At 61.8% G+C, this 49,341-nt stretch carries 41 protein-coding genes, 2 tRNA genes and 1 riboswitch; of the genes, 20 read left to right on the forward strand and 23 right to left on the reverse strand.

Annotated features, from left to right (window positions below):
* Nucleotides 1-15 precede the first annotated feature (15 nt).
* Entirely contained in the window at nucleotides 16-1,473 is a 1,458-nt protein-coding gene (locus CMI59_RS06380) for an amidase (protein ID WP_293326260.1), read from the reverse strand.
* 259 nt (nucleotides 1,474-1,732) lie between these two features.
* On the opposite strand from CMI59_RS06380, the gene CMI59_RS06385 reads away from it, so the two are divergent.
* Nucleotides 1,733-3,373, forward strand: coding sequence for a 3-(methylthio)propionyl-CoA ligase (locus CMI59_RS06385; protein WP_293326263.1), 1,641 nt, complete (start codon nucleotides 1,733-1,735; stop codon nucleotides 3,371-3,373).
* Nucleotides 3,374-3,466: 93 nt separating this feature from the next.
* A complete protein-coding gene (locus CMI59_RS06390) occupies nucleotides 3,467-4,216 on the forward strand; it encodes a DUF1499 domain-containing protein (RefSeq protein WP_293326265.1) in 750 nt (249 codons plus the stop codon).
* A gap of 17 nt (nucleotides 4,217-4,233) precedes the next feature.
* Here the strand turns inward: CMI59_RS06390 and CMI59_RS06395 are convergent, their stop codons facing one another.
* The 7 genes from CMI59_RS06395 to CMI59_RS06425 all read right to left on the reverse strand — a co-directional run bounded on the left by CMI59_RS06395 (nucleotide 4,234) and on the right by CMI59_RS06425 (nucleotide 11,753).
* Nucleotides 4,234-5,133 (reverse strand): MBL fold metallo-hydrolase, encoded by a 900-nt coding sequence (locus CMI59_RS06395; RefSeq protein WP_293326268.1) that lies wholly within the window; start codon nucleotides 5,131-5,133, stop codon nucleotides 4,234-4,236.
* 70 nt (nucleotides 5,134-5,203) lie between these two features.
* Nucleotides 5,204-6,763 (reverse strand): DHA2 family efflux MFS transporter permease subunit, encoded by a 1,560-nt coding sequence (locus CMI59_RS06400; protein ID WP_293326271.1) that lies wholly within the window; start codon nucleotides 6,761-6,763, stop codon nucleotides 5,204-5,206.
* A complete protein-coding gene (locus CMI59_RS06405; protein WP_293326274.1) occupies nucleotides 6,760-7,836 on the reverse strand; it encodes an HlyD family secretion protein in 1,077 nt (358 codons plus the stop codon). The genes CMI59_RS06400 and CMI59_RS06405 overlap by 4 nt, the downstream gene beginning before the upstream one ends.
* 19 nt (nucleotides 7,837-7,855) lie before the next feature.
* On the reverse strand, nucleotides 7,856-8,359 hold the full coding sequence (locus tag CMI59_RS06410; RefSeq protein WP_293326277.1) for a MarR family transcriptional regulator: 504 nt from the start codon (nucleotides 8,357-8,359) through the stop codon (nucleotides 7,856-7,858).
* Nucleotides 8,360-8,494: 135 nt separating this feature from the next.
* Nucleotides 8,495-8,713, reverse strand: a complete 219-nt coding sequence (locus CMI59_RS06415) for a hypothetical protein (RefSeq protein WP_293326280.1) — start codon at nucleotides 8,711-8,713, stop codon at nucleotides 8,495-8,497.
* Between the two features lie 183 nt (nucleotides 8,714-8,896).
* Entirely contained in the window at nucleotides 8,897-10,444 is a 1,548-nt protein-coding gene (locus CMI59_RS06420) for an acyl-CoA synthetase (protein WP_293326283.1), read from the reverse strand.
* Between the two features lie 82 nt (nucleotides 10,445-10,526).
* A complete protein-coding gene (locus CMI59_RS06425; protein ID WP_293326285.1) occupies nucleotides 10,527-11,753 on the reverse strand; it encodes an aspartate aminotransferase family protein in 1,227 nt (408 codons plus the stop codon).
* Nucleotides 11,754-12,018: 265 nt separating this feature from the next.
* Between CMI59_RS06425 and CMI59_RS06430 the strand changes: the two genes are divergently transcribed.
* Both CMI59_RS06430 and CMI59_RS06435 read left to right on the forward strand, forming a co-directional pair.
* Nucleotides 12,019-12,315, forward strand: coding sequence for a hypothetical protein (locus tag CMI59_RS06430; protein WP_293326287.1), 297 nt, complete (start codon nucleotides 12,019-12,021; stop codon nucleotides 12,313-12,315).
* Nucleotides 12,316-12,388: 73 nt separating this feature from the next.
* Nucleotides 12,389-13,234, forward strand: coding sequence for an enoyl-CoA hydratase (locus CMI59_RS06435; protein ID WP_293326289.1), 846 nt, complete (start codon nucleotides 12,389-12,391; stop codon nucleotides 13,232-13,234).
* Nucleotides 13,235-13,304: 70 nt separating this feature from the next.
* Here CMI59_RS06435 and CMI59_RS06440 read toward each other — a convergent pair whose 3' ends face one another.
* From CMI59_RS06440 to CMI59_RS06455, 4 genes are all read right to left on the reverse strand, one after another.
* Nucleotides 13,305-15,278: a TonB-dependent receptor gene (locus CMI59_RS06440; protein ID WP_293326292.1), complete on the reverse strand. Its 1,974-nt coding sequence runs from the start codon at nucleotides 15,276-15,278 to the stop codon at nucleotides 13,305-13,307.
* Between the two features lie 205 nt (nucleotides 15,279-15,483).
* A riboswitch (cobalamin riboswitch) is annotated at nucleotides 15,484-15,724 on the reverse strand.
* A 14-nt stretch (nucleotides 15,725-15,738) separates the two neighbouring features.
* The gene (locus tag CMI59_RS06445) at nucleotides 15,739-16,275 is read right to left on the reverse strand and encodes a GNAT family N-acetyltransferase (protein ID WP_293326295.1); all 537 of its coding nucleotides are present in this window, start codon (nucleotides 16,273-16,275) and stop codon (nucleotides 15,739-15,741) included.
* 29 nt (nucleotides 16,276-16,304) lie between these two features.
* A complete protein-coding gene (locus tag CMI59_RS06450; RefSeq protein WP_293326297.1) occupies nucleotides 16,305-16,940 on the reverse strand; it encodes a glutathione S-transferase in 636 nt (211 codons plus the stop codon).
* A 135-nt stretch (nucleotides 16,941-17,075) separates the two neighbouring features.
* Nucleotides 17,076-17,152 (reverse strand) — tRNA-Pro (locus tag CMI59_RS06455).
* A gap of 134 nt (nucleotides 17,153-17,286) precedes the next feature.
* Here CMI59_RS06455 and CMI59_RS06460 point away from each other — a divergent pair.
* The 7 genes from CMI59_RS06460 to CMI59_RS06490 all read left to right on the forward strand — a co-directional run bounded on the left by CMI59_RS06460 (nucleotide 17,287) and on the right by CMI59_RS06490 (nucleotide 23,971).
* Nucleotides 17,287-17,361 (forward strand) — tRNA-Gln (locus CMI59_RS06460).
* 288 nt (nucleotides 17,362-17,649) lie between these two features.
* Entirely contained in the window at nucleotides 17,650-17,820 is a 171-nt protein-coding gene (locus CMI59_RS06465) for a hemin uptake protein HemP (protein ID WP_293326300.1), read from the forward strand.
* Between the two features lie 139 nt (nucleotides 17,821-17,959).
* Nucleotides 17,960-20,080 carry a TonB-dependent receptor gene (locus CMI59_RS06470; RefSeq protein ID WP_293326301.1) on the forward strand — a complete coding sequence of 707 codons (2,121 nt, stop codon included), beginning with the start codon at nucleotides 17,960-17,962 and terminating at the stop codon, nucleotides 20,078-20,080.
* An 11-nt stretch (nucleotides 20,081-20,091) separates the two neighbouring features.
* Nucleotides 20,092-21,174, forward strand: a complete 1,083-nt coding sequence (locus tag CMI59_RS06475) for a ChuX/HutX family heme-like substrate-binding protein (protein WP_293326303.1) — start codon at nucleotides 20,092-20,094, stop codon at nucleotides 21,172-21,174.
* Nucleotides 21,171-22,094 (forward strand): ABC transporter substrate-binding protein, encoded by a 924-nt coding sequence (locus tag CMI59_RS06480; RefSeq protein WP_293326306.1) that lies wholly within the window; start codon nucleotides 21,171-21,173, stop codon nucleotides 22,092-22,094. Before CMI59_RS06475 ends, CMI59_RS06480 begins: the two co-directional genes overlap by 4 nt.
* 3 nt (nucleotides 22,095-22,097) lie before the next feature.
* The gene (locus CMI59_RS06485; protein WP_293326309.1) at nucleotides 22,098-23,189 is read left to right on the forward strand and encodes an iron chelate uptake ABC transporter family permease subunit; all 1,092 of its coding nucleotides are present in this window, start codon (nucleotides 22,098-22,100) and stop codon (nucleotides 23,187-23,189) included.
* Nucleotides 23,189-23,971 carry a heme ABC transporter ATP-binding protein gene (locus tag CMI59_RS06490; RefSeq protein WP_293326311.1) on the forward strand — a complete coding sequence of 261 codons (783 nt, stop codon included), beginning with the start codon at nucleotides 23,189-23,191 and terminating at the stop codon, nucleotides 23,969-23,971. Before CMI59_RS06485 ends, CMI59_RS06490 begins: the two co-directional genes overlap by 1 nt.
* A gap of 4 nt (nucleotides 23,972-23,975) precedes the next feature.
* On the opposite strand, the gene CMI59_RS06495 is transcribed toward CMI59_RS06490, so the two are convergent.
* The 3 genes from CMI59_RS06495 to CMI59_RS06505 form a co-directional block, all read right to left on the reverse strand.
* Entirely contained in the window at nucleotides 23,976-24,434 is a 459-nt protein-coding gene (locus CMI59_RS06495) for a hypothetical protein (RefSeq protein WP_293326314.1), read from the reverse strand.
* A 155-nt stretch (nucleotides 24,435-24,589) separates the two neighbouring features.
* Nucleotides 24,590-27,739 carry an efflux RND transporter permease subunit gene (locus tag CMI59_RS06500; RefSeq protein ID WP_293326316.1) on the reverse strand — a complete coding sequence of 1,050 codons (3,150 nt, stop codon included), beginning with the start codon at nucleotides 27,737-27,739 and terminating at the stop codon, nucleotides 24,590-24,592.
* Nucleotides 27,736-28,854 carry an efflux RND transporter periplasmic adaptor subunit gene (locus tag CMI59_RS06505; RefSeq protein ID WP_339613837.1) on the reverse strand — a complete coding sequence of 373 codons (1,119 nt, stop codon included), beginning with the start codon at nucleotides 28,852-28,854 and terminating at the stop codon, nucleotides 27,736-27,738. Before CMI59_RS06505 ends, CMI59_RS06500 begins: the two co-directional genes overlap by 4 nt.
* 224 nt (nucleotides 28,855-29,078) lie before the next feature.
* Between CMI59_RS06505 and CMI59_RS06510 the strand changes: the two genes are divergently transcribed.
* Together CMI59_RS06510 and CMI59_RS06515 are read left to right on the forward strand one after the other, a co-directional pair.
* A complete protein-coding gene (locus CMI59_RS06510) occupies nucleotides 29,079-29,591 on the forward strand; it encodes a MarR family winged helix-turn-helix transcriptional regulator (protein WP_293326319.1) in 513 nt (170 codons plus the stop codon).
* 166 nt (nucleotides 29,592-29,757) lie between these two features.
* On the forward strand, nucleotides 29,758-30,573 hold the full coding sequence (locus CMI59_RS06515; RefSeq protein ID WP_293326321.1) for a hypothetical protein: 816 nt from the start codon (nucleotides 29,758-29,760) through the stop codon (nucleotides 30,571-30,573).
* 9 nt (nucleotides 30,574-30,582) lie between these two features.
* On the opposite strand, the gene CMI59_RS06520 is transcribed toward CMI59_RS06515, so the two are convergent.
* Both CMI59_RS06520 and CMI59_RS06525 read right to left on the reverse strand, forming a co-directional pair.
* Nucleotides 30,583-32,478 (reverse strand): ABC transporter ATP-binding protein, encoded by a 1,896-nt coding sequence (locus CMI59_RS06520; protein ID WP_293326324.1) that lies wholly within the window; start codon nucleotides 32,476-32,478, stop codon nucleotides 30,583-30,585.
* Nucleotides 32,475-34,268: an ABC transporter ATP-binding protein gene (locus CMI59_RS06525; protein ID WP_293326327.1), complete on the reverse strand. Its 1,794-nt coding sequence runs from the start codon at nucleotides 34,266-34,268 to the stop codon at nucleotides 32,475-32,477. The genes CMI59_RS06520 and CMI59_RS06525 overlap by 4 nt, the downstream gene beginning before the upstream one ends.
* Nucleotides 34,269-34,942: 674 nt before the next feature.
* Here CMI59_RS06525 and CMI59_RS06530 point away from each other — a divergent pair.
* The 5 genes from CMI59_RS06530 to CMI59_RS06550 all read left to right on the forward strand — a co-directional run bounded on the left by CMI59_RS06530 (nucleotide 34,943) and on the right by CMI59_RS06550 (nucleotide 40,824).
* Nucleotides 34,943-36,304 (forward strand): DUF1329 domain-containing protein, encoded by a 1,362-nt coding sequence (locus tag CMI59_RS06530; protein WP_293326329.1) that lies wholly within the window; start codon nucleotides 34,943-34,945, stop codon nucleotides 36,302-36,304.
* A 221-nt stretch (nucleotides 36,305-36,525) separates the two neighbouring features.
* On the forward strand, nucleotides 36,526-37,767 hold the full coding sequence (locus CMI59_RS06535; RefSeq protein ID WP_293326332.1) for a DUF3419 family protein: 1,242 nt from the start codon (nucleotides 36,526-36,528) through the stop codon (nucleotides 37,765-37,767).
* A 3-nt stretch (nucleotides 37,768-37,770) separates the two neighbouring features.
* Nucleotides 37,771-38,448, forward strand: coding sequence for a class I SAM-dependent methyltransferase (locus CMI59_RS06540; protein ID WP_293326335.1), 678 nt, complete (start codon nucleotides 37,771-37,773; stop codon nucleotides 38,446-38,448).
* Between the two features lie 185 nt (nucleotides 38,449-38,633).
* The gene (locus CMI59_RS06545) at nucleotides 38,634-40,085 is read left to right on the forward strand and encodes a L,D-transpeptidase family protein (protein WP_293326338.1); all 1,452 of its coding nucleotides are present in this window, start codon (nucleotides 38,634-38,636) and stop codon (nucleotides 40,083-40,085) included.
* Between the two features lie 103 nt (nucleotides 40,086-40,188).
* A complete protein-coding gene (locus tag CMI59_RS06550; protein WP_293326340.1) occupies nucleotides 40,189-40,824 on the forward strand; it encodes a DUF882 domain-containing protein in 636 nt (211 codons plus the stop codon).
* Between the two features lie 70 nt (nucleotides 40,825-40,894).
* Here CMI59_RS06550 and CMI59_RS06555 read toward each other — a convergent pair whose 3' ends face one another.
* Together CMI59_RS06555 and CMI59_RS06560 are read right to left on the reverse strand one after the other, a co-directional pair.
* On the reverse strand, nucleotides 40,895-42,130 hold the full coding sequence (locus tag CMI59_RS06555; RefSeq protein WP_293326342.1) for an acyl-CoA dehydrogenase: 1,236 nt from the start codon (nucleotides 42,128-42,130) through the stop codon (nucleotides 40,895-40,897).
* A gap of 92 nt (nucleotides 42,131-42,222) precedes the next feature.
* Nucleotides 42,223-43,134, reverse strand: a complete 912-nt coding sequence (locus tag CMI59_RS06560) for a LysR family transcriptional regulator (protein ID WP_293326343.1) — start codon at nucleotides 43,132-43,134, stop codon at nucleotides 42,223-42,225.
* 92 nt (nucleotides 43,135-43,226) lie between these two features.
* On the opposite strand from CMI59_RS06560, the gene CMI59_RS06565 reads away from it, so the two are divergent.
* Complete coding sequence (locus CMI59_RS06565; protein WP_293326346.1) at nucleotides 43,227-44,252, forward strand: SDR family NAD(P)-dependent oxidoreductase; 1,026 nt, start codon at nucleotides 43,227-43,229, stop codon at nucleotides 44,250-44,252.
* A gap of 185 nt (nucleotides 44,253-44,437) precedes the next feature.
* Here the strand turns inward: CMI59_RS06565 and CMI59_RS06570 are convergent, their stop codons facing one another.
* From CMI59_RS06570 to CMI59_RS06580, 3 genes are all read right to left on the reverse strand, one after another.
* The gene (locus CMI59_RS06570) at nucleotides 44,438-45,049 is read right to left on the reverse strand and encodes a glutathione S-transferase family protein (RefSeq protein ID WP_293326349.1); all 612 of its coding nucleotides are present in this window, start codon (nucleotides 45,047-45,049) and stop codon (nucleotides 44,438-44,440) included.
* A gap of 108 nt (nucleotides 45,050-45,157) precedes the next feature.
* The gene (locus tag CMI59_RS06575; protein ID WP_293326351.1) at nucleotides 45,158-46,165 is read right to left on the reverse strand and encodes a nitronate monooxygenase family protein; all 1,008 of its coding nucleotides are present in this window, start codon (nucleotides 46,163-46,165) and stop codon (nucleotides 45,158-45,160) included.
* 115 nt (nucleotides 46,166-46,280) lie between these two features.
* The gene (locus CMI59_RS06580; protein ID WP_293326354.1) at nucleotides 46,281-47,186 is read right to left on the reverse strand and encodes a LysR family transcriptional regulator; all 906 of its coding nucleotides are present in this window, start codon (nucleotides 47,184-47,186) and stop codon (nucleotides 46,281-46,283) included.
* 205 nt (nucleotides 47,187-47,391) lie between these two features.
* On the opposite strand from CMI59_RS06580, the gene CMI59_RS06585 reads away from it, so the two are divergent.
* A complete protein-coding gene (locus CMI59_RS06585) occupies nucleotides 47,392-48,390 on the forward strand; it encodes a nitronate monooxygenase family protein (RefSeq protein WP_293326357.1) in 999 nt (332 codons plus the stop codon).
* 57 nt (nucleotides 48,391-48,447) lie between these two features.
* Here CMI59_RS06585 and CMI59_RS06590 read toward each other — a convergent pair whose 3' ends face one another.
* Entirely contained in the window at nucleotides 48,448-49,140 is a 693-nt protein-coding gene (locus tag CMI59_RS06590) for a Crp/Fnr family transcriptional regulator (protein ID WP_293326359.1), read from the reverse strand.
* Between the last annotated feature and the right edge of the window lie 201 nt (nucleotides 49,141-49,341).

Genomic DNA, 49,341 nt, shown 5'->3' on the forward strand with positions numbered 1-49,341 from the left:
ACGACGACAGAGTGCTTACCACCCCGGCGGGGCTCTGAACCCGCCGAGGATTTCCTCCAGCATGCCGGCGACCGCGATGGGGGTCTTGTCTTCCAGATGCGGGCCGACGATCTGGATGCCTGCCGGAAGACCTTCCGACGTAATGCCCACAGGGGCGACGCTGGCGGGGAGATAGGAAACAACTGCCGGGCCCGCCCAGAGCAGCACGTCGATATATTCCCGCTCGATGCCGTTCACCGTCAGCTTGCGCTTCGACCAGTCGGACTGCTGGTCGTGCTTGAAAGCGGTGCGCATCAGCACAGGCGACAGCACCACATCGTAATCCTTGAAGAACGCGGCCCATTTGTGCCGGAGCTGCGCCTGACGCTCTTTCCACTGCATGCGTTCGGCGACGGTCATCGTGCCGCCGCGCGCCTGGAGAATGGCGTGGGACTTGTCGTCGGGCGATGCGGCTTCCTTCATCTGACGCCAGCGCTCCTTGACCTTGTCCGGCATGCCGGCGCCGGTCTGGGAGTGGAGAAGCATGAGATAGACCTCGGTGCTCTCGGCAAAGGAGAAGGCAGGCCGGGCTTTCCAGTCCACCTTCGCGCCCGCATCCGCCAGCGCATGGGCCGCCTGCTTCAGAAGGGCGGCCATTTCCCGGTCGACGTCGCAGAAGGGCTCGTCGATCCAGACAGCGACGCGCAGCTCCTTCGGGCTTTTCGCACGGGCGGGCGGCAGGTCGAGCTTCCAGCCTGGTGTGTTGGTCCAGTTCGGCCCCGCCGCGATATCGAGCAGCATCTGCAGATCTTCCGCGCTGCGGGCAAGCGGCCCGGCGACGGAAAGATCGCCCTCCGAAAGCCAGCCGGGCGGCGGGCCGAGATGGCCGCGCTTGGGCACGATGCCATAAGTCGGCTTGTGGCCGAAAACGCCGCAGAGATGCGCGGGCGTGCGGATGGAGCCGCCAATATCGGAGCCGAACTCGGCCGAGGTGAAGCCCGCAGCAAGCGAGGCCGCCGACCCGCCGGACGAGCCGCCGGGGCCGCATTCCAGGTTCCACGGATTGTTCGTCGTGCCGTAAATGTCGTTGTAGCTCTGCAGGTCCGCCGACATGAAAGGCACATTGGTCTTGCCCATCACGATGGCGCCCGCATCCTGAAGCCGCTGGATCGGGTCGGCGCTCGTCGCGGGGACATTGTCTTTCCAGTCCGGCACGCCGCCGGTGGAGACCATGCCCTTTACCTCATAGGCATCCTTGATGGTGAAGGGGAGGCCGTGAAGCGGGCCCTTGTCCTCGCCCTTCGCCAAAGCCTCATCCGCGTCCTTCGCCGCTGTGCGGGCGCCGTCGAAGTCGCTCGCTACCACCGCGTTGATCTTTGGATTGTGCTCTTCGATGCGCGAAATGTAGTGATCGGTCAGTTCCGCCGAGCTGATCTCGCGAGCGCGCAGCATCCGGCCAAGATCGGATGCGGAGCGGAAATGAAGCTCCTCCATGGAATTCCCCTTTTAGTATTGATTGCTTTGACCGCATTAGACGGTGTCGGGCACGGCCAAGGCAAGTGAAAGCGGGGCAGGAGAAAATCCCAGCGTCGGCCGGGGTTTTTAGAGCGGTGGCGAAGGGGAAATTATTGTGACATGGCGCCTTTCCCACTAGACTTCGCCCAAATGAAAAATCCGGTCATTCCCTAGGGAAAAGATCGGCGGAGCAAGCCGGCTCGAGGGCCGGTTCACGGGGATTGAGAGAGGAACATCCATGAAGGGCTTGATGCAGGACTGGCCGCTGCGCGTGACGACCATTATCGATCATGCTGCGCGGTTCCATGGCGACCGGGAAGTCGTGACGCGCACCATCGAGGGGCCGATCGCACGGACCACCTATTCCGAAATTCACCTGCGCGCGCGCAAGGCCGCACAGGCGCTGCAAAAGCTCGGCATCGAAAAGGGCGACGTGGTGGCGACCATGGCCTGGAACACGGCCCGCCATCTGGAAGCCTGGTACGGCATCATGGGCCTCGGCGCCGTCTGCCATACACTGAACCCGCGCCTTTTTGCCGAACAGCTCATCTACATCATCAATCACGCCGAGGATAAGGTCATCTTCCTCGACCTCACCTTCGTGCCGATCCTGGAAGGCATCAAGGACGAGCTGCCCAAGGTGAAGGCCTATGTGGTGATGACGGACCGGGCGCATATGCCCGAGACGAGCCTGCCCAATGCGCTTTGCTACGAGGAGATCGTCGAGGCGGAGAACGGCGAGTTCAAATGGGCCGAAGGCGACGAAAACGATGCCTGCGGCCTCTGCTACACCTCCGGTACGACGGGCAACCCGAAGGGCGTTCTCTATTCGCACCGCTCCAACGTGCTGCATGCGCTGGCCGTGAATATGGGCGATGCGCTCGGCATGAAGTCGACGGATGCGATGCTGCCGGTGGTGCCGATGTTCCACGCCAATGCCTGGGGCATCTCCTTCGCCGCGCCGGCGGTGGGCGCAAAGCTGGTCATGCCCGGCGCCAACATGGACGGCGAAAGCATCTATGAACTGCTGAGCACCGAAAATGTGACGGCGACGGCGGCGGTGCCGACAGTCTGGCTGATGCTTCTCCAGCACCTGCAGAAGAACAAGCTCGAACTGCCGCATCTCGAACGCGTGGTGATCGGCGGTTCCGCCGCGCCGCGGTCGATGATCGAGGTGTTCGAGAAGGATTACGACGTACAGGTGTTCCACGCCTGGGGCATGACGGAAATGTCGCCCATGGGCACGCTGGGCAGCCTGAAGGCGGGCATGGAAGACTGGCCGCTCGACAAGCAGATCGATGTGAAGGTCAAGCAGGGCCGCGCCATCTACACGGTGGAAATGAAGATCACCGACGATGACGGCAATGAACTGCCCTGCGACGGCGAAGCGTTCGGCCATCTGATGGTGCGCGGACCGGCCATTGCCGGCGCCTATCTGAAGGGCGAGGGCGGCAACATTCTGGATGAGGATGGCTGGTTCGATACCGGCGACGTCGCCACCATCGACGAGTCCGGTTACATGCAGATCACCGACCGGGCCAAGGACGTGATCAAGTCGGGTGGCGAGTGGATTTCGTCGATCGAACTTGAAAACCTCGCCGTCGGCCATCCCAAGGTTGCCGAAGCCGCGGTCATCGGGATCGCGCATCCCAAATGGGATGAGCGCCCGCTGCTTATCATCGTGAAAAACGAAGGCGAGGACGTCAGCAAGGAAGACATCCTCGACTACATGGAAGGCAAGATCGCCAAATGGTGGATGCCGGACGATGTGGCCTTCGTCGATGAAATTCCGCATACGGCAACCGGCAAGATCCAGAAGCTCGAACTTCGCAAGATGTTCAAGGATTATACGCTGCCCACCGCGCAGGCCGCCGAATAGAAAGGCGCGCCGGGCAGGGCAACGCCGGTCACATCGCAGGATAGCGCGGCGGACGGATCCGCCGCGTCTCCATCAGACGGAAAGGCATCGGGTATGGCGGCGCGTTCGGCAACGGCGGCCTGGGGACTTCGGTTAGGCGTTCTCGGGCTCGTTCTTCTGGCAGCGGGCGTGGCGGTAAGCCGCCTGGCCCCGGCTTCATTCCAGATTGCGCTGGGCGCCGTCGCACTCGGTGCGCTGGTGGGCGTTCTGGCGATACTGGTTTCGGCTGCCGGCCTGCTGGTGGCTCTCGTCTCCGGACGCAAGGGCGCGCGCAAGGCGATTATAGGCCTCGTGCTCGGGCTCGGCCTTGCCGCACCCGTTGCGCAAGCCGTGATCGTGGGGTCCCAGGTGCCGCGCATTCACGACATCACGACCGACCTTGCCAACCCGCCGCAATTCGTGGCGCTGGCGGGCAATCGCGGCGATTATGCCAACCCGCTCGACCGGACATTGCCTGCCGATCTCGGGGCGTTGCAGGAGAAAGCCTATCCCGACATCCAGACGGTAGCGATCAACCTGGCCCCGGCCCGAGTGTTCGAGGCCGCACTGGCCACCGCCCGCGATATGGGCTGGGAGATCGTGGAGACCGATCCCGAAGCCGGGCGCATCGAGGCAACGGCGACGACGCTTGTCATGCAGTTCCGCGACGATGTGTCGATCCGCATTACCCCGACGCCGGGGGGCGGCAGCGCGGTCGATATGCGCTCCGTCTCACGTGTGGGCGAGAGCGATCTTGGTGCCAATGCCAACCGCATTCGCACCTTCATGGTGGCGCTGAAGCAGAAGCTCGGCTTCCAGGAATAAGCGAATGCCGGCCGTCGTCAGGCGAGCGAATAGCTGCTCGACAGCTTCGGCTCGCCCTCGCAGGTGACGCGGCCGGTTTCCACCAGATGTTCCACATGCGCAAAGACCGAGCGCGCGGCGGCCGGGTGAAGGCGCTTGTCCACCGCCGCATACATGACCGGCACCATCTCTGCGATGGTGTGGCGTCCTGCTTCAAGCTGCTCGACGATCTGCTTCTCGCGGTCTTCGCGATGGGCGATGAAGGCACGCACGAAGGGTTTGGGGTCGGTAATGGCGGGACCATGCGTCGGCCAGTAGACCTCGTCGTCGCGCTCCAGCAGCAGCTTCAATGAGTCCATATACTGCTTCATGTTACCGTCGGGCGGGCTGACGACGCTGGTGGACCAGCCCATGACGTGATCGCCTGAGAAGAGAACCTTTTCCTCCTGCAGGGCGAAGCACATATGGTTGGAGGTGTGGCCGGGCGTATGCAAGCATTCGACGGTCCAGCCATCACCCTCGATGATGTCGCCATGCGAGACGGTCACGTCGGGCACGAAATCCATATCGCCGTCTTCTTCCACCTTCACTTCCGCGCCGCCGCCGGATCCGTGCGGTCCGAACGCATAGGTTTCGGCCCCGGTGAGTTTTTTCAGCGGCGCCGCGGCGGGCGAATGATCCGTATGCGTATGGGTGATGAGGATATGGGTGACGGTCTCGCCTTCGAGCGCCTTCATCAGCGCATCGATATGCTCTTCAACCAGTGGCCCGGGATCGACCACCGCGACATTGCCCCGGCCGATGATATAGGTGCCTGTCCCCAGAAAGGTGAAGGCGGAGGGGTTGCGCGCGACGACGCGACGGATCAGCGGCGATAGCTCGTCGCATTCGCCATAGTCGAAGGTGATGTCGCGCACGAATGGTATCTGAACGGCCAAGATGTCCTCCCTTTTCACCGAACATGGCGTCTGCGCGGCCCCGGCGCAAGATGCATCTGCCTGCCGGATGTCAGTGCATGACCTCCGCCATTTCGCTTTCCTGTTCGGCCACCTCGTCGCCATCATGCGGCTTGGTGCGCAGGAAAACGAGCAAGGGGAGAGCGAGCAGCGTCATATACATCATCATCCGGAAGTCGTTCAGATAGGCGATCGTCGCCGCCTGCCGCGTCACCTCCCCATTGACCATGGCGAGGGATTCCGGCGTGGTGAGGCTCCAGAGCGGGTTCGTCGTATCCCGTATCGCCGGATTGAGCGGCGACACATGGGCTGCGAGTTCCGCATGGTTGTATTGCGTCATATAGGCGATGAAGGTTTCGGAAATCGAGATGCCGACACTGGACCCGACATTCCGCAAAAGGCTGAAGAAACTCGTACCTTCCGTTCGCAGGTCGGGGGCCAGGGTGGCAAAGGTGATCGTCGTCAACGGTGCGAAGATGAAGCCGAGGCCGAAGCCCTGAACGATACCCGTTTCGATGATCGTCCACTGATTGACCTCGAGATTGAACTGAGCCATTTCCCACAGCGAGAGGCTTGCCAGGGAAAGCCCGAAGGCGATCATCAGCCGCATATCGACCTTGCTGGCGATACGCCCGGCAATAAGCATGGCGAGCATGGTGCCAGCGCCGCGCGGCGCGAGCACGAGACCGGCCAGCGTCACCGGGTATCCCATCAGCGTTTCGAGGAAGGGCGGCAGCAGCGCCATCGTCGCATAGAGGATCATGCCGACGATGAAAATGATGACGAGACCGATGGCAAGGTTCCGGTCCTTGAAGATGCGCAACTCCACGAACGGGTTTTTGACGGTCGCCGCGTGGTAGACGAAGAGATAGAACCCCACCACGGCAAAGGTCGCCTCCAGAACGATTTCCGTGGAGGAAAACCAGTCCTGATGATTGCCGCGGTCGAGCATGATCTGCATCGCGCCGATGCCGAGACTGAGAAAGGCGAATCCGAACCAGTCGAAGCGCCGTGTACGGTCGAGATTGGTGGTGGGAACGCTTGCCAGAATGCCGATCAGCGCGGCAATGCCGAAGGGGACATTGATGTAGAAGACCCAGCGCCAGTTATAGACGTCGGTCAGGTAGCCCCCCAGAGCGGGGCCGACAATGGGCCCGACCATGACGCCCACGCCCCACATCGCCATGGCGGAGGCGCGCTGTTCGAAAGGATAGATGTCGAGCAGGATCGACTGGGCAAGCGGGACGAAGGCGGCTCCCGAAAGCCCCTGCAGGACGCGAAACAGCACCATTTCCTCGAGCGACGTGGCGGCGCCGCACAGCATGGAGGATAGGGTGAAGCCGATCACCGCGCCTGCCAGCAGGTTCTTGCGGCCGAAGCGCCCGGCAAGCCAGCCGGTCGCGGGCGTGGCGATGGCGGCCGCCACGATATAGGAGGTCAGCACCCAGGCCGTCTGTTCCTGGGTGGAAGAAAAGGAGCCCTGCATATGGGGCAGCGCCACATTGGCAATCGTGGAGTCGAGCGTCTGCATGATCGTGGCGACCATGATCGAGCCCGTCACGACCTTGCGCTGCATCCCGTCCAATGCGAGAGGGGCGTCCTGCTCGCTCATAGATGCTGTCCGTTCGCTTTGCCGGAGGCGGTGTCGATCTCGACCTCGCAGCTCATGCCCGCACGGATCGGCGGGTCGTTCTTCTCATGCTCGATTTCGATGCGTACCGGGATGCGCTGCACGACTTTCACCCAGTTGCCGGTCGCATTCTGCGCGGGCAGGACCGAAAATTCCGATCCGGTGCCCTGTGCGATGGACGCGACATGGCCGTGCCATTTGCGGTTGGGATAGGTGTCGATGGTTACGGTGGCATCCTGTCCGGGACGGACGCCGGTGAGCTGCGTTTCCTTGAAATTCGCTTCGACCCAGACATCGGACGTGGATATCAGCGAGACGACCGGCGCGCCTTGCGCAACCGCATCGCCGACCTGCGGCTTCTTGCCGAGAATGCCGGCAAAAGGCGCGTGCACCGTGGTGCGTTCCAGATTGAGGGCCGCATTGTCGCGCGCCGCTTTGGCCGACTGATAGGCGGAATGTTCTTCGACCGGCGCGTCGGGCGCACCGTCGAGGCTCGCGACAATCTCGCCCATGCTGGCGGCAAGCACCTTGGCCAGATGGCGCGCCGTGTCGAGATTGTGCCTGGCCTCGTCGAGCTTCTGCTGGCTGGCATAATCATGCCGCGCCAGTTTGAGCTGGCGGTCGAACTCGCGCTGGTAGTATTCCGCGCTGCTCTTGGCGAGGTCCATCTGCTCCAGCGTCATGCGATAGCGCGCCTGCTGGCCTTTCACCGTTGCGGCGGCCTGTTTGAGCTGCGAATCCGCCTCCTGAAGCGCGATGCGGTAGTTTTTCGGATCGATCTGGAAAAGCGGGGCGTCCTTTTCGACCTGCTGGTTCTCATGCACATAGACCTGCGTGATCTTGCCCGATACTTCCGGGCTGACCGCCACCATGTCCGCCTTCACATAGGCATTGTCCGTGCTCACATAGCGGCCCGACAGAAAATAGATCGCCGCGCCGACAATAAGGACGAGGGCAGGCAGTCCGAGGAAGAGGGCCATGCGCATGCGGCGGGGGGCAATGGAACGCAACCAGCCTGGCCGGGTCTCGCCCGCGCCACTTGTACTATCCGACATTGTTTTTGCCTTTGGTGGTTCAGGATTCGTGACGCTGTCCAAGGGTCAGCGCGTCTTCATCCGGGGCCTGGGTACTCGGATGGCGCGGCGTTTCCTGGGCGAGATTGGCGCGGATACGGACAAGGGCGCTCATCAGCTGAGCGGCTTCCTCGTCGGTAAAGCTGCGGAAGGCGATCTGATAGACCTCTTCGGAGGTTTCCCACATCTGGTCGATGCTCGGCATCGCCTTTTCGGTGAGATAGAGCTTTTGGGCGCGGCGGTCGGTGGGATCCTGGCGGCGCTCGACCAGCTCCAGTTCCGCGAGCTTGTCCACGAGCCGTGCCACCGTGATCGGCTGCACTTCCAGAAGTTGCGAAAGACCGACCTGGTTGATCCCCTGATGCCGGGAGATGTAGGCAAGCGCGCGCCACTGGGCCTGCGTCATGGAACCCGGATTATGCCGGTCAGTGAAAATACGCCGGATCAGGCTGGTGCATTCACTGAGCAGAAAACCAAGGGTGCGATGCGGATTGGGGCTGTCCATAGGTGAACTTTGCTATCTCTGTTATCGAGTGCAGGAGATATAATATATGTAGCTTATTATTGGCAGTAAAAAAATCGCGAGGCCGGTTTGAAGGGCCTCGCGACATGATCGGTGGACGAGCTGCGTTCAGGCTGCTCAGAAGTTGCTAAGTACCTGAACGACAATGGCAATCGCATAAAGCGACAGGATGGCATAGCCCGCGGCGATCACAGCCTGATCGACTTTGATGCCGGCCTTGTCGCGGGCGATCTGCTTGCCGGAATCGAGCGCCTGCTGAGCCTTGACGGCGATGTCATGGCCCACAGAGCCCATCCGGGAAGCGGCCTGGTTGGCGATTTCTTGAGCGGTAGACATTCTGAACCTCTTGGATCGAACGGTTGGCGTAGCCTGTCCTGCAGGTTTCCGTCGGGTGGCCTCAGGGCGATTCGCCATTGGCCTTGTTCGAGCCAAAGATATGTTGCAATGCACAAACTGACAAGATATCAGCGCAAATATTTTTGCAATGCAACATGAGGCTGAATGTCGCAGAAATCGGCGCTAAATCTGCCGCCCGGCGGCCTCCCAATAAGGTTCGCGCAGCTTGCGCTTGAATATTTTCCCGGAATCCTCGCGCGGGAGCTCGGTTTTGAACTCCACGGTGCGCGGCACCTTGAAGCCCGCCACGCGCTCACGCAGGAAGGCCCGCACATCGTCCTCGCCGATGTCGGCGCCCGTCCGGCGCTGAACGACGGCGCAAAGCGCTTCGCCGAATTCCTCGTTGGGAATGCCGAAGACGGCGCAGTCCTCCACCCCCGGCATTTTGTGAAGCTCGGCCTCGATCTCCGCGGGATAGATGTTCACGCCGCCCGAAATCACCATGTCCTTGGCGCGGTCGCAGAGATAGAGAAAGCCGTCATCGTCCAGATAGCCGATATCGCCCAGCGCGATCAGGCCGCTCTTCTCCGAGCGCCGCCGCTTCTCGTCGTCGCCGTGATAGGTGAAATCGGGGATGGTGTGCATGCGGCAGACGATTTCGCCGGTCGCGCCCTGTGACAGCTCCTTGCCGTCATCGTCCAGCACACGAATGTCGGCGCCATTGAATGCCTTGCCGACCGTACCGGGATGCGCGAGCCATTCTTCGGAGTCGCAAAAGACGACGGCGCCCGTTTCCGTCCCGCCGTAATATTCGTAGATCACCGGCCCCCACCATTCGATCATGGCCTGTTTGACATGGACGGGGCAGGGGGCGGCCGCATGCACCACGAAACGCAGCGAGGAAAGGTCGTATTTCGCTTTCACCTCGTCGGGCAGTTTCAGCAGGCGGACGAACATGGTCGGCACCATGTGGAGATGGGTGACGCGCTCGCGCTCGATCATCTGCAAAAGCTCTTCCGAGTCGAAGCGCGGTTGAAGGATGATGTTGGCGCCATAGCGCAGCGCGAAAAGCCCATAGGCGTTGGGCGCGGAGTGATACATCGGCCCGGTCACCACGGTCACCGACGCTTCGGGCGAGGCGACATTGGCATTGAACCCCATCACCTTGCCGACGATTTCCTGCCAGACGACAGCCTCCTCGGCGGTGGGCGGATTGCGCCGAACGCCCTTGGGATGGCCGGTCGTGCCGGAGGTGTAGATCATCGAGCCGGGCGGCTCGTCCGGCGGCGCGGCGACGGGATCGAAGCCTTCAAGCCAGGCGCCCCATTCGGTCGTCCCCTCGGGAAGCGAACCTTGCGCCGGATCGAGACCGTAGGCGGCGCAGATTTCAGGCGGGGTCTCGACGACGAAGACCGGCACGTCCGCCGGCAGTGCGCTTTCGATACCGCGATAGAGATCGGCATGGATCACGATCGCCTTGGCGCCGGAGTTGGAAAAGATGTAGCGCGCTTCCTCCGGCGTGTAGTGCCAGTTCACCGGCGTGTTGTACGCGCCGCAAAGCCCTGCTGCGACGGAGGCTTCGAAGAAGGGAAAGTCGTTTCTGAGATAGACGGCGACGACATCGCCCTTGCCGATGCCGAGGCTTTTGAAACCGCTTGCTGCGCGCGCGGCCCGTTCCTGAACGGACGCCACCTCCACGGCCCGTGAGCCGGATCTTAACTTCGTGCCCATCGTCTCCTCCCAAAGTTCGACGGTTATGTCTTTGGGAGGAGTGTAGCAGGCGGAAGAATGCCGAAAAGGGGGTGCCGCAGGGTCAGCTGTAGCGGGCTTCGCGCTTTTCTCCCTTATTGCCGGATTTTACCTCGCCAAGCGCCCATTCGATGTCGGCGAGATAAGTGTCGGCCACCTGCGCATGGAAAGGCGAGAGCATCAGGTGAAGGCCTTTCGGCTCCGTCGACACGGAGGTGAACCAGCCACGCTCGAACATCTTGCCCCAGACGGCCATGGGGTCGACCTCGTCATGGCCGAAGGCGACGATGCCGAGTTGCGGCGCGCCGAGGATATGAAAGCCGAGCTTTTTGACGCCCGCCTCGATTTTCTCGCGCGCATCGGTGACGAGCTTGTGCTTGGCGCGATAGCCCTCGACGCCGAGGAAATTCATCACCGCCCAAGCCGCCGAGATGGCGCCGCCCGGCCGGGTGCCGGCAAGCGTCGGCGTGACCATGCGTCCGCCCGGCCAGTTGTCGCAATCGAAAATCATGTAGGACCGCAGCTCGTCGGAGCGATACAGGACAGTCGAGGCCCCCTTGGCGCAATAGCCGTATTTATGCAGATCGGCGGACATGGATTTGACGCCCGGCACTTCAAAGTCGAACGGAGGAATATCACCGCCATTCATCCGCACGAAAGGCGCGATATAGCCACCGACACAGGCATCGACATGCAGCCAGACATCCTTCTCCTCGGCAAGCTTGCCGAGCGCCTCGATCGGATCGATGAGGCCGTAGGGAAAACAGGGGGCCGACCCGACCAGCATGATCGTGTTGCCGTCGATGGCCTCGGCCATCGCCGCCACATCGGCCTTGAGGTCGTCGCCAACGGGCACACGGCGGATTTCCAGTTCCATCATCTTGGCCGCCTTGTCGAAGGCGGGATGCGCCGACCATGGCGCAACGATATTGCAGGTGCCCTTGATGCCCTTGACCTGCCGTCCGAAATCCCGCGCGGCCTTGACCGCCATGTTGATGCTGTCGGTGCCGCCCGACGTGATGTTGCCGGCAGCGCCCTCTGGGCCGTGCAGCAGGCCGAGGCCCATGGAGATGACCTCGTCCTCCATCTGCTTCAGGCTGGGAAAGGCGAGGGGGCCGAGGCCGTTCTCGGACATGTACATGGTGTAGGCCTCTTTCTGGACCTGCGACACGTCTTCACCGGCGTTGAACACATAGACAGCGGTCTTGCCCTCGCGCCATTTCACGTCGTTCTTGCCGCGTTCCAGCATTTCCTGGCTCAGCACGTCCCAGGCGGTTCCATGTTCGGGCATTCCCATGTCCCAGTTCCCCTTTGTCTTGGCTCTTGTTGCCGCCGATTATGAGGGGTGCCTGAAGGTGCGGCAAGAAAAGCGTGAATAGGATTCACATTCCTGCATGGCCATGGGACGGCTTTTTCTCCGAAAGGCCACTTGTCCGCCTGCCTTTCGCCCCGATTGGCGGTCATCAAGGGCGGTATCCGCGCCGCAGAATGGGTATGCGCGACGGAAATCACATTTCAGGCCGTATCGGAAACGGTCGATCGAAAAGCTTCGGGGTATGGCGATGAAAGCGCTGCTCGGCAAGTCCACCATTTCCATCATGGCCGGTCTGTTTCTGTTGCTGGCCGCCGCAAGTGCCGCAAAGGCCGATACGCATGCACAGATCCGCCAGACCTGCCGGGCGGATATCGAGCAATATTGCCGGTCCGCCATCGGCGGCGGGAAAGAGAAGATGCGCAGCTGCATTCGCGAAAATGCTCCGCGTTTCTCCCGGCCTTGCCGCGATGCGCTGCGGGCCGCCTGGTCGGCGCGTGCCGCACAACAGGCAAGGGACACGGCGCAGGATGCCGAGTAATCCGCCCCATCGCGGCTTCATATCTCGCGCGCTATAGTTCCCCTCACAAGAATGACATGAGGGAGGAACGACGATGGCTACCTATGAGGACGTCCTCTATGAGGTGAGGGACGGTGTGGCGGTGGTCACGCTCAACCGGCCGGACAAGCTGAATGCCTGGACCGGCGCCATGGAGAAGAGCGTGAAGGCTGCCATGGCCGAAGCCAGCGCGGATAAGAAAGTCCGCGTGATCGTGCTGACCGGGGCCGGGCGCGGTTTTTGCGCCGGTGCCGATATGGATCTTCTCCAGAAGATCGAAGCGGCGGGCGGCGAAAAGCGCGAGCAATCCGACGGTAAAGACGCAGAGGCCGCGTTCAAGGCCGCCGTGGGCCCCGATCTCGAGGGCGCCTATGGCGGTCGCTTCGGCTTTCTGATGGAGGTGCCCAAGCCCGTTATCGCCGCGATCAACGGGCCTGCCGCCGGGCTCGGTCTCGTCGTCGCGCTTTATGCCGATATGCGCTTTGCCGCGGCGGATGCGAAATTCACCACAGCCTTTGCGAGCCGTGGGCTCGTCGCCGAACATGGCGTTTCATGGCTGTTGCCGCATCTGGTGGGGCCTGCGCATGCGATGGACCTTCTGATGTCGGCGCGCAAATTCGACGGGCGCGAGGCCGAACGCATCGGTCTCGTCAATCGCAGCTTCGACGCCCAGCATTTCATGGACAATGTGATGGACTATGCCCGCACACTCGCGACGAGCGTGTCGCCGCGGTCCATGACGGTGATGAAGCGGCAGGTCTGGAAAGCGATGTTCCAGGATTTCAATACCGCGCTCGCCATCGGCGACGATGAAATGCAGAAGAGCTTCGCCAGCGAGGACTTCAAGGAAGGCGTCGCGCATTTCGTGGAAAAGCGCGCGGCGAATTTCACAGGCCGCTGAATCCCGGACAGAAAGAAAAATGCCCGCCCCAACAAGGGGCGGGCATAGTCGTGTTTGGGGCGACGTGCCGTCAGAAGGAAACGGTCACGCCTGCCAGCGCTTCGATGCCCGGGGCCTGGAAGCCGTGCGCGGGCTCGTATTTCTGGTCCAGCAGATTGTTCACCCGCGCGGTCAGCGTCACATGATCGCTCAGCTTCTGCGATCCGGAGATGTTGACGATCGTGTAGGGCGCCGGATTGACGTAGAAACCGAAGCCGTCTCGCGGAATGTCGCGATAGGGATCGATCCACTGAATATCCGTCGCAAGCGATGTGCCCTCCATCGGTTGCCAATTGGCGGTCAGGCCGATCTTGTGACGCGGCCGCCGCGCAAAGGCCGACTGATAGCTGTCGGTCTTCAAAAGCGTGTAGGTGTAGTCGATCCGGGCCGACACGTTTTGCATCACGTCGAAACTGACGAATGCCTCGATCCCCTTGGCGGTAAAGCCGGGATCGTTTTGCGTCGTGGTGCCTGCCGAATTGGTCACGATCGGATCGTCGATCTGGGTCTGGAACCATGTGACGCCGGTCACAAGGGCATGATCGAAGAAGCCTTGCTCGATGCCCGTTTCCCAGCCGCGGCTCTTCTCGGGCTTCAGATTGGGGTTGCCCCGGAATACGCCGAAGCTGTTCGTTGAGAAACCATGGAGCTGATAGAGCGATGGCGTTTTGAAGCCTGTGCCATAGCTCGCCGTGAAGCGTGTATCGCTATCGGGCAGATAGTAGGCAGGCGCGATAGTGAAGGAGAAATGGTTGTCGTAGTCCACCGGCATGTCGTAGCGCAGATTGAGGTTCAGGAAGAGCTGATCGGCAAAGTTCAGATGCTCGCCCGCATAGACCGCAAACTGATCTCTGTCCGCTTTGCTTTGTTCATTGATCCGGTAGGTGGGACCGAAATCGCGGAAACCATGGGCTTCGTACTTTTCGTGCCGGTAGGTGGTGCCAAAGGAAAGCGTGTTCCAGTCAAGTAGATCATAGCTGTTGTCGAATGCGGCGTTGAGCGTTTCCGACGTAAAGGTCACGTCGTTGGAATAGATGGAGCCGCCTGCATCGGGCTGATCCTTGTTCTGGCCCTGCTGATGTAGATAACCGCCGGTCAGCGTCGGACGCCATTTGCCGCCGAAGAATTTTCCCGAGAGCTTGCCCGATATGAGCAGTTTTTGCTGGTCATAGGTGCTGTTCGGGTTGTCGTAGAAGGGTGTGAAGGAGGCGTTCGATCCGTCTTCATCCGTATCGACCGAGCTGTCGACGAACTGCGCGAAGATGGAGCCTTTCACATTTTCGCCGAAACGCTGGCCGATATTGCCTGAGATGGAGGTGGTCTCGTTGCCGTCCTTCTCCTCAGGCTGTGTGCCGCGTATGCGGGCAGGCGTGATGTCGGAGCCGTCGGTCCGTTCATGCGAGGCGGCAAAATAGTAGTTGGTCGAGCCGAAACCGCCGCTCACCGAGCCATTTGCATTCAGTGTGCCCAGCGTGCCGCCTTCGATGCTGGCGTGTGTGGACAATGCGCCTGTGCCGGATTTTGTGATGATGTTCATGACGCCGCCGATTGCCTGGCTGCCATAGACGCCGCTTTGCGGACCGCGCACCACTTCGATGCGCTCCACATCGCCAAGCGAGATATTGGAGATCGAAGCCGCGCCGCTGGGAGAAGACGGATCTTCTAGCGGTAGCCCGTTCATCATCACAAGCGTTTGGTTGGAATTTGATCCCCGCATGAAAATGGACGTCTGGGCGCCATGCGGACCGCTCTGCACCACATTGAGGCCCGGCACGGTTTTCAGCGCATCGGTGAGGCGGAGATATTGATGCTCCTCGATGTCTTTCGCGGTGATGATCGTGTAGCTCGAGGTGACTTCCTTGGTGGGAAGCGGTTCGAGATTGCCGGTAATCAGGATGCCGTCGGAAATCCTGTCCGTTTCGGCATGAGCGCTGGTGGCGAAAGCAGTCGCGGCACTGGCGGCGACGGCAAGAAAGGCGATAGATCGCCGGTCGAATTTCAACATGGGTGGACCCCCCGTAACATGATCGCGGCAGACCCCGGCCGCAGGAACCGGTGGAGAGCGCGTATTTACGGGAAGCGAGAGAGAGCCGCTTGTCGGAAAACGCGGCAGGCGGCAGGCTGTCGGGAAAGGGGCCCGGCGACGCGCATCGACCTGACGCGTCACCATAAGCGGAAATCACCGCCCCGTTGGCACACCCCGGCCACCGGCAGATGACGCGCTTTCTGGCAGGTCTCCTGGCTTACGGGTCGTCGGCGGCGTTTCGCCTTCCCGGCCGATCCTGAAAAAGGACCAATGGCCAGTGGCATGTCATGAAACGCAGCCTCACCGATCACAGTTGCGGGGGCAGCCTGGGAATTGACGTGCATAGGCACGCCGCACCCTGTTCCCTCTTGCCTCTTCCTTCCGCCTTTCGGCTTGCGTGAAGAACCATGAAAGCGAGCGGCACTATAGGGGCGTGGTTTTAGGTGTCAAATGAGGGAGAGGCCGTGGCAATCCACACAAGCCCTCGCCACATGCCGCCATTATGGGGTTCCTCATAATCGAGTGAGGGGACGCGGATGAGGCCGAGCCGTTCCATCACCGCCTGCGACCGGAGATTGTCGGGCGCGGTATAGGCCAATACCTTTGTCAGGCCGCAACGCGCAAAGCCGTCCGCAAGCGCGGCCGACGCGGCTTCCGTTGCATATCCGTGCCCCCATGCTTCGCGTTGCAAGCGCCAGCCGATCTCGGTGTGCGGACCGAGAGGATGTCCCGGGCGCGAGGGCATGATGCCCGCATAACCGAGAAAATTGCCCGCAAAGGTTTCAATCGCCCAGCGGGTGAAGCCATGTGTCTCGTAGGCCATGACATAGCGATCGAACTTTTCATCGCTCGAACGCCTGTCGATAGGGCCACCAAGATCATGCATGACCTCTGGATGAGCGTTAAGGGCGGCGAACGCGTCCCGATCCGGTTCGCGCCACTGCCGCAGTCTTGTCCGGGCTGTCTCGATCGGCATGACGGTACACGCTCATTTTGGGCCTACGGCTATGCCTTAGCGCTGGGCCTGGCCGAAACCGCCGCGTGCCAGCGCTTGAGGTCTTCATGCTCGGGCTTGGGTTCGTGCTTCACCCATTTGGCGAAATCCACGCAGACGAGCGCTGTGATGTCGGCAAGGGAGAAACTGTCGACGGCGATATAGTCCCGGCCTTTCAGGCGCTCGTTCAGGACGTCGAAGAAACGGGTGAGTCGTACAGACCCGCGCTCCGCGAGTTCAGGAATCTGCGCAAGATTAACGGGGCCGGGCAAGGCGCGGTCCGCCATGCCCTTGGAGGTGTTGCGCAGAACCTCGGCGATGGGCATCAAGCCTTCGAATTCGATCCGCGCATTCCAGCCCATCACCAGACCTTTTTCCTCCGGGGTGGTGCCCAGAAGCGCCGGCTCCGGCTTCACCGCTTCCGCCCAGGCCGCGATACCGAGATTTTCCGTGAGGATGGTGCCGCTTTCGAGCTTCAGCGCCGGGACGGTGCAGGCGGGATTGATCTTCTTGTACGCGTCGGAAAGCTGCTCGCCCTTGGTAAGGTCCACCTGCACGTTTTCATGCTCGATGCCCTTTTCGGCGAGCAGGATACGCGCGCGGCGCGGGCTCGGCGCGGCTGTGAAGTCGTAAAGGACGGGTTTCATGCTTTTCTCCCTGAAGGCCGCTTGTCTGCGCGGATTGCCATGGGCGACATGATCCACATCCCGGCTGGCGATGCAAAGACACATCTGCGCGAGGGAGCAGGCAATTTGCGGGCAAGGGAAGGGGAAAACAGAGAATGGTCGGAGTGAGAGGATTCGAACCTCCGACCCCCTCGTCCCGAACGAGGTGCGCTACCAGGCTGCGCTACACTCCGACGTTCTCTGGAGGCGGGTTTATATCGCCTGTACGCGTACGCCGCAAGGCCGGATTCCGTGCTTTTCCGGGGCTCGTCGCAAGCGCCGCCGCTTGCGCGAGCAAAGCCATGGGGCTATGTTCCGGCCCTCTTTTTGGGGCGTAGCCAAGCGGTAAGGCAACGGGTTTTGATCCCGTCATGCGCAGGTTCGAATCCTGCCGCCCCAGCCACTCCGGTTCCGTGCCGGGTCAGTTCCGGATCCGCATCGGGCCGCTCCGGCTAAATCATCCCAATCCGTCATGAAAATCAGCCGTCGCCGGGCTCCCTCGGCCGCGGTTTTCTGTATATGACGCAATGCTTTGAGAGCTGCCCGTTTCTGCGTTGCAGTCAAGTGTGCTCATCCGCTCAAGATGCTATTGCAAATGACTCGCAGTAACGATACAAGGTCCGCAGTTACGAAGTCGGGGCTTTAGCCCGTTTTCTGGATCCCGGGATCCAAGCGGATTGTGCAGGGGCGGATGAGTAAGACAGAAGGAGCAGGGCCGGTGGATCGGCAAGAGCGGACGGCAACGCCCGTCATCCGTTCGGAAACCCTGCTTTCGACGCGCAAGGAAGCTGTGATCGAGCATCGTGGCGAGCACTACCTCTTGCGTGAAACCTCGAAGGGCAAATTGATCCTGACCAAGTAGAAGACCGGGCGCCGCCTGTACTCCGGACGGCGCTTCATCAATCGACAGTATCTCGTCCGAGCCAGCCACTGCCGGTCGCGCCTGCCGCGACAGATGTGCTCAGCCAGCCAGGACCTTTCCACCAGTGAAGGGGGCATCCATGTCTGGCAGCAGTCCGGCAGAATTTTTGAAGAAGCTTGCAACAAGTACCGCGCTTTGCAGCGTCGCGGCGATGGGGCTCGCCGCGCCGGCGATGGCGGAAGACGCCATCACCGCGCCGATCACCGTGACGGCGACGGGCAGCGGCATCACCGCCTATGAATATCCGGGCATGGTGACGGTCATCGACAAGGACGAGATCGACCTCAAACAGGCCTCCACGCCGGACGACATTCTGCGCGACGTGCCGGGCGTGATGTTCACCGGCGGCCCGCGCCGCACTGGCGAAGTGCCGTCCCTTCGCGGTTTTTCGGGCCCCGATGTGGTGATCCTGATCGACGGCGTGCGCCAGAATTTCAGCTCCGGTCATGATGGCCGCTTCTTCATCGACCCCTCCGTGGTGAACAGCGCCGAAGTGCTGCGCGGTCCTTCGTCGTCGCTCTATGGCAGCGGCGGCATGGGCGGTGTGATCGAGTTCCGTACCATCGACCCGCTCAAGGCGCTCGCCGCAGGCGAAACGCAGACCTCGTTCGGTCTGGGCGGCCAGACGGCCAACCGGGAATATCACGCCACGGCAACCGCCATGTCGCGACCCCTGGACGGTCTGGGCATCGTGGGCAGCCTGACGAAGCGTGAATCCGGTTCGATCGAACTCGGCAGCGGCTCGGAACTCGAATCGGATGACGACATCCTGTCCGGCTTCCTCAAGGGCTCCTACGACGCCGGCGGCGGACACAAGTTCACGGCAAGCTTCCTGCGCTTCGACAATGATGCCATCGAGCCGAATAACGGGCAGGCCAACGGCAACGATTATGCCGACAAAAACCTTGTCTCGGACACCTACCGCCTGGGGTACGACTTCAATCCGGCCAGTGCCTGGGTGGACCTGAAATCGATTGCCTACTATCAGAGCTTCAAGGCCGACGAACTGCGCCTCGACAATAATGGCGTGGGGCCTGCGGGCGAGCTGCTGAAGCGTGACGTGGATACCTATGGTTTCCGGGTCGACAACCGTAGCCGCTTTTCTCTCACCGAGGATATCTTCACGACACTGACAATCGGTGCCGAGGGATACCACGACGAGCAGGAAGGAGCTGCGGGAGGCGGCGTACGCGGCGGCGTGCCCGATGCGGAGGACAGCTTCATCGGCGGTTTTGCGCAGGCGGAAATCAACTGGGCCAGGCCTTTTGGCTTCCTGCCGGGCGACCTCTATGTCGTTCCAGGTCTCCGTTACGACAGGTTTGAAAGTGAATCCTCTCAGGCCGGTGTAGACAATCAGGACAGCGCCTGGTCGCCACGCATCGGCGGGAGCTATATGCCCGTCGAATGGCTGAACCTGTTCGGCAGCTATTCGGAAGCTTTCCGGGCGCCGACGATGGATGAACTCTACAGCACCGGCGTGCACTTCACGTTTGCACCGGGCGACCTCGGGCCGGGAACGGCCGGTCATACCAACCGCTTTACGCCGAACCCCAATCTGAAAGCCCAGAAGACCGATACGTTTGAATTCGGCGCAGGTGTGACCTTCGACGATGTGTTGGAGGAAAATGATCGATTGGAGATCAAGGCGTCTCGCTACTACACGGACGGCGAAAACTTCATCGATCTGCAGGTGAACCAGCCGGCACCTTACGCGGCTTGCAGCCCCTTCGTACCGGGTGCGTGCGACGGCACCACAACCAGCGTCAATATTGCCGATGCCGAGCTTGATGGCGTCGAAGCCGAGGCACACTACGAGAATGACCGTATTCGGGTGAAAGTCGGCTTCTCCAACGTCGATGGCAAGAACAAGGCGACGGGTGAAAAGCTGGGTGTGCTGACGCCCGCCATGGGCACGCTCGACGCGGCGATCAAGCTGCCCGAAACCCATTCGATCATCGGGTGGCACGTGATCGCGGCCGATGAATTCGACAAGGTCAACAGCGTCGCGGACGAACGGGACGGATATGTCGTGCACGGCGTTTATTTCGCCTGGACAGCCAGCGAAGGCCCCCTGAGCGGCCTTCGCCTCGACCTTGGCATCGACAATATTTTCGACAAGGCATATGCGCGTGCTTACGCGTCCTCATACGAAACGGGCCGCAATTTCAAGGGCGGTATCCGATACACCGTGAACTGGTAAGGAGAAAAGCGATGTCTATGAGCGTTGCAGGTGAAGAAGGCGCGACGAGCCCGGCGGAGATTGCCCGGCGGCTCGCGGCGCTGAAGGACACATCGCCGAACATGCGGGCGCGCGATGCGGCCCGGGAACTGGGTGTGTCGGAGGCGGAGCTTTTGGCCGCCCGACTGGGAGATGGCGTGACCCGCCTCGACCTTCGTCCGAAACAGCTGGTGGAAGATCTTGCCGGCGTCGGCGATGTGATGTGCCTCACCCGCAACGAACATTGCGTACATGAGCGCAAGGGCACCTTCGAAGGCATTCACCTGTCGGATAAGGGCGGCGTGGTGCTCGGCCCCGATATCGACCTGCGGATATTCTTCGCGCATTGGCATGTCGCTTTTGCCGTGAGCGAAGAGGTCCGCTCGGGGCTCCGTCACTCGATCCAGATTTTCGACACGGATGGAACCGCCACGCACAAGATCTATGCGGTGGAGGCAACCGACATGGACGCCTTCAACGCACTGATCGAGAAATACCGCGCGGAAGAGCAGTCGCCCGATCTGGCGTTGCGTCCGGCCGAACCGAAAGCGGCGGATCTTCCCGATGAGGAAATCGACCGTGACGGATTGCTGGAACGCTGGGGCGCGCTGAAGGACACGCATGACTTCTTCCCCATGCTGAAGGCGGTGAAGAGCGGTCGACTTCAGGCGCTGAGGCTGGCGGAAGGCACATGGACAGAACGCACCCCGCTCGATGCCTTCAAGACGGGACTGGAAAAGGCAGCGGCGGCGAAGCTGCCGATCATGGTCTTCGTGCCCAATCCCGGCGTGATCCAGATCCATACCGGCCCGGTGGAAAGCCTGAAGGAGATGGGTCCCTGGTTCAACGTCCTCGACCCGCGTTTCAATCTGCATCTGCGGATGGATGCGATTGCGGAAAGCTGGGTCGTAACCAAGCCCACCGAGGACGGCCCGGTAACGGCGCTCGAAATCTTCGATGCCGACGGCAATCAGATCGCCTGGATGTTCGGCGAACGCAAACCCGGCCAGCCGGAACTCGAAGAGTGGCGCAAACTCGCCCTTTCGCTCTGCGGTAACGCTGCGAGGGCCTCATGAGGGCGGTGGGCAATCGGGGCGAACTGCACTTTGAAATGAAGCGGATCGTCCCGGCGCTTCTTCTCGCGATGCTGGCAAGTCTCTGGGCTGCGCAATCTGCCCGGGGAGAAGAGCCTCAACGGATCGTATCGCTCGGCGGTGCGGTGACCGAGACCGTTGCGGCGCTGGGCGCAGCGGACCGGCTGATTGCCGTGGACCTGACGAGCAAACCGCTGCCCGCGGGCGCGGATCTGCCCAGCGTCGGCTATTACAGGCAGCTTTCCGCCGAGCCGGTGATCGCGCTCGGGCCGGATCTCATTCTGGCGGCGGAAGGCGCGGGGCCCGATACGGCGCTTGAACAGATCGGCGCGACCGGCGTGAGGGTGGTGCATGTGCCTGAATCGCATTCGGCCGCGGGCGTGGTCGAAAAAGTGCGCGTGATTTCGGAGGCGCTGGGCCGCAAGGAACAGGGTGCAGAACTGATCGCGAAAATTCAGGCGGGCTTCGACGAACTCGATGCTGCGCTGGCTGGCATCGAGCGCCCGCGCGTGATGCTTCTCCTTTCCGCAGGCCGGGGCGCTCCCCTGGCGGCCGGGCGCGATACGGCGGGCGACGCCATCGTCAAGATGGCGGGCGGCGAGAATGTTATGACGCAGTATGGCGGATACAAGCCGGTGTCGCCGGAAGCCATTGTCGGCGCCGCGCCCGATTTCATCGTCCTGCCGAGCCATGTGGCGGAGGCAATGGGCGGCGCGAAGGCGCTGGCCAAACTGACGGGCTTTGCCGATACGCCGGCCGTGCGGAACGGGCATGTGCTGACGATGGATTCCCTTTTGCTGCTGGGGTTCGGCCCGCGTACGCCCGAAGCGGCGGCTATGCTTGCCGCGCTGCTTCACCCGGACCGGGACATTCCGCAGCCGGCATCTTCGATGGAGCACTGAGCCATGGCCCTCGCCGCGACCGCGCATATCGGTGACTGGCTGGAAGGACGCAAGCGTCGTCAGCGCCTCGCGCTCGTCGTCAGCGCCTTGTTGCTGGTCGTGGCTTTTCTCGCGGCGGCCGGGCAGGGCGCCATGGCGCTTGGGCCGCTCAAGATCGTCTCGATCCTGCTGCATGCCGTGGGGCTGCCGGGGATTGTCGATGTAACGCCGGTAGAGGCCAATGTGTTCCTCTCCATCCGCCTGCCGCGCGCCTGCCTTGCCGTATTGAGCGGGTCGGCATTGGCGGTGTCGGGGGCGGCGCTTCAGGGGCTCTTCCGCAATCCGCTGGCCGATCCCGGTCTCATCGGCGTTTCCAGCGGGGCGGCGATCGGCGTGATCGGCGTCATTCTGTTCGCGTCGGCGCTGGGTGCGGTATTGCCGCATTTTCTTATGGCCTGGCTCGTGCCGCTGGCCGCCTTCTCAGGCGCGGCGGTAACGGTCCTGCTCGTTTACCGGATCGGGGCCATCGGTGGACGGATCAACGTGGTGACGATGTTGCTCGCAGGCATCGCCATCAATGCGATGGCGGGTGCGGCCATCGGGCTTTCCGTCTTTGTCGCCAGCGACGAGCAGCTGCGCGACCTCAATTTCTGGATGCTGGGAAGTCTTGCCTCCGCGACATGGGAAGCGGTTTTGTTCGCCGCGCCATGTGTCCTCCTGCCGGCGTTTGCTTTCATCGCGCTTGCAAGGGGGCTCAATGCCTTGCTGCTGGGCGAAGCGGAGGCGAGACACCTGGGCTTCGATGTGGAGCGCGCCAAACGGTTGGTCCTGGTCTGCGCCGCGCTTGCCACGGGCGGCACGGTTGCCTTTACCGGTATCATCGCGTTTGTGGGGCTGGTGGTGCCGCATATGATCCGGCTCGCTCTGGGCCCCGACCATCGTCAGCTTTTGCCGCTGGCGGCCATGGGCGGCGCATCGCTTCTGCTTGTCGCCGATCTGGCCGCGCGGCTCATCGTGCTGCCGGCGGAGCTGCCCATCGGTGTCATCACCAGCGCCGTCGGCGGACCTTTCTTCATCTGGCTCCTTGTACGCCAGCAGGGCCGGGGAGGTTTGTGATGCTGGAAGCGCGCGGCCTGACGGTGATACGGGGCGGCAAGACCATTCTGGACGATGTGTCGCTCCAAATGCGCCCGGGCGAATTTCTGGCTGTGATCGGGCCCAATGGCGCAGGCAAGACGACGCTGATTTCGGCACTTGCAGGTACGCTGTCGCCCGATGCGGGGGAGGTTTATCTCGACAATGTGCCGCTTGCCGCGCATGACGCGGCTGCGCTGGCACGCCGCCGTGCCGTGCTGCCGCAGCAATCGGAGCTGAGCTTCGGGTTCGATGTCATGGATGTCGTGCTGATGGGACGAAGCCCCCATATCGGCAGGACCGAAGAAGAGGAAGATGTCAGTATCGCGCAGGCCGCGCTCGATGCGGCAGGCGTCGCACATCTGTGCGAACGGCAATATACGACACTGTCGGGCGGCGAACGCCAGCGCGTGCAACTGGCGCGCGTGCTGGCACAGATATGGCCCTCACGCGCCAACGAGCGGACCCGCTACCTGCTGCTCGATGAGCCGACAAACAATCTCGACCTCACCCATCAATACCATATCCTTGCCCGCGCCAGAGCGTTGAACGGGGACGGCGCGTCGGTCTTTGCCATTCTGCACGAGCCGAATCTCGCCGCCTTCCATGCCGATCGCGTCGCCATTCTCGACAGGGGACGTATCGTCGCGGAGGGAACGCCGCGCGAGGTGCTGACCGAAGAACGGCTCAGTGCGCTTTACGGAATCGATCTGCGCGTACTCGAGCATCCCGCGCGGGGCTGTCCGCAAATCTTCGTGGCCTGAACGGTCAGGGATTGTAGGCGCGTAATTCGATGACGGCGGCGCGATAGGCCTCGCCTTCCTGCACCACGGTCTTGCCCGTCATCCGTTCTCCTTTGGCGCCATATTTTTGGAACACGATGGCCGGTTGCTCGCGTTCGGGCAGCATGGTCTGAAAATGGATGTCGGTTTCGATCTCACCGGTCGGCCAGCCATGAATGTTCACCTGCGCGGAAAACCGGCCGTTCTTCACGAGCATATAGCTTCTCTTGCGGATACGCGGTTTCTCGACCGAATAGGTCGCGAAGATCAGCCATGCCCCGTCTGGGGCCGATGTCTCGCCGGTAATGGTGAGGTCGTCGCCGTCAATGGCGCTGTAGCCGTTCAACGTGACGGGAACGCCGGGCGTTTCCGCGTCCGCGACAGAGGCGAATATCGCAAGTCCTGCGATCAGTAGCGCCGCGGCATAGCCTGTCATTCTTTTCATGCGCCGATCCTTCCTCTTGTCATCGAGGTTAGCAGCATGGCGCGTCGGAAGGAATGCAAAGGGAAGGGGGCGTGGAGGGGGTAGAACGGGCGGATCCCGCAAAAGGGGGAGAGGGGGGATCCGCCCGCTCATGCTCCGCGAGGGAGCGGAGCAATTCAGACGTCGGGTTCGGCACCCGGAACCGTTTCCATGCCGGGTTTCCAGCCGCCGAATTTCTCGCGCCATTGCTGGAAGGTGTGGAAGAGAAGCGGGATAAGAAGCATCCCGAAGCTCGACGCGAACAGCATGCCGAAGAGAACCGGCACACCGACCGCGACCATGGCGCCCGCGCCGGGACCGGACGCCGTAGCGAGCGGCACAAGCCCCATGATGAAGGCAAAGCTCGTCATCATCACCGGGCGGAACCGCATCTCTGCGCCATGCGTCGCCGCATGGTCGAGATCGGCGCCGGACGAGCGTTGCTCCAGCGCGAAGGTGTTGACGAGGATGGCGTTCTTTGCCGCCAGCGCCACCAGCACCACGATGCCGATCTGGGCATAGAGGTCGAAACTGAGCCCTGCGATCCAGATGCCGAACAGGGCACCGAGCACCGCGACGACCACCGACGACAGCACAGCGGCGGGGATCACCCAGCTTTCATAGAGAGCGACGAGGAAGAGATAGGCAAAGACGAAGGCAAGGCCGAGCACCAGGCCCGTCTGGCCGGCCGCTTCCTGCTGCTGTTTGGCAAGGCCCGTCCACTCATAGGCATAGCCGGAAGGCAGCGTTTCGGGGCTGATCTTCTCCATCGCAGTCATGGCCTCGCCGAGACCGTATCCCGGCGCTGCTGTGCCGTTCAGGGAGACGGCGCGATAATTGTTGTATCGCGTGATCTGGCGCGGGCCGATATCGAGATGCGTCGTGGCGAAGCTCGAGATCGGCACCATCTTGCCTTTGTCGTTACGTACCTGAATGGCGTTGATGTCGTCGATACGCGATCGATATTCCTTCGCCGCCTGCAGATAGACCGTCCAGGTGCGGCCGAACAGGTTGAAGTCGTTGACGTAGTAGCCGCCCAGCTGCGATTGCAATTCGGTAAAGACATCGCTGATGGTGATGCCGAGCGTTTGCGCCTTGTCTCGATCGATGTCGAGGCGCACCTGCGGCGTCGACGCGTCGAATGTGGAAAAGAGTGAGCCGATTTTGGGCTGCTGATTTCCTGCGACCATGAGGGCGCGCGTGACGGCAGCCATGTCCGTCGGCGACTGGCCTTGCAGCGCTTCCAGAATGTATTCGAAGCCGCCGGCCCGGCCCATGCCGTTGATCGCGGGCGGGTTCAGCGGAATGAAGTTCGCGCCGGGAATGGCCATGAGCTGAGGCGTCAGGCGACCAAGAACCGCTGGCGCATACAGGTCGGGCGAGCGGCGTTGCGCATAGTCCTTCAGCTTGACGAACATCACGCCGGCATTGGGAGCGGAGCCGCCGCCCAGAATGTCGACACCCGCTACGCGGACTACATTGTCGACTGCCGGGTCCTTGCGGATGATGTCCACGGCCTTGTCGCCGATGGCAATGGTACGGTTGAGCGATGCGCCTGCCGGAAGCTGATAAATGGCAACGACGTAGCCCTTGTCCTCATCGGGCACGAAACCGGCCGGCGTATAGCGAATGGCTAGGAAGGCGAGGATCGCGATCACCACCACCGCGCCGAGAGAGACGGTTGCGACATGCACGAAACGGCCGATGAAAGCGGCATATTTCCCAGCGGCCTTGTGAATGAAGGCAGAGACCGGACGCATGAAGCTCGCCGGTTCGCCGGGCCGCAGGAACATGGCGCATAGCGCGGGCGTGAGCGTCAGCGCGTTGATGCCCGAGATCACCATGGCGGCGGAAATTGCCACGGCGAACTGTCGGAAGAGCACGCCAGACGAGCCGGGGAGGACGGCCACGGGGATGAACACCGCCAGCAGCACGAGCGTGATGGCGATGATGGAGCCGGCGATTTCGCTCATCGCCTTATGCGCGGCTTGTGCGGGCGTGAGGTCCGGCTCTTCCTCCATCACGCGCTCGACATTCTCCACCACGATGATTGCATCGTCGACGACGATACCGATGGCGAGCACCAGGGCGAGCAGCGAGATCGTATTGGCCGAGTAGCCGAAAGCGAGAAGAACCGTAAAGGCGCCTATAATCGCGACCGGCACCGCGAGCAGCGGGATGATGGTCGGGCGGAACCGGCCCAGAAATACGAAGACGACAATGGCGACAAGCGCGAAGGCTTCCAGAAGCGTATCGGCAACCTTGGAGATCATCTCGTTCACGAAGTCGGCGCCGTCGATCATCTTCGTGTAGTGGAGGCCCTCGGGGAAACGCTTCGCAAGTTCCTCAACTCGTGCCTGCACGGCTTCGGCCGTCGTCACCGCATTGGCGCCGGACGCCAGATTGATGGCCAGCGCCGCCGACGGCCTGCCGTCAAGCGTCGCGTTTTCGCCGAAGGATTTGGAACTGAGCTCGACGCGCGCCACATCCTTGAGCCGGACGAACGAGCCGTCGGGCTCGGCCCGGACGACGATATTGCCGAATTCCTCAGCTGTCTTGAGGCGCCCCTTGGTGCGGACCGTCAACTGAAGCGACTGATCGTCGGAAAGCGGCGCGGCGCCCAGTGTACCCGCAGGCGCCTGCACGTTCTGGTTCCGGATCGCCTGGATGAGGTCCTGATTGGTGAGCCCCAGATTGGCGAGCAATTGCGGATTGTCGATCCATATGCGCATCGAATAATCGGCGGCGCCGAATATCTGCGCATTACCCACACCATCGACGCGCTTCAATTCGTTCAGCACGTTCAGCGTCAGATAGTTGGACAGGAACAATCGGTCGAACTTGTCGCCGGTCGTATAGAAACCGTAGAGCTGAAGGATGTCGTCGGACTGCTTTCTGACAGTGACGCCCGTCCGCTTCACATCTTCCGGAAGGTTCGCTTCCGCCTGCGCCGCCCGTGTCTGCGTGTTCATGGTCGCAAGATCGGGATCGGTCCCGACGGCGAAGGAAATGGTAAGCGAGTAGGAACCGTCCGCGTTGGATGCCGACTTCATGTAGATCATGTTGTCGACGCCGTTGACCGCATCTTCCATCGGCTGGGCGATGCTCTCTTCCACCACTTGCGCATCGGCGCCGGGATAGTTCGCGCTGACCGAGACGGTGGGCGGAGCGATGTCGGGATATTGCGAAACGGGCAATACCTGCAGCGACAGGATACCTGACAGCGTCACCACGATGGAAATCACCATGGCAAGCCGGGGGCGCTTGATGAAGAGGTCGTAGATCACTGCTGTCCCTCCGCCCCTTTGGCTTCATGGGCGGAGACGGTCATACCGGGCTGTACATTTTGCTGGCCGACCGTGATGACGCGGTCGCCTTCCGCGAGGCCCTTGGTGACGACGATGTCCTTGCCGATTTGTTCGCCTGTCTCGATCCGGCGGATCTCCGCCTTGCTGTCTTTGTCGACCACCAGCACATAGGCGCCCTGCTGATCGATCTGGAGCGACGCCTGAGGCACGGTGATACGCGGTTCGCCCTTGCGGTTCTCGATGATGACAGTCACGAGCTGCTGGTCGACGAGGAGCAGGTCGGGATTGGGGAAGGACGCGCGCACCGTGATGGTATTGGTGGATTCATTTGCGCTGGGTTCGGCATAGAGAATGGTGCCATCGGGCCCGTATTCCGTTCCATCCGGCAGAAGGAGCTTCACCCTGACGCTCTCTTTCTTCGCGCCGTCTTTCACCAGCTCCGTATATTGGCGCGACGGCACGGGCCAGGTGACGTCGATGGGATCCTGCGCGACGAGAAGCGCCAGCGATCCGGAAGAGGGGCTTACATATGCGCCCTTGGAAAAGGAGGCCTTGCCGATGCGGCCGTCTATCGGGGCCTTGATGTCCGTATAGTCGAGATTGAGCTGGGCCAGCGAGACGGAGGCCTCCTGCGCCTGCACGGCGGCTTTCGCCTTTTGCAGATTTGCCGTCGCATCGTCGAGCTGCGATTGAGCCACCGCCTTGCGGGCGACGAGCTTCCGCGCACGCTCATAGCTCGTCGTTGCAAGCCGTGCTTCCGCCTTCGCGCTGGCCAGATTGGCTTCGGCTTCCTTCAGGTCGGCCTGGTAGCGATCCTTCTCGATCACGAAAAGCAGATCGCCCTGCTTGACCCGGCTGCCTTCTTCATATTGAAGCGGGCCGAGATACCCCTCGACGCGGGCGCGGATTTCGACTTTCTCGGTCGCTTCGATTCGGCCGTTGAATTCCTGTCGGTTCCGCACGGCGTGCTGCTGGACCGAGACAACCTCGACTGCCGGAGCACCACCGCCCGGCATCTGCTGGGCAGACGCCGGTGACGCTACGGAAAGCCCAGCGGCGCAGAGAATAAATGCAGCGATGGGGAGGTGACGCATATAGTTTTCCTTGGTCCAGGGTGCCTTTTGGGGGCCGAGATATGCCTTTATGCAGGGCGGCAGACAGGCGCGCCGGGCAGGCAGGAAGGCCGCAGAACTTTGGGGGGCGGCGAAGGGCCGGCAAAAGGAGCTATTGCCAGCCGCCAATTCAACTTTAAAATGCTTGCAAGAAAGCTTTCTTGCAAGTGAAATTTAGTTGAAATTAGAGGGAGTGCAAGAGGGGCGTGAAGGAAAATAGGGAAGATACGGAAACGCTGCTGAGCGAGCAGGCCTCGAATTGGCCGGAGGTCGACACGCCCGCGCACAGGCTGGTGATCCGGCTTTTGAGGCTGCAGGGCCTTATGCGGCAGGTTGCCAATGTCCAGATCCGTAAATTCGGCCTTTCCGGCGTCGAGGTCGATGCGCTGGCCACATTGCGCAAGATGTCCACGGACGAGCCGGTTCGGCCTTCTGTCCTGTCCCGTCATCTTCTGATCACCTCGGGCGGTATGACGCGGGCCCTGAAATCCCTTTCGGAGAAGGGACTGATCGAGCTTATGCCGGATGCGGAGGACAAGCGAGGCAAGAACATCCGCCTCACTGAAAAGGGCAAGGCGCTAAGCGAAGATGTGATCCACGCGATTCTGGAAAGTCAGGGCAAGCTGTGGAAGCAATCCGGTGCGAATGAAAAGCAGATCAGGAAGCTCGACGACGCATTGAAGTCCATGCTCTCCAACATTGAAGCTTCGGATGGGTGAAAAATCCATCGGTTCCGGATCATTCTCCCGCCCCACAACGGCACATTCGGCATGAGCGGGCCTGCGCCTGCGTGATAGACCTGTCGCGATGAGAAACACGGCGACGGGAGCGGCCTGAATGGTGCAAGACACGGAATCCAGAACGGCCCGGCCACGGAAAAAGGCGATGCGCGTAAAGCCGCAGTTCATCGGTCTCGCCGGGCTGATGGCGGTCATGGTGATCGGCGCCGCCGCATTCGTCGGATACAACTCCGCCGACGCACAGAAAGTTTCCGACCGCAGCAGTGCCCTCGCGATGACGGCAGCGAGCGGGGCAGGGCAGCAGGCGCAGCCCGCGACAACAGCAAGCGTCTATGGTTTCCGTTCCGCCGAATTCGGCGACGACGAGAAGGCGATCCGTGCGGCGATCAAGAAGGATTTCGGGATCGGCCAGGACAAAATCCTTGTACGGGACAATCTTGCCACCGGCACGCGCGCGCTCGTGATCCGTACCGAAAACCTCTTGCCGGACACCGGCGCCGCCCGGATCGGTTACATCATCGGCTACAAGTCCAAGGGTCTGACCCAGGTGAATATCATCTGGGGAACGCCGGTTTCAGCCCAGGCGAAAGGCATGCAGGTCGCCAAAACGGCAGTGATGCTGAAATCCTATTTCTCGAAACTCGGCTTCGACCCGAAACGACAAGTGGCCGACCGCCGCTTGCGCAATGGCGGCATCCTCGTCTTCCGTGCAACCGACACGAAGAACCGTCTGGTGCAGATCGTCTATCGCGAGGCGGATACCGAGAACCGCGCGGCCGCAAGCGATGCGAAGAAGGGCGATCCCGTCTCGGCGGCGAAGGCCGCAGAAGATGAAACCGACGAACCGGCAACGATCGGCGACGGCAAGGGCGGGACGAAGAAAGCCTATATTCTGAGGCTGTCCTACGTACTCGATCCGCAGCGCCCCGATGTCATGCGCATCGAAAAGGGTGCGTTCTGAGCGCCGGTCCTAGGCCTCGCCGCTGACATCCTGCACCTGAAGTTCGTAAAGCGTCTTGTAGAGACCGCCCAGCGCCATGAGTTCCTCATGGCTGCCGATCTCGCGCACTTCGCCATGGGTGAGCACCACGATCTTGTCGGCCTCCCGGATCGTCTGCAGGCGATGCGCGATGATGATAGAGGTGCGCCCGCGCGTCAGTTCGCGCAACGCATCCTGAATGACGATCTCCGTTTCCGTGTCGATGCTCGCCGTCGCCTCGTCGAGGATCAGGATTTCCGGGTTCATTGCCAGCACGCGTGCGAACGCCAGAAGCTGGCGCTGGCCATGGCTGAGATTGCGCCCGCGCTCCGTCAGCACCGTGTCGTATCCCTGCGGCAGGGCGCGGATGAAGGGATCGGCATGCACCATCCGGGCCGCGCGTTCCGCCGCTTCGCGCGTGATGGCTGGATGTCCGAGTGCGATATTCTCGTAAACGCTGCCCGAAAAGATATGGAAGTCCTGCAAAACGACGCCGATCCGCGTTCGGATCTCGGCAGGCAGGACCTGCATGATGTCTATTCCGTCGATCAGGATCGATCCTGGCGTCACATCGTAGAAGCGGCAGAGCAGCCGGATAAGGCTCGTCTTGCCCGAGCCCGTGGGGCCGACGATCGCAACCTTCTCGCCCGGCTCGATGGCGAAGCTGACATCCTTGAGGATCGTGTTGTCGGGTGAGTAGCCGAAAGTGAGATGATCGAAAGTGACGCGGCCCTCGAGCTTTTCGGGAAGATGCCGGGGCTTCGACGGTTCAGCCAGCGCCTCGTCCCAGTCCAGCGCCTGGAAGATGCGCTCCGAACTCGCCATCGCCCGGAAAAGTACGTTCCATTGTTCGCCCATGGCGACGATGGGCCGAAACATCATGTCGGCAAATTGCGCAAAGAGGACGACGCTGCCCAGCGTGGCCGTTCCGCCCAGCACATGATGGCCGCCGAACCAGATGATCATCGACATGGCGAGAAAGGCCATGCTGTCCATGGTCGGGCCGTAAAAGCTCTCGATCAGGATTGCCCGGTTTTCCTGTCCCCGATTGTCGCGATTGATGGAGGTGTAGTGATCGTAGTTGAGCCGCTCGCGTCCATAGAGCTGCACGACTTCGATGCCGGAAAGGTTTTCCTGCATGTTCTCGTTAAGGCGCGAAAGCGAGGACCGGATCGCCCGATAGACACGCCGTGACGCGACCCGGAAGACATAGGTGGCGACGGCGGCAATCGGCAGCAGCACCATCAGTTCGCCGGTCAGCACCGGATCGAGCGCAAGCATGACCGAGACGGCAACGAAGAAGGGCACGAATTCGCCCAGGAGCACGCCGAAGCCTGCCAGCAATTCGAAAAGCGTCTCGATGTCGTTGGTCAGGCGGGTCATCACCCGGCCCACGGCGACGCGGTCGTAGAAGCTCGAGGGCAGCCGCTCCAGATGTGCGAAGAGATCGCGCCGGAGATCGCGCAGCGCATGGAGCACGGTGCGCGCCAGCATGATGCGGAAGCCATGGCTGAACACGGCCCACAAGACTGTCCACACAGCAAAGAGCATGCAGGCGGTAATGAGCGGATGAAGCGAGAGCGACGACGCGAGGAAACCGTTCAGCGCCTTCTGGCCGAAATCGGGGGCGGTCGTGCCGGATTCGGGCAGCAGGATGCCGTCCACCACAACGCGGCTGATGACGACGGGAGCAAGGACCGCGGCGCTGGCAGACAGCAGCACCAGACCGATGGCAATGAAGCCTTGCGTCCGATAGGGCTTCATCCAGCTGAAAAGCCGTTTCAGCAAGGCAAAGTCGACGCCGGTCGTTTCGATATCGTCTTCGAAGACGGAATAGTCGCGCTTGGGCTTTTCCTGTTCCGGCGTCATCCGGTCGACCGTACTCATGACGGTTCCTCCCCTTCCTGCCGGCCAAGGTCGTCTTCAAGCGAGGCGCGCTGTCCTTGCGCACGTTCGAGCGCGGCATATAGACCGTTGCGGGCAAGAAGCTCGCTATGCGTACCGGTCTCCGCGACGCGGCCATCCTCGAGCACAACGATGCGGTCCGCATGGCGCGCGGTGGAAACGCGGTGCGATACCATCATCGTGGTGCGGCCTTTTCTGAGTGTCTTCAGACGGGAGAGGATGAACTCTTCCGTCTCGGTATCCACCGACGAGAAGCAATCGTCGAGCAGAAGCACCGGCGTTTCCCGGATCAGGCCGCGGGCCAGGCTTGCGCGCTGCTTCTGTCCGCCCGACAAGGTGACGCCGCGCTCGCCGACCATGGTTTCGAGCCGCTCGGGAAAGCGCTTGATCGTGGTTTCGAGATCGGCCGCTTCCGCCGCGCCCCATACCGCCTCGGCTTCTCGCGAGGGATTGTCGTAGGAAATATTCTGCTGCAGATGCGCGGCGAAAAGGAACGGATCCTGCGGCACCAGAGCGATCTGGCTGCGTAGCTGCGTCAGCGGCAGCATGCGGATATCGCGCCCGTCGAGATAGACCGTGCCCGGTGGCGGGTCGAGCAGGCGGACGAGACAGCGCAGCAGGGTGGATTTGCCCGAGCCCACGCGGCCCAGTATCGCGATCATCTCGCCCGCTTCGATATTGAGGGACACGTCGTTGAGCGCCGGCCAGCCATCCGGTGCGTCGCCGGAGGACGATGGATGCCGGTAGGAAAGCCCGTTGACGGTAAGCGTTCCGCCGATCCGGTCGAGCGGGGCGGCATCGGGTTCGTCGCGGATTTCCGGACGATGGTCGAGAATCTCGAAAATGCGCGCCGCAGCCGACCCGCCACGCTGAAACAGCGTGACCATAATGCCACCTTCCTTGATCGGCGCCAGCATCATGGCGAGATAGAAGATGAAGGCGGTGAAGGTGCCGATACTGATACCGCCCGACATGACCAGATGGCCGCCATAGCCGACCACCGCGAGCGTGGTGAAGCCGGTGGCGACCAGCATGGTCGAGGTGAGCGCCGAATTCAGGAACATCAGCCGGTAATAGTCCCGTGCATAGGTATCCGACGTCTTCTCGAAGCGGTCGATCTCGCGGTCTTCCTGGGCGTGGGTCTGGATGGTGCGGATGCCGTTCAGGTTTTCCTGCACTTGAGCCGACAGGATGGAAAAGCCCTGTTGAACCAGCATGGACTGGCCGAAGATGCGCTTTGCAATGAGCCAGCCCGCCACGCCGAAGACAGGAAGCGCCGGCACCATCAGCAGCGTCAGCATGGCCGATTGATGGAACATGAAGGCAAAGGCGATGATTCCGGAGAAACCCAGGACGAAAAGAAGCCGGGTGCCGAGCCCCACCATCTGCCGAATGAGGGTGATGTCATTGATCGCCCGCGCCATCAGATCGCCCGTGGTGAAACGCGAGAAGAAACGCGGCCCCTGAAGTTCCAGATGCCAGTAAAGGCGTTGGCGCAGCTCATAGGCGACTTCGACCCCAACCTCCCGGACGAAACGCCGCCCGAAGCTGAACGCGATATAGCGAAGCACCATCAGTCCCAATATGGCGAGCGCGGGCAGGGCAAGGGCGTAGCTGCCTGCCGCGATCCGGTCGATGCCCTCTTTCAGGAAGAGCGGCATGAAGGCTTCCAGAAGCCGTCCCAGATTGATGAGCGACATGCCCCCCCAGAAGCGCCATTTGTGACGCTGCACGAAGGGGATAAGCCGCCTGAGCGGATGGGCTCCTTGCATGTCATCGGATGATGCCGGGGCCGCAGCCGGGATCGGCTCGGTCTCTGGATCGGGGCTGGATGTCGCGGATAAGGCCATGAATACGGACCGGGTTCGGCTGGGAAGGCACAGAAACCCCGTCCCCGGCGCAAGCCCGGAAGACAGGAAACGGTCCGCCTGCCGGAAGATGCCTCCTCCTCCCTTCCCGCAGCGTCGGGCTCACTCTAGGGGGGCTTTGTGTGATTCGGAAGATAGGGGTGAGATTCGGCTGGAGCCGTCGAAAAACGAGCGGTCACGGGCCGGGGAGGGGGAATGCGCGGCCCGCGGTCGGCGCGCTGTGGAAAATATTCAGTAGGGGAACTAAATAAGGTTCGCCGCGTGCGATCGAGCGCAGTTATTGCGTAGCCCGGCTACGGAGTAGGCATTCTGAGTTATCGAATGTCGAGCTATGTAATCCGAATACATGAAAATTGCGACGAGGTTGAGTTGACGTGAAAGAGCTTTGTAATCGAACAGGCATTTCATCTTCACCTCTTGGCCTCACTGCCTAAGGTCCCGTGCAGGGATCCTGAACTGGCACGCGTTATGGCGATGGGGGATGCGGCTGCAGGAGGCGGCCACATGACATGACGCATGCCGGTTGGCGCCTGCGCGTGGCGGGCGAAGGGTCGATAACAGTATGGGGAGGTCCCGTAATGAAGTATCTCAACGGCGCAGTTGCGTCGGTTATCGCGTTGTCGCTGGGCGTTGCCGTGGCGCATGCCGATGTTCCGCAAGCGCAGGTCGATCGGCTTGGCAGTGATCTGACACCGGTCGGCGCGGAAAAGGCGGGTAATGGCGACGACATACCGGCCTGGACCGGCGGTCTGCAGACCATTCCGTCCAATGTGGCTTACAAGGATGGCGAGCATCTGAAGAACCCGTTCCCGGACGACAAGGTGCTCTACACCGTCACCGGTCAGAACAAGGATCAGTACAAGAAGTATCTGACGCCAGGCCAGGCGGAGATGCTGAGGCTTTACGATGACTACAAGCTGAATGTCTATAAGACCCGCCGTACCTGCGCAGTGCCGGACAATGTCTATGCCGCGACAAAGCGCAACGCCAAGGTCGCTCAGCTGGTGGGTAACGGAAACGGCGTCGCCAAGGGCATCATGGGCTTCCCGTTCCCCATACCGAACAATGCATATGAGATCATCTGGAACCACACGCTGCGTTATCGTTCCTTCAAGCTGATCCGTCAGTTCGCAGCCATGCCGGTGACGAGCGGTGGCGGCTATACGCCGATCATCGTTCAGGACCAGGCCATTCTCTGGTGGTCCGATCCGTCGAAGCGGAACGCGGAGGAGCTGGACAACACCTCCATATACTACATCGCCCGCACGCTTGCGCCGGCCCGTGCCGCCGGCAACATCGTGCTGGTTCACGAAGCGATCAACTCCGCCAAGAAGCCGCGCCAGGCATGGCAGTACAGCCCCGGGACGCGCCGCGTACGCCGCGCTCCCAATATCGCGTTCGACAATCCGGGCGTGAATACGGACGGACTTTCCACCGCCGACAGTTTCGACGGATACAACGGGTCGCTGGAGCGCTACACCTGGACCGTTCTCGGCAAGAACGAGCGTTTTGCCGCGGAGAACAACTACGATATGGCGCTCGCCAAATATAAGGACCTCATCAAGGCGCGCCATCTCAATCAGGATCTTCTGCGCTACGAAAAGCGTCGTCTCTGGGAGATCGAGGCGGATCTGAAGTCCGACACGCGCCATGTCTATCATCGTCGCGTCTTCCATATCGACGAGGATTCCTGGCAGATCGCATCGGCGGAAATGTATGACGGGCGCGGCGACCTCTGGCGTGTCGAGGAACTGCAGGGGACGACCGCCTACAACGTGCCTCTGTGCGGCTATGCCGGTCAGATGGACTACGACCTCAAAGGGAGCCGCTACCTGGCCTCGGCCCTCAATAATGAGGAGCCGATGGTCAATTTCTTCGCCGATGAACTGAAGGCGAACGACTACACGCCCAGCTCCATCCGTCGGATGGGCTCCCGCTAGGCGGTTTCGCAAAATCGCAATCCGGGCCGCCCGCCCTGGCGGGACCTCCACCGGCACCGGACAAAAGGCCCCGGCACGTATGTATGATCGTGCCGGGGCTCATTGTTTCTGGGGCGGTCCGGGCTCCGTCTTTGAAGCGTCACATCACTTTCATCGTTTGCCGGTACTAGCAGGACAGGTGCACTCACCTGATTCCATCAGTCCGAAAGGAACCGGCTGCCGTGTCAGATCCTGCTGTCGTCGTCGAATACCGCAATCCCAAGGAGCGGCTGGGCCATGCCGTGCATCGCCACAAGCCCGTGTCGCGCGAAGGTTTGACCGAGCGGCTCTTCACGCTTCTCTTCACCGGTCTCGTCTATCCCCAGATATGGGAAGACCCGGAAGTGGATATGGAAGCGATGGCGATCGAGCCGGGACAGCATGTCGTGGCGATCGCATCGGGTGGCTGCAATGTGATGTCCTATCTCGCGGCAGACCCCGGACGCATCACCGCGCTCGATCTCAATCCGGCCCATATCGCGCTTAACAAGCTGAAACGCGAAGCGGCTCTTCGTCTGCCGAGCTATGAACATTTCCGCCGTTTCTTCGGCGATGCCGATAGCAGCGAGAATATCGGATTCTACGAGACCTTCCTGCGCGACAATCTCGACCCCGAGACAAGGCGCTATTGGGAAAAGCGCTCGATTTCGGGCCGCCGTCGCATCTCTCTTTTCGCGCGCGGTTTCTACCGGCACGGGCTTCTGGGCTCCTTTATCGGCGCGGCCCATCTCGCTGCGAAAGTCTACGGCGTGAAACTTGCCGAGATCCTCGACCTGAAATCCATGGAAGAGCAGCGGCGCTATTTCGACGAGAAGCTCGCGCCGCTTTTCGATCGCAAGCTCGTGGCCTGGATCACCTCCAAGCCGGCCTCGCTTTACGGTCTCGGTATTCCGCCCTCGCAATATGAGGCGCTGGCGGGTGGCCGTGAAATGCGCGAGGTCCTTCGCGAGCGCCTCGAAACGCTCACCTGCGATTTCCCCATCGCGGACAATTATTTCGCCTGGCAGGCTTTCGCGCGGCACTATGGCCCCGATAGCGCGGGCTCTCTGCCGCCTTACCTCAAGCGGGAAAATTTCTCCGCCCTGCAGGCGCGGGCCGAACGTGTGGACGTTCTGAACAAATCCTTCACCGAGTTCCTGCGTGCCGAACCCGATGCCAGCGCCGACCGATATGTCCTGCTGGACGCGCAGGACTGGATGACGGACGAGCAGCTCAACGACCTTTGGGAGCAGATTACGCGCACCGCAAAGCCCGGCGCACGGGTGATCTTCCGCACCGCCGCCGAACCGACATTGCTGCCGGGTCGTGTCGCCGACGATATTCTGTCTCGCTGGCACTACCGCGAGGCGGAGTCGGCCCGCTTCACCAGGCAGGACCGGTCTTCGATCTATGGCGGGTTCCATCTCTACGAGCTGGAGAGCTGAGCCATGACCGGCCTGTCGCTTCATGATGGAGGCGTGCCGCATGACGCCTTGATGGACAGCGTCTATCGCCGTCAGCGGCACTTCTACGACGTCACCCGGCGCTACTACCTTCTCGGGCGCGACCGGTTGATCGAGGACCTCGCGCCGCCCCGAGGCGGTTCCGTGCTCGAAGTAGGGTGCGGGACGGGCCGCAATCTCATTCTGGCTCGCGAAGCGCATCCGCAGGCGGATTACTACGGCTTCGATATTTCGAACGAGATGCTGGAGCAGGCCCGCCTCTCTGCCCGCCGGGCCGGACTGGGCGGCGACCTGACATTTGCGCAGGGCGATGCGGCCGATTTCGATCCCGCCGGCGCTTTCGGTGTGCCGCAATTCGACCGCGTGTTCATGTCCTATACCATCTCCATGATCCCGGTCTGGGAAGACGCAATCGTCCATGCGGCGACGCTGGTGGCGCCGGGCGGCCGGCTTCACATCGTCGATTTCGGCCAGCAGGAGCGTCTGCCGCGTGTCTTCCGGGCGGGGCTGCATCGCTGGCTCGCCGCCTTTCATGTGAGCCCTCGTGCCGAGCTGGAGATGTATCTGAATGACATCGCCGCATGGCACGGCGCCAAGCTGCGCTTCGAGCGGTTGCACCGCGGCTATGCGTGGTATGCCGTTCTGGACTTCGCCCGCGACTGAGCGATCCCCATGATGCGTGGCGCGACGGATTGCGTCAGTAAAACCCGGCCCGCCTGTGCTAAGTGTCGGTGAACGGCAAACTTGGAAGCAGGCTGATGGTCCGGCAAAGCGCAATTTTCGCTTCAATTTTCGTTATCTGTCTGGCGGGGGCGGGAGAGCTTCGCGCGGCGGAAAACCGCTGTGCGATGACACCGCAGCGGATCGAGCAAGTTGCCGCCCGCCTGCCGGAAGACATCAAGATCGATTTCCTGCGGGTGCGGGATTTCTATGCGCTGGAAAATAACGGCTGCGTCTGGACGGCGCACCGGCGCGATACCTTGCTCGAGATGCTCGGACGGGTGTGGAGCCACGGCCTGTCGCCGTCATTATTCCATCTGGAAACCCTGAAACAGCTCACGCGCGGCAGCGACATGTCGGAATTGCTCATGACGGATGCCGCGCTGCGCTATGTCCGGGTGATGACGGCAGGTCGCGTGCCGCCCGCCGCGCTCGCAGAGGAAGTGTCGGTGCCGCCCTTGAAAATGGATGCGGCGGGCGCGCTCGCGGCCGGGCTCCATGCGCGCGATTTTGCGGCCTGGCTCGAAGAATTACCGCCGCGGGACCCGGCCTATAACCGGCTGCGCTTTGCCTATGAAGCCTATCGGACAAAGATGGAAGAGGCGTTTCGCCCCCTGTCGCTCGAAGGCGAGAGGGCGCTGCATCCGGGCGACCGATCTCCCGCCGTCCCGCAACTGGCCGCCAGGCTTATCAAGGCCGGAGACGCAAGCCGGCTGCCTGCCGGAACGCTCTACACGCCGGAAATGGAAGCTGCGGTGCGTCACTATCAGGCGCGGCATGGGCTGGAGGTCGATGGCGTGGTGGGACGCAACACGCTGGCGCAGCTCAATACGCCGCCTGCCCGGCGCGTCGAGCAGATTGCCCTCAATCTGGAACGCTGGCGCGTGCTTGCCCATGCGTTGCCGCCCACCCGTATCGAAGTGAATGCGGCGGCGGCGCAGTTGAAGCTGATCCGGGACGGACGGACGGAGCTTTCCATGCGCGCCATCGTCGGTGCAAAGAAGACCCAGACGCCGATCATTGTCAGCCGGGCTCAGGCCGTCATCGCCAATCCGCCCTGGAATGTGCCGTCCTCCATCACGAAGAACGAGCTTCTGCCGAAGATCGCAAAAGACGACACCTATATGGACCGCAAGCATATGGAATGGGTGGATGGCCGCATTGTCCAGTCACCCGGCGAGCACAACTCGCTGGGGAGGTTGAAGATCGATTTCCCGAGCCCCTACGCCGTCTATATGCACGACACCAATGCGCGCTCGCTCTTCGGACGCGACTATCGCTGGCTCAGCCATGGCTGCATACGCCTCCAGAAACCGCGCGAACTTGCGAATATACTTCTTGGGGGAGGCGATGCGCGCGAGGAGATCGACCGGCTGATTGACGAGGAAGAGACGGTACGCGTGCCTGTCACGGAACAACTGCCTGTCGCGGTCGTCTACTGGACGGCTTTCGTCAGTGAGGACGGGGCGATGAATTTCCGTAATGACGTCTACGGACGGGACGATCGGTTGAAAGCCGCGCTTCGGGGCGCCGGCGGGTCGGACGAGCCGGCCCGGCCCGTGGAGGCTTGCGGCATGTAGGCCTCTGGTGTCCGGTCTTTTGGTATGATCCAAATCATATTGGCAAAGCCGCAGGACAGGTTAGATTGATTGCGACTGGGGGCAATCAGTCGAGAGGTCAGAAGTGTCAGTACAGATTTCCCGCCGGGGACTTATCGGCGGTCTAGCTGCGTTATCGACCATGGCGGCGGTGGAGCCGGCAAGCGCTGCCTTGCGCCTGCCGATGGCGCGCCCGTCCGGTCTGGTAACCTCATCGCCGAAATCCGCACCCGAAGCCGACCTTCTCGCGGCGGCCGGCGATGCGCGCACGCTCCGTCTCTTCAATACGCATACCGGCGAGCACGCCAAAATCACTTATTGGGCCGAAGGCAAATATGAGCCAGAGGCGATGACGGAGATCGATCACATCCTCCGGGACCATCGTGCCGATGAAGCCTACCGGATGGCGCCGGACCTCTTGGATCTGATGTATGCGATGCAGTTGAAGCTCGACACCAGCGAAGAGCTCAACATCATTTCGGGCTACCGCTCGCCGCAGACGAATGCGTCATTGCGCGCCAAGAGCAAGGGTGTGGCCAAGCGCTCCTACCACATGAAAGGCATGGCGGTGGATATCCGCGTACCGAACCGCAATGTCGGCAAGGTCTACGATGCGGCGATGGATTTGCGCGTCGGTGGCGTCGGCTATTACCCGCGCTCCGATTTCGTGCATATCGATGTCGGCCCGGTACGCCGTTGGGGCGCCGCGCGCCACGTCTGATTTCGGCATTCGATGCACGAAAAAGGCCGGCAGCGATGCCGGCCTTTTCCAACTGGATACCGCGGCTGGATCAGCTGAACGCCTGGATGCCCGTCTGTTCGCGGCCGAGGATCAGCGCATGGACGTCATGCGTACCCTCATAGGTGTTCACCGCTTCGAGATTCATCACGTGACGGATCACATGATACTCGTCGGAGACGCCGTTGCCGCCATGCATGTCGCGCGCGACGCGGGCGATGTCGAGCGCCTTGCCGCAATTGTTCCGCTTCATGAGCGAGATGGCTGCCGGGGCGGCCTTGTTCTCGTCGAAGAGGCGGCCGAGTTGCAGGCAGCCCTGCAGGCCGAGCGTGATTTCGGTCTGCATGTCGGCGAGCTTTTTCTGGACGAGCTGGTTTGCAGCCAGCGGACGGCCGAACTGGGTCCGGTCGAGCGTGTACTGCCGCGCCGCATGCCAGCAGAATTCCGCAGCGCCCATCGCGCCCCAGGCAATGCCGTAGCGCGCCCGGTTGAGACAACCGAAGGGGCCGGCAAGCCCGCGCACATGCGGCAGAAGGTTTTCGTCGGGGACGAACACATCCGACAATGAAATCTCGCCGGTGATGGACGCGCGAAGCGAGAACTTGCCTTCGATCTTGGGCGTCTCGAAGCCCTTCATGCCGCGCTCGACGATGAAGCCGCGGATGTTGTCCTTGCCGTCTTCCTCGAGCTTGGCCCACACCACGGCGATATCGGCGATGGGGGAGTTGGTGATCCACATCTTCGCGCCATTGAGGATGTAGCCGCCATCCACCTTTTTTGCCCGCGTCTTCATGGAGCCTGGGTCGGAGCCATGGTCGGGCTCGGTGAGGCCGAAACAGCCGACGAATTCGCCGCTGGCAAGTTTGGGCAGGAATTTCTGCTTCTGCTCCTCGGTGCCATAGGCATTGATCGGATGCATGACGAGCGAGGACTGAACGCTCATCGCCGAACGATAGCCGCTGTCGACGCGTTCCACCTCGCGGGCGACGAGCCCGTAGCAGACATAGGAAAGCCCGGCGCAGCCATAGTCTTCCGGCAAGGTGCAGCCCAGCATGCCCTGCGCACCCATTTCGTTCATGATCTCGCGATGGAAGACCTCGTTGCGATTGGCTTCCTTCACGCGGGTCATGAGCTTTTCGTCCGCATAGGCGCGCGCGCTGTCGCGCACCATCCGCTCTTCCTCGGTGAGCTGCTCGTCCAGCAGCAGCGGGTCTTCCCAGTTGAACGGGGCAAGCGGGGGATTGGGGTTTCCGGCGGTAGCCGATGCGCTCTTGGCGGCTTGCGACATGAAAATGGGTCCTCAAGCTGAGATACGAGAGATTTGGCAGTGATATAGCAGCCGGATGCTCTCAGGGCGAGAGGGGGGCGGAAGACGCTGCGTCAGGCCTTGCGGGCAGGGCGTCCGGCGGCCTTGGCATAGGCTGCCAATGTCTCGGCCAGATGGTCGAATATCAGCCTCATCCGGCGGTTTCCGCGCAGATCCTCATGCATGACGATCCAGATATCGAGCGGGAAGTCGAATGCATCGGGCATGAAAGAGACGAGCCCATCCCGTGCCCCGAGGGGATATTGGCAGACACCAATGCCATATCCCGCTTTCAGCATGGCGTATTGAGCGACATCGCTGTCGCAGCGATAGGAGAAGAAATCCCGCGTAAGCTCGATGCCCGACAGGTTGAGCCGCCGGATGGAAGCGTTCCGATCGTAGCCGATCACCGGGTGTTCGCGCAGTTCCTCCAGGCTGGAGGGGAGGCCGTATTTTTCGATATAGGCGGGATGGGCATGGAGGCCGAGATGCACCGTGCCGACTTTCTTTGCCACCAGCGCGCTTTGCGTCGGCTGTGCCATGCGGATTGCGATATCGGCCTCACGCCTGAGAAGATCGCTGTTCCGGTTGGAGATCATCATTTCGATCTCGATCAGCGGGTGCTTTGCCCGGAACGAGGTGAGCATGGAAGGCAGCACCTCGGTGCCGATGATTTCGCTCGCGGTGAGGCGGACCGTGCCGCGATCCTCGTCTGCCGTGCCGCTGGCCGCGCGCTGGAGCGCCTCCGCCGCGCTCGCCATGGCCTCGGCATGGGGCATGAGGGAGAGCGCGCTATCGGTCGGGGACAGCCCGTTTTGCGAGCGCATGAAGAGACTGATGCCTAGCGCATCCTCCAGCGCGTCGACATGGCGTCCGACCGTTGGCTGGGTGAGGCCCAGCAGGCGCGCGGCGCCCGACAGGCTTCCCTCGCGCATCACCGCAAGGAAGGAGCGGTAATATTCCCAGCCTGGGTCCGGTTTATTCATACGAATATGAATATCAGATAGAGAGATAAAGGCAATTCATATTCAAACATGAATAGGACACCTTCGCCTCATCAACAACGGAGGTGATCCCCATGACCGATAAATCTCAGAAGACAGCCCTCATCATCGGCGCCACCGGCGGTATCGGCGGCGCCGTTACCAGGGCGCTGGCCGCGCGCGGCTGGAATATCCGCGCGCTCAATCGCAACCCGAAAGCCGCCGCGAAGGCCCATGCCGCGCTCGGCCCCGTCGAATGGGTGAAGGGCGACGCCATGAACCCCGCCGATGTGATCGCCGCGGCACAGGGCGTCGATCTCATCTTTCACGGGGCGAACCCACCCGGCTATCGCAACTGGAAGGGGCTGGCGCTCCCCATGCTCGAAAGCACCATCGCCGCGGCGAAGGTGAGCGGTGCAATGATCGCCTTTCCCGGGACCGTCTATAATTTCGGTCCCGATGCCGGGGCGTTCATTGCGGAGGAGGCGCCGCAGAACCCGAAAACCCGCAAGGGCCGCATCCGCGTGCAGATGGAAAACCGGCTGCGCGAGGCGGCGCAGGAGGGCACCCGGGTATTGATCGTCCGCGCGGGCGATTTTCTCGGCGGACTCTCCGGAAGCAACTGGTTCGCCGCTGCGGTCGTGAAGCCGGGCAGGAAGCTTCGCCGCATCGTTTATCCCGGAAAGCCCGATGCCGGCCATGACTGGGCCTATCTGCCCGACCTTGGCGAGACCTTTGCGCAGCTTGTCGAGCGCAGGGACGATCTGGCGCCCTTCGAGCGGTTCCATTTCGAAGGCTTCTGGTTCGAGCGCGGGATCGATCTGGCGCATGCAACGCGCCGCGCGGCGGGCAATGAAAAGCTCCCCATCCGCCGCTTGCCCTGGTGGGCGATCCTCCTTGCGTCGCCCTTTGTGGAGATGTTCCGCGAGATGCTGGAGATGCGCTACCTCTGGCAGCGTCCCCTCCGTCTCGACAACGCAAAGCTTGTCGCCTTTCTCGGCGAAGAACCCCGCACGCCCGTCGAAACCGCCTTGCGCGACAGCCTGATCGAACTCGGTTGCATCAAGCATCCGCAGGTCAAGGCGCTCGCTGCCTCGCGAAAAAACGCGGCCACCGCGTGACCGCGCAACCCATGGCAATGGAGAGAAGGAAATGAACCCCTTCAGAAAAGCCGAAGCGATCGTTTATCTGATGGCCGTCGCCATCCTTTGGACTTATGTCTTCACGCTCACCGTGTTCGGCCTCGGTCCCTATGTGGTGTGACGAAAAGGGGCCTGGCACCGGTCCGGGCCCCTTTTCATCCGTATCAGGAAGGAACGGGACCGTCGATTTCCGCCACTCGCTTGCAGGCGGGCCTTTCATTGAGGTGGGTGCAATAATCGATAAAGGCCTGCCGTTTCTCGAACGCGCCGCTATGCATTGCCCAGTCTATCTGGAAGGCGACATAGACATCGGCCGCCGAGAAGCGGTCGCCGGCAATGTAGCGCTTGCCCTTCACGGCTCCTTCGAGAGCGTCGCTCACCGCAGCCAGGCTGCCATAGCCGACCATGCGCTCCTGATCGGCGGTGGGCTTGACGCCGAGGGAGGCATCCGCAAGCACGGCTTCCACCGGGCCCGCGGCAAAGAACAGCCAACGATAATAGTCCGCCCGATCCTGCGGGGCGGGGGCAAGCCCCGCTTCGGGAAAGGCATCGGCGAGATAGGCGCAGATCGCCGCGCATTCCGTCACGACCCTGTCGCCATGCTTGATGGCAGGCACCTTGCCCATCGGGTTGATGGCCAGATAGTCGGCGTCTTTCATCGTGGTGCCGTAGTCGAGAATTTCGGTGCGATAGGGGGCGCCGACCTCTTCCAGCATCCAGCGCGTGATGCGCCCGCGAGACATGGGGTTTGTGTAGAAAATCAGTTCTTCCGACATGAATGGCTCCCTTGACAGGAGTGAGTACATATCAGGAACATTTGAGGCGGTCAGCACAAAAAAGCCCCGGCCGGGAAGGCCGGGGCCACATTTTTCAGGCCGTTACAATTACTCAGCCGCAGCCTTCAGACCCTGAAGCGCTTCCGCCGGCATGCGCTCGGCGAATTCGCGGCAGGCCTGCACATATTCGCTCTTCAACCGGTCGATGAGCTCGCCAACAGGGGGCGCATCCTTGATCTGGCCGATGCCCTGGCCGGAACCCCAGATGTCCTTCCAGGCCTTCTGCTTCATGTTGCCGCCGGAGCCGAAATTCATCTTCGACTTGTCGGCTTCGGGCAGATTGTTGGGATCGAGCCCTGCGGCGGCGATGGAGGGCGCAAGGTAGTTGCCGTGAACGCCGGTAAAGAGGTTCGAATAAACGATGTCCTCGGCGCTGTGCTCGATGAGGTTCTGTTTGTAGGCGGCATCCGCATTCGCTTCCTGCGTGGCGACGAAGCGCGTGCCGAGATAGGCAAGGTCCGCGCCCATGGCGAGCGCGCCGGCGACGCTCCAGCCGTCGGACATGGCGCCCGACAGGATCACCGTGCCGTCGAACCACTGCTTCACTTCACGAACGAGCGCAAACGGCGAGAGCGTGCCCGCATGGCCGCCGGCGCCCGCGCAGACGAGGATGAGCCCGTCGACACCCTGTTCGGCGGCTTTCTTCGCATGTTTTACGTTGATGACGTCGTGAAAGACCTTGCCGCCATAGGAATGCGCGCCCTTTACCACTTCTTCCGGCGGGCGGAGCGACGTGATGATGATCGGCACTTCGTGCTTCACGCACATTTCCATGTCGTGTTCGAGGCGATCGTTCGAGGTATGACAGATCTGGTTGACCGCGAAGGGCGCGACCTTCTTGTCCGGATTGGCGGCCTGATATTCGGCCAGTTCGCTCTTGATGCGGATGAGCCATTCTTCCAGCACATGGGCCGGGCGCGCATTGAGCGCGGGAAACGAGCCCACGATTCCCGCCTTGCACTGGGCGATGACGAGTTCGGGACCGGAAACGATAAAGAGCGGCGAACCGATCACCGGCAGTTCCAGCCGGCCTTTGAGACTATCGGGCAGGGCCATGTTTTCCTCCACATGTGGATTTGTTGGAGGAGACTATGGACCGGATTTTCTTCCCGCGCATGTTCTTGGATGAAGAACTGACAGTCAGTTTTTGAACAGAGGGAATGTCGCAGCGTCAGCTTTTGCCTGAAAGGCGGTCTCTGTCGACCTTTGCCTTCTCGGCAATGAAATCGAGGACGGCGCGCACGGGCGCGGTGTCGCGCAGGTCGGGATGGGCAAGCAGCCACATATCCGTCCCGTTGGCCAGCTTGTGCGGCGCGATACGCACCAGGTCGTCATAGTGGTCGCCGGTGATGCAGACGAGCGTCGATATGCCGATGCCGGCACGAACCGCCTGCACGAGATCGGCATCCGCCACGCAGCGCAGCGCGGTCTTCCCGCCCTCGGTGACATGGGCAAGCCATTTGGCAAGCTCCACCTCCGCCGCAACGCCGCCGAAGGAAACGATACGGTGGTCCTGCCATTCCTCGCGGCGCGAAGGCAGGCCATGCGTTTCCGCATAGGCCTTGCTGGCATAAAAGCCGACACCGATGCGGCCGATCTTGCGCCCGACCACATTCTCGCGGCCCGGCCCATAGGGACGGATCACGACGTCGGCGTCGCGCCGTTTGACCGAGACGTGCCCAATTTCGTTCACCAGTTCGATTTCGACACCGGGATGCCGCTCCGCGAGTTCGCCGAGATAGGGCATGAACCAGTAGCAGGCGAGGCTGTGCGGCATGGCGACCCGGACGAGCCCTTGCGCCTCGCCATCCGCGCTGTTGGCGGCATGGAGCGCGCGCTCGGCGGCCAGCGCCATCGGCTCCACTTCCGCGCGCAGCCGTTCGCCCGCGCCGGTGAGGGCATAGCCGGTCTGTTCGCGCACGAAAAGCTTCGTGCCGAGCTGCGTTTCGAGCGCCGAGATGTGGCGGCCCACGGTGGCGTGGCTGAGGCGCAAACGCCGTCCGGCGGCGGAAAGACTTTGCGTCTCCGCCACGGCGAGAAAGATCCTATAGGCGTCCCAGCTGGCATCGTTGTTCATACCTGAACATATCATCGATTAATCCCGAATAGGCAACCCGACACCTTTCCCTCGCGTTTTCAAGGTCTTAGAGGCTTGAGCCCGTTGGGTTTTCGGCGATTTGACATCTGCAAACCGGGGTCGTTTTCTGCTAGAAAGAGGGATCGAAAATACGAGCCCCGGGAGAGTGGCTCGAAAAAACGATCAGTCCTTCAGGGAGAGACACGTGATCAAGACAAGATTCACCGAGACGTTCGGCGTCGAAGCGCCGATCGTGCAGGGCGGTATGCAATGGGTCGGTCGGGCGGAACTGGTGGCAGCCGTTGCCAATGCCGGTGCGCTCGGTTTCATCACCGCGCTGACGCAGCCCACGCCCGACGATCTGCGCAAGGAGATCGAGAAGTGCAGGAAGCTGACGGATAAGCCCTTCGGCGTAAACCTCACCATCCTGCCGGCGCTGACACCGCCTCCTTATGCGGAATACCGACAGGCGATCATCGACTCCGGCGTGCAGATCGTGGAGACCGCGGGCTACAAGCCGCAGGAGCATGTGGACCATTTCAAGGAACACGGCATTAAGGTCATCCATAAATGCACCGCCGTCCGTCATGCGCTGTCGGCTGAACGCATGGGCGTCGACGCGATCTCGATCGACGGATTCGAATGCGCCGGTCATCCGGGTGAAGACGATATTCCGGGCCTGATCCTCATTCCGGCGGCAGCCGACAAGGTGAAGATCCCGATGATCGCCTCGGGCGGCTTCGGCGATGCGCGCGGCCTCGTGGCCGCGCTCGCGCTGGGTGCGGAAGGCGTCAACATGGGTACGCGCTTCATGTGCACCAAGGAAAGCGCCATCCACCAGAAGGTGAAGGAACAGATCGTCGCCAATGATGAACGCCAGACCGATCTAATATTCCGTACACTGCATAATACGGCCCGCGTGGCCAAGAACGCGGTGAGCCAGGAAGTGGTCGGCATCGAGAAGAAGGGCGGCGCCAAGATCGAGGACATTGCCCATCTCGTCGCCGGTGCTCGTGGCCGTAAGGTCTATGAAGAGGGTGATCCGGACTACGGCATCTGGTCGGCTGGCATGGTGCAGGGCCTTATCCACGACATTCCGTCCTGTCAGGAGCTGGTATCGCGGATGGTTTCGGAAGCCGAAGACATCATTCGCACCCGCCTCAGCCGTATGGCGGGTCTCTCGGGCGCGCAGGCCGCCGAGTAAGACGCGGACAATCGAACAAGATGAAGGCGCGTTCTCCGGAACGCGCCTTTTTTCGTCTCAGTCGCGATCGCCTTTGCGCCGTCCCGTTGCCGCCAGCCGGGCTGGGTCGAGTATCTCCAAGCTCTTGTAGCCGGTCGCCAGAAGACCGTCCTTCTCGAAACCCGCTAACGCGCGGTTCACCGTTTTGCGGGACAGGCCCGTCATTTCCGACAGTTCGTCCTGTGTGACCGGCAGATGGGGCGAGGGGCTGAACTGCGTGGCAAGCAATCGCAAATGGATGGCGAGGCGTTGTGTCGCCGGGCGTGTATTCGCGACCGCAAGCCGGAAGCCCGCAACCACATGAAAACTGGAAAGCTCCGCAAGCCTGACCCAAAGGTCCGGCATTTTTTGGGCAATGGCCTCAAGCCCGCGTTCGGGCAGATAGAGCAGGGTGGTGGGCTCGCGCGCCACGGCGGTCGCAATCCGCCGCCCGCCAAGAAAGCGGCCCGTATAGCCGAAGATATGGCCGGGTCCGATAATACTGACCAGCGCGGGTTCTTCGTTCTCGAGCCCGATATGCATGGCAATGGACCCCGAGAGCGTGCCGTAGAGCCCGCTCGCGCTTTCGCCCGCGTCGTAAATCCAGTGGCCCGCACCGGCACGAACCTCCTGCGCCTCGGCAACCAGCGCGGCGCGCAGGTTCTCGGGCTGGCGCGAGAACCAGGGGTCGGGCGCCAGAATTTTCGAGATATCGGCCTTGGAAAGGGGCATGCCTGAGGAATGTTATATTGTTACCTTTGTAACAATACCATTGTTGCGGGCGTCTATCATCATGGCAATGGGAAAAGCTGGGAATCCGGCAGAAGCGGCATAGAAGTCGCGGGAGGAATACATGACGACGAGCGCAACCCTTCAAATGAAGAAGGTCTCGGCAGGCTGCGGGCTGGAAATCCACGGCGTGGACCTCGCCCG

The sequence above is a fragment of the Parvibaculum sp. genome, from assembly GCF_002684405.1.
Taxonomy (GTDB): Bacteria; Pseudomonadota; Alphaproteobacteria; order Parvibaculales; family Parvibaculaceae; genus Parvibaculum.

Coding starts and splice junctions, on each gene's coding strand:
- CMI59_RS06515 (WP_293326321.1), top strand. CDS start 29,758: ATGCGCGTAAAGCCGCAGTTCATCGGTCTCGCCGGGCTGATGGCGGTC.
- CMI59_RS06540 (WP_293326335.1), top strand. CDS start 37,771: ATGACCGGCCTGTCGCTTCATGATGGAGGCGTGCCGCATGACGCCTTG.
- CMI59_RS06470 (WP_293326301.1), top strand. CDS start 17,960: ATGTCTGGCAGCAGTCCGGCAGAATTTTTGAAGAAGCTTGCAACAAGT.
- CMI59_RS06505 (WP_339613837.1), bottom strand. CDS start 28,854: ATGCGTCACCTCCCCATCGCTGCATTTATTCTCTGCGCCGCTGGGCTT.
- CMI59_RS06565 (WP_293326346.1), top strand. CDS start 43,227: ATGACCGATAAATCTCAGAAGACAGCCCTCATCATCGGCGCCACCGGC.
- CMI59_RS06495 (WP_293326314.1), bottom strand. CDS start 24,434: ATGAAAAGAATGACAGGCTATGCCGCGGCGCTACTGATCGCAGGACTT.
- CMI59_RS06575 (WP_293326351.1), bottom strand. CDS start 46,165: ATGGCCCTGCCCGATAGTCTCAAAGGCCGGCTGGAACTGCCGGTGATC.
- CMI59_RS06380 (WP_293326260.1), bottom strand. CDS start 1,473: ATGGAGGAGCTTCATTTCCGCTCCGCATCCGATCTTGGCCGGATGCTG.
- CMI59_RS06425 (WP_293326285.1), bottom strand. CDS start 11,753: ATGCCCGAACATGGAACCGCCTGGGACGTGCTGAGCCAGGAAATGCTG.
- CMI59_RS06545 (WP_293326338.1), top strand. CDS start 38,634: ATGACACCGCAGCGGATCGAGCAAGTTGCCGCCCGCCTGCCGGAAGAC.
- CMI59_RS06420 (WP_293326283.1), bottom strand. CDS start 10,444: ATGGGCACGAAGTTAAGATCCGGCTCACGGGCCGTGGAGGTGGCGTCC.
- CMI59_RS06435 (WP_293326289.1), top strand. CDS start 12,389: ATGGCTACCTATGAGGACGTCCTCTATGAGGTGAGGGACGGTGTGGCG.
- CMI59_RS06440 (WP_293326292.1), bottom strand. CDS start 15,278: ATGTTGAAATTCGACCGGCGATCTATCGCCTTTCTTGCCGTCGCCGCC.
- CMI59_RS06410 (WP_293326277.1), bottom strand. CDS start 8,359: ATGGACAGCCCCAATCCGCATCGCACCCTTGGTTTTCTGCTCAGTGAA.
- CMI59_RS06490 (WP_293326311.1), top strand. CDS start 23,189: ATGCTGGAAGCGCGCGGCCTGACGGTGATACGGGGCGGCAAGACCATT.
- CMI59_RS06555 (WP_293326342.1), bottom strand. CDS start 42,130: ATGTCGCAAGCCGCCAAGAGCGCATCGGCTACCGCCGGAAACCCCAAT.
- CMI59_RS06385 (WP_293326263.1), top strand. CDS start 1,733: ATGAAGGGCTTGATGCAGGACTGGCCGCTGCGCGTGACGACCATTATC.
- CMI59_RS06590 (WP_293326359.1), bottom strand. CDS start 49,140: ATGCCCCTTTCCAAGGCCGATATCTCGAAAATTCTGGCGCCCGACCCC.
- CMI59_RS06400 (WP_293326271.1), bottom strand. CDS start 6,763: ATGAGCGAGCAGGACGCCCCTCTCGCATTGGACGGGATGCAGCGCAAG.
- CMI59_RS06480 (WP_293326306.1), top strand. CDS start 21,171: ATGAGGGCGGTGGGCAATCGGGGCGAACTGCACTTTGAAATGAAGCGG.
- CMI59_RS06580 (WP_293326354.1), bottom strand. CDS start 47,186: ATGAACAACGATGCCAGCTGGGACGCCTATAGGATCTTTCTCGCCGTG.
- CMI59_RS06405 (WP_293326274.1), bottom strand. CDS start 7,836: ATGTCGGATAGTACAAGTGGCGCGGGCGAGACCCGGCCAGGCTGGTTG.
- CMI59_RS06520 (WP_293326324.1), bottom strand. CDS start 32,478: ATGAGTACGGTCGACCGGATGACGCCGGAACAGGAAAAGCCCAAGCGC.
- CMI59_RS06570 (WP_293326349.1), bottom strand. CDS start 45,049: ATGTCGGAAGAACTGATTTTCTACACAAACCCCATGTCTCGCGGGCGC.
- CMI59_RS06530 (WP_293326329.1), top strand. CDS start 34,943: ATGAAGTATCTCAACGGCGCAGTTGCGTCGGTTATCGCGTTGTCGCTG.
- CMI59_RS06390 (WP_293326265.1), top strand. CDS start 3,467: ATGGCGGCGCGTTCGGCAACGGCGGCCTGGGGACTTCGGTTAGGCGTT.
- CMI59_RS06415 (WP_293326280.1), bottom strand. CDS start 8,713: ATGTCTACCGCTCAAGAAATCGCCAACCAGGCCGCTTCCCGGATGGGC.
- CMI59_RS06560 (WP_293326343.1), bottom strand. CDS start 43,134: ATGAATAAACCGGACCCAGGCTGGGAATATTACCGCTCCTTCCTTGCG.
- CMI59_RS06475 (WP_293326303.1), top strand. CDS start 20,092: ATGTCTATGAGCGTTGCAGGTGAAGAAGGCGCGACGAGCCCGGCGGAG.
- CMI59_RS06445 (WP_293326295.1), bottom strand. CDS start 16,275: ATGCCGATCGAGACAGCCCGGACAAGACTGCGGCAGTGGCGCGAACCG.
- CMI59_RS06430 (WP_293326287.1), top strand. CDS start 12,019: ATGGCGATGAAAGCGCTGCTCGGCAAGTCCACCATTTCCATCATGGCC.
- CMI59_RS06485 (WP_293326309.1), top strand. CDS start 22,098: ATGGCCCTCGCCGCGACCGCGCATATCGGTGACTGGCTGGAAGGACGC.
- CMI59_RS06525 (WP_293326327.1), bottom strand. CDS start 34,268: ATGCAAGGAGCCCATCCGCTCAGGCGGCTTATCCCCTTCGTGCAGCGT.
- CMI59_RS06450 (WP_293326297.1), bottom strand. CDS start 16,940: ATGAAACCCGTCCTTTACGACTTCACAGCCGCGCCGAGCCCGCGCCGC.
- CMI59_RS06465 (WP_293326300.1), top strand. CDS start 17,650: ATGAGTAAGACAGAAGGAGCAGGGCCGGTGGATCGGCAAGAGCGGACG.